Annotated in this window: 55 protein-coding genes (2 of these 55 cut by a window edge); 13 read left to right on the forward strand and 42 right to left on the reverse strand. The window is 36.1% G+C overall.

Features of this window, described 5'->3' with window-relative positions; translation table 11 throughout:
* The 7 genes from AC1Q51_RS25785 to hutP all read right to left on the reverse strand — a co-directional run.
* On the reverse strand, nucleotides 1–899 hold the 5' portion of the coding sequence (locus AC1Q51_RS25785; protein ID WP_000204598.1) for an alkene reductase. Its footprint begins 229 nt before the window's first position; the window shows 899 of its 1,128 coding nt (coding positions 1–899); the start codon lies at nucleotides 897–899; the stop codon falls past the left edge of the window.
* A gap of 563 nt (nucleotides 900–1,462) precedes the next feature.
* Complete coding sequence (locus AC1Q51_RS25790; protein WP_014482101.1) at nucleotides 1,463–1,924, reverse strand: CarD family transcriptional regulator; 462 nt, start codon at nucleotides 1,922–1,924, stop codon at nucleotides 1,463–1,465.
* 261 nt (nucleotides 1,925–2,185) lie between these two features.
* Nucleotides 2,186–3,157: a formimidoylglutamase gene (hutG, locus tag AC1Q51_RS25795; RefSeq protein WP_016512447.1), complete on the reverse strand. Its 972-nt coding sequence runs from the start codon at nucleotides 3,155–3,157 to the stop codon at nucleotides 2,186–2,188.
* A complete protein-coding gene (hutI, locus tag AC1Q51_RS25800) occupies nucleotides 3,136–4,407 on the reverse strand; it encodes an imidazolonepropionase (RefSeq protein ID WP_071714694.1) in 1,272 nt (423 codons plus the stop codon). Before hutI ends, hutG begins: the two co-directional genes overlap by 22 nt.
* Before the next feature lie 12 nt (nucleotides 4,408–4,419).
* Nucleotides 4,420–6,078 carry a urocanate hydratase gene (hutU, locus tag AC1Q51_RS25805; protein ID WP_000416938.1) on the reverse strand — a complete coding sequence of 553 codons (1,659 nt, stop codon included), beginning with the start codon at nucleotides 6,076–6,078 and terminating at the stop codon, nucleotides 4,420–4,422.
* Between the two features lie 23 nt (nucleotides 6,079–6,101).
* Nucleotides 6,102–7,619 (reverse strand): histidine ammonia-lyase, encoded by a 1,518-nt coding sequence (gene hutH, locus AC1Q51_RS25810; protein ID WP_100910069.1) that lies wholly within the window; start codon nucleotides 7,617–7,619, stop codon nucleotides 6,102–6,104.
* A gap of 104 nt (nucleotides 7,620–7,723) precedes the next feature.
* Nucleotides 7,724–8,164, reverse strand: coding sequence for a histidine utilization transcription antiterminator HutP (gene hutP, locus AC1Q51_RS25815; protein ID WP_000926516.1), 441 nt, complete (start codon nucleotides 8,162–8,164; stop codon nucleotides 7,724–7,726).
* Nucleotides 8,165–8,360: 196 nt separating this feature from the next.
* On the opposite strand from hutP, the gene AC1Q51_RS25820 reads away from it, so the two are divergent.
* Complete coding sequence (locus tag AC1Q51_RS25820) at nucleotides 8,361–9,308, forward strand: class I SAM-dependent methyltransferase (RefSeq protein WP_141541747.1); 948 nt, start codon at nucleotides 8,361–8,363, stop codon at nucleotides 9,306–9,308.
* Nucleotides 9,309–9,321: 13 nt separating this feature from the next.
* Here AC1Q51_RS25820 and AC1Q51_RS25825 read toward each other — a convergent pair whose 3' ends face one another.
* Together AC1Q51_RS25825 and AC1Q51_RS25830 are read right to left on the reverse strand one after the other, a co-directional pair.
* A complete protein-coding gene (locus AC1Q51_RS25825) occupies nucleotides 9,322–9,894 on the reverse strand; it encodes a DJ-1/PfpI family protein (protein WP_199717050.1) in 573 nt (190 codons plus the stop codon).
* Nucleotides 9,891–10,478, reverse strand: a complete 588-nt coding sequence (locus AC1Q51_RS25830; RefSeq protein ID WP_100910068.1) for an AAA family ATPase — start codon at nucleotides 10,476–10,478, stop codon at nucleotides 9,891–9,893. The genes AC1Q51_RS25825 and AC1Q51_RS25830 overlap by 4 nt, the downstream gene beginning before the upstream one ends.
* Nucleotides 10,479–10,723: 245 nt before the next feature.
* Here AC1Q51_RS25830 and AC1Q51_RS25835 point away from each other — a divergent pair, with 245 nt between their 5' ends.
* Together AC1Q51_RS25835 and AC1Q51_RS25840 are read left to right on the forward strand one after the other, a co-directional pair.
* Nucleotides 10,724–11,020: a hypothetical protein gene (locus AC1Q51_RS25835; protein WP_000262400.1), complete on the forward strand. Its 297-nt coding sequence runs from the start codon at nucleotides 10,724–10,726 to the stop codon at nucleotides 11,018–11,020.
* Between the two features lie 103 nt (nucleotides 11,021–11,123).
* Entirely contained in the window at nucleotides 11,124–11,564 is a 441-nt protein-coding gene (locus AC1Q51_RS25840) for a DUF2621 domain-containing protein (protein ID WP_000889372.1), read from the forward strand.
* A 31-nt stretch (nucleotides 11,565–11,595) separates the two neighbouring features.
* Here AC1Q51_RS25840 and AC1Q51_RS25845 read toward each other — a convergent pair whose 3' ends face one another.
* Both AC1Q51_RS25845 and AC1Q51_RS25850 read right to left on the reverse strand, forming a co-directional pair.
* Nucleotides 11,596–12,651 (reverse strand): hypothetical protein, encoded by a 1,056-nt coding sequence (locus AC1Q51_RS25845; protein ID WP_098284265.1) that lies wholly within the window; start codon nucleotides 12,649–12,651, stop codon nucleotides 11,596–11,598.
* A 51-nt stretch (nucleotides 12,652–12,702) separates the two neighbouring features.
* Entirely contained in the window at nucleotides 12,703–13,773 is a 1,071-nt protein-coding gene (locus AC1Q51_RS25850; RefSeq protein ID WP_139213268.1) for a hypothetical protein, read from the reverse strand.
* Nucleotides 13,774–14,056: 283 nt separating this feature from the next.
* Between AC1Q51_RS25850 and AC1Q51_RS25855 the strand changes: the two genes are divergently transcribed.
* Nucleotides 14,057–21,619, forward strand: coding sequence for a DUF7619 domain-containing protein (locus AC1Q51_RS25855; RefSeq protein WP_492331800.1), 7,563 nt, complete (start codon nucleotides 14,057–14,059; stop codon nucleotides 21,617–21,619).
* 61 nt (nucleotides 21,620–21,680) lie between these two features.
* Here AC1Q51_RS25855 and AC1Q51_RS25860 read toward each other — a convergent pair whose 3' ends face one another.
* The 3 genes from AC1Q51_RS25860 to AC1Q51_RS25870 all read right to left on the reverse strand — a co-directional run bounded on the left by AC1Q51_RS25860 (nucleotide 21,681) and on the right by AC1Q51_RS25870 (nucleotide 23,151).
* Complete coding sequence (locus AC1Q51_RS25860; protein WP_001028440.1) at nucleotides 21,681–22,187, reverse strand: CcdC family protein; 507 nt, start codon at nucleotides 22,185–22,187, stop codon at nucleotides 21,681–21,683.
* 90 nt (nucleotides 22,188–22,277) lie between these two features.
* Nucleotides 22,278–22,985 (reverse strand): cytochrome c-type biogenesis protein CcdA, encoded by a 708-nt coding sequence (ccdA, locus tag AC1Q51_RS25865; protein WP_001152676.1) that lies wholly within the window; start codon nucleotides 22,983–22,985, stop codon nucleotides 22,278–22,280.
* 16 nt (nucleotides 22,986–23,001) lie between these two features.
* On the reverse strand, nucleotides 23,002–23,151 hold the full coding sequence (locus AC1Q51_RS25870) for a hypothetical protein (RefSeq protein ID WP_002152557.1): 150 nt from the start codon (nucleotides 23,149–23,151) through the stop codon (nucleotides 23,002–23,004).
* Nucleotides 23,152–23,473: 322 nt separating this feature from the next.
* On the opposite strand from AC1Q51_RS25870, the gene AC1Q51_RS25875 reads away from it, so the two are divergent.
* Both AC1Q51_RS25875 and AC1Q51_RS25880 read left to right on the forward strand, forming a co-directional pair.
* Entirely contained in the window at nucleotides 23,474–24,382 is a 909-nt protein-coding gene (locus AC1Q51_RS25875; RefSeq protein ID WP_000947044.1) for an EamA family transporter, read from the forward strand.
* A gap of 132 nt (nucleotides 24,383–24,514) precedes the next feature.
* The gene (locus AC1Q51_RS25880) at nucleotides 24,515–25,660 is read left to right on the forward strand and encodes a M20 peptidase aminoacylase family protein (RefSeq protein ID WP_000253676.1); all 1,146 of its coding nucleotides are present in this window, start codon (nucleotides 24,515–24,517) and stop codon (nucleotides 25,658–25,660) included.
* 48 nt (nucleotides 25,661–25,708) lie between these two features.
* Here the strand turns inward: AC1Q51_RS25880 and AC1Q51_RS25885 are convergent, their stop codons facing one another.
* The 3 genes from AC1Q51_RS25885 to AC1Q51_RS25895 all read right to left on the reverse strand — a co-directional run bounded on the left by AC1Q51_RS25885 (nucleotide 25,709) and on the right by AC1Q51_RS25895 (nucleotide 28,223).
* On the reverse strand, nucleotides 25,709–26,653 hold the full coding sequence (locus AC1Q51_RS25885) for an ABC transporter permease (protein WP_000482759.1): 945 nt from the start codon (nucleotides 26,651–26,653) through the stop codon (nucleotides 25,709–25,711).
* Nucleotides 26,646–27,557, reverse strand: coding sequence for an ABC transporter ATP-binding protein (locus AC1Q51_RS25890; protein WP_063548379.1), 912 nt, complete (start codon nucleotides 27,555–27,557; stop codon nucleotides 26,646–26,648). The genes AC1Q51_RS25885 and AC1Q51_RS25890 overlap by 8 nt, the downstream gene beginning before the upstream one ends.
* 90 nt (nucleotides 27,558–27,647) lie before the next feature.
* Nucleotides 27,648–28,223, reverse strand: a complete 576-nt coding sequence (locus AC1Q51_RS25895; RefSeq protein WP_492331801.1) for an ABC transporter permease — start codon at nucleotides 28,221–28,223, stop codon at nucleotides 27,648–27,650.
* Nucleotides 28,224–28,392: 169 nt separating this feature from the next.
* Between AC1Q51_RS25895 and AC1Q51_RS25900 the strand changes: the two genes are divergently transcribed.
* Nucleotides 28,393–28,992 (forward strand): YgaN family protein, encoded by a 600-nt coding sequence (locus AC1Q51_RS25900; protein ID WP_090977341.1) that lies wholly within the window; start codon nucleotides 28,393–28,395, stop codon nucleotides 28,990–28,992.
* Nucleotides 28,993–29,082: 90 nt separating this feature from the next.
* Here the strand turns inward: AC1Q51_RS25900 and alsR are convergent, their stop codons facing one another.
* Nucleotides 29,083–29,985, reverse strand: coding sequence for an acetoin biosynthesis transcriptional regulator AlsR (gene alsR, locus AC1Q51_RS25905; protein WP_000423235.1), 903 nt, complete (start codon nucleotides 29,983–29,985; stop codon nucleotides 29,083–29,085).
* Between the two features lie 153 nt (nucleotides 29,986–30,138).
* Here alsR and AC1Q51_RS25910 point away from each other — a divergent pair, with 153 nt between their 5' ends.
* Nucleotides 30,139–30,504 (forward strand): CidA/LrgA family holin-like protein, encoded by a 366-nt coding sequence (locus tag AC1Q51_RS25910; RefSeq protein ID WP_000872365.1) that lies wholly within the window; start codon nucleotides 30,139–30,141, stop codon nucleotides 30,502–30,504.
* The gene (locus AC1Q51_RS25915) at nucleotides 30,501–31,178 is read left to right on the forward strand and encodes an LrgB family protein (protein WP_053563808.1); all 678 of its coding nucleotides are present in this window, start codon (nucleotides 30,501–30,503) and stop codon (nucleotides 31,176–31,178) included. The genes AC1Q51_RS25910 and AC1Q51_RS25915 overlap by 4 nt, the downstream gene beginning before the upstream one ends.
* Nucleotides 31,179–31,190: 12 nt before the next feature.
* Here AC1Q51_RS25915 and AC1Q51_RS25920 read toward each other — a convergent pair whose 3' ends face one another.
* On the reverse strand, nucleotides 31,191–31,604 hold the full coding sequence (locus AC1Q51_RS25920; RefSeq protein WP_053563807.1) for an NUDIX hydrolase: 414 nt from the start codon (nucleotides 31,602–31,604) through the stop codon (nucleotides 31,191–31,193).
* A gap of 142 nt (nucleotides 31,605–31,746) precedes the next feature.
* Between AC1Q51_RS25920 and AC1Q51_RS25925 the strand changes: the two genes are divergently transcribed.
* Nucleotides 31,747–31,947 (forward strand): DUF3903 domain-containing protein, encoded by a 201-nt coding sequence (locus AC1Q51_RS25925; RefSeq protein WP_000625226.1) that lies wholly within the window; start codon nucleotides 31,747–31,749, stop codon nucleotides 31,945–31,947.
* Nucleotides 31,948–32,314: 367 nt separating this feature from the next.
* Here the strand turns inward: AC1Q51_RS25925 and AC1Q51_RS25930 are convergent, their stop codons facing one another.
* The 14 genes from AC1Q51_RS25930 to AC1Q51_RS25995 all read right to left on the reverse strand — a co-directional run bounded on the left by AC1Q51_RS25930 (nucleotide 32,315) and on the right by AC1Q51_RS25995 (nucleotide 46,699).
* Entirely contained in the window at nucleotides 32,315–33,070 is a 756-nt protein-coding gene (locus AC1Q51_RS25930) for a sulfite exporter TauE/SafE family protein (protein WP_000974667.1), read from the reverse strand.
* A gap of 99 nt (nucleotides 33,071–33,169) precedes the next feature.
* The gene (locus tag AC1Q51_RS25935) at nucleotides 33,170–33,316 is read right to left on the reverse strand and encodes a BC1881 family protein (protein WP_000644411.1); all 147 of its coding nucleotides are present in this window, start codon (nucleotides 33,314–33,316) and stop codon (nucleotides 33,170–33,172) included.
* A gap of 239 nt (nucleotides 33,317–33,555) precedes the next feature.
* Entirely contained in the window at nucleotides 33,556–34,104 is a 549-nt protein-coding gene (locus AC1Q51_RS25940; RefSeq protein ID WP_065484986.1) for a hypothetical protein, read from the reverse strand.
* 23 nt (nucleotides 34,105–34,127) lie between these two features.
* Nucleotides 34,128–35,147 (reverse strand): NERD domain-containing protein, encoded by a 1,020-nt coding sequence (locus AC1Q51_RS25945; RefSeq protein ID WP_053563805.1) that lies wholly within the window; start codon nucleotides 35,145–35,147, stop codon nucleotides 34,128–34,130.
* Between the two features lie 140 nt (nucleotides 35,148–35,287).
* A complete protein-coding gene (locus tag AC1Q51_RS25950) occupies nucleotides 35,288–36,334 on the reverse strand; it encodes a GH25 family lysozyme (protein WP_090977339.1) in 1,047 nt (348 codons plus the stop codon).
* A gap of 132 nt (nucleotides 36,335–36,466) precedes the next feature.
* Entirely contained in the window at nucleotides 36,467–38,230 is a 1,764-nt protein-coding gene (locus AC1Q51_RS25955; RefSeq protein WP_000229518.1) for an ABC transporter ATP-binding protein, read from the reverse strand.
* Nucleotides 38,230–39,981, reverse strand: a complete 1,752-nt coding sequence (locus AC1Q51_RS25960; protein WP_023522787.1) for an ABC transporter ATP-binding protein — start codon at nucleotides 39,979–39,981, stop codon at nucleotides 38,230–38,232. Before AC1Q51_RS25960 ends, AC1Q51_RS25955 begins: the two co-directional genes overlap by 1 nt.
* A 122-nt stretch (nucleotides 39,982–40,103) precedes the next feature.
* Entirely contained in the window at nucleotides 40,104–40,325 is a 222-nt protein-coding gene (locus tag AC1Q51_RS25965) for a YneF family protein (RefSeq protein WP_001123317.1), read from the reverse strand.
* 77 nt (nucleotides 40,326–40,402) lie between these two features.
* Nucleotides 40,403–40,843, reverse strand: coding sequence for a sporulation inhibitor of replication protein SirA (sirA, locus tag AC1Q51_RS25970; RefSeq protein WP_000860652.1), 441 nt, complete (start codon nucleotides 40,841–40,843; stop codon nucleotides 40,403–40,405).
* Nucleotides 40,844–40,999: 156 nt separating this feature from the next.
* A complete protein-coding gene (gene tkt, locus AC1Q51_RS25975) occupies nucleotides 41,000–43,000 on the reverse strand; it encodes a transketolase (protein ID WP_016512442.1) in 2,001 nt (666 codons plus the stop codon).
* Between the two features lie 297 nt (nucleotides 43,001–43,297).
* Nucleotides 43,298–44,101 (reverse strand): phosphonate ABC transporter, permease protein PhnE, encoded by an 804-nt coding sequence (gene phnE, locus AC1Q51_RS25980; protein ID WP_001082388.1) that lies wholly within the window; start codon nucleotides 44,099–44,101, stop codon nucleotides 43,298–43,300.
* Nucleotides 44,101–44,895 (reverse strand): phosphonate ABC transporter, permease protein PhnE, encoded by a 795-nt coding sequence (gene phnE, locus AC1Q51_RS25985; RefSeq protein ID WP_001000773.1) that lies wholly within the window; start codon nucleotides 44,893–44,895, stop codon nucleotides 44,101–44,103. Before phnE (AC1Q51_RS25985) ends, phnE (AC1Q51_RS25980) begins: the two co-directional genes overlap by 1 nt.
* Nucleotides 44,892–45,665 carry a phosphonate ABC transporter ATP-binding protein gene (gene phnC / locus AC1Q51_RS25990; RefSeq protein WP_000569234.1) on the reverse strand — a complete coding sequence of 258 codons (774 nt, stop codon included), beginning with the start codon at nucleotides 45,663–45,665 and terminating at the stop codon, nucleotides 44,892–44,894. Before phnC ends, phnE (AC1Q51_RS25985) begins: the two co-directional genes overlap by 4 nt.
* A gap of 95 nt (nucleotides 45,666–45,760) precedes the next feature.
* Nucleotides 45,761–46,699 carry a phosphate/phosphite/phosphonate ABC transporter substrate-binding protein gene (locus tag AC1Q51_RS25995; protein WP_000915063.1) on the reverse strand — a complete coding sequence of 313 codons (939 nt, stop codon included), beginning with the start codon at nucleotides 46,697–46,699 and terminating at the stop codon, nucleotides 45,761–45,763.
* Nucleotides 46,700–46,883: 184 nt separating this feature from the next.
* On the opposite strand from AC1Q51_RS25995, the gene AC1Q51_RS26000 reads away from it, so the two are divergent.
* Nucleotides 46,884–48,467, forward strand: a complete 1,584-nt coding sequence (locus tag AC1Q51_RS26000; protein WP_090977337.1) for a bifunctional metallophosphatase/5'-nucleotidase — start codon at nucleotides 46,884–46,886, stop codon at nucleotides 48,465–48,467.
* 40 nt (nucleotides 48,468–48,507) lie between these two features.
* Here AC1Q51_RS26000 and AC1Q51_RS26005 read toward each other — a convergent pair whose 3' ends face one another.
* Both AC1Q51_RS26005 and AC1Q51_RS26010 read right to left on the reverse strand, forming a co-directional pair.
* The gene (locus AC1Q51_RS26005) at nucleotides 48,508–48,747 is read right to left on the reverse strand and encodes a DUF896 domain-containing protein (protein WP_000607015.1); all 240 of its coding nucleotides are present in this window, start codon (nucleotides 48,745–48,747) and stop codon (nucleotides 48,508–48,510) included.
* A 45-nt stretch (nucleotides 48,748–48,792) separates the two neighbouring features.
* Nucleotides 48,793–49,449 (reverse strand): YneB family resolvase-like protein, encoded by a 657-nt coding sequence (locus AC1Q51_RS26010; protein WP_000991471.1) that lies wholly within the window; start codon nucleotides 49,447–49,449, stop codon nucleotides 48,793–48,795.
* A gap of 141 nt (nucleotides 49,450–49,590) precedes the next feature.
* Here AC1Q51_RS26010 and lexA point away from each other — a divergent pair, with 141 nt between their 5' ends.
* Nucleotides 49,591–50,211 (forward strand): transcriptional repressor LexA, encoded by a 621-nt coding sequence (lexA, locus tag AC1Q51_RS26015; protein ID WP_000413738.1) that lies wholly within the window; start codon nucleotides 49,591–49,593, stop codon nucleotides 50,209–50,211.
* A gap of 91 nt (nucleotides 50,212–50,302) precedes the next feature.
* Here lexA and AC1Q51_RS26020 read toward each other — a convergent pair whose 3' ends face one another.
* The 7 genes from AC1Q51_RS26020 to hflX form a co-directional block, all read right to left on the reverse strand.
* The gene (locus AC1Q51_RS26020) at nucleotides 50,303–51,106 is read right to left on the reverse strand and encodes a DUF4097 family beta strand repeat-containing protein (protein ID WP_001986547.1); all 804 of its coding nucleotides are present in this window, start codon (nucleotides 51,104–51,106) and stop codon (nucleotides 50,303–50,305) included.
* Nucleotides 51,107–51,649, reverse strand: coding sequence for a DUF1700 domain-containing protein (locus AC1Q51_RS26025; RefSeq protein ID WP_000031386.1), 543 nt, complete (start codon nucleotides 51,647–51,649; stop codon nucleotides 51,107–51,109).
* Nucleotides 51,642–51,965, reverse strand: a complete 324-nt coding sequence (locus AC1Q51_RS26030) for a PadR family transcriptional regulator (RefSeq protein ID WP_098284272.1) — start codon at nucleotides 51,963–51,965, stop codon at nucleotides 51,642–51,644. Before AC1Q51_RS26030 ends, AC1Q51_RS26025 begins: the two co-directional genes overlap by 8 nt.
* A 621-nt stretch (nucleotides 51,966–52,586) precedes the next feature.
* The gene (gene glnA / locus AC1Q51_RS26035; RefSeq protein ID WP_000092763.1) at nucleotides 52,587–53,921 is read right to left on the reverse strand and encodes a type I glutamate--ammonia ligase; all 1,335 of its coding nucleotides are present in this window, start codon (nucleotides 53,919–53,921) and stop codon (nucleotides 52,587–52,589) included.
* Between the two features lie 48 nt (nucleotides 53,922–53,969).
* Complete coding sequence (gene glnR / locus AC1Q51_RS26040; protein WP_000656783.1) at nucleotides 53,970–54,359, reverse strand: transcriptional repressor GlnR; 390 nt, start codon at nucleotides 54,357–54,359, stop codon at nucleotides 53,970–53,972.
* 174 nt (nucleotides 54,360–54,533) lie between these two features.
* Nucleotides 54,534–55,805: a methionine gamma-lyase family protein gene (locus AC1Q51_RS26045; protein WP_000460282.1), complete on the reverse strand. Its 1,272-nt coding sequence runs from the start codon at nucleotides 55,803–55,805 to the stop codon at nucleotides 54,534–54,536.
* The gene (gene hflX / locus AC1Q51_RS26050; RefSeq protein ID WP_139213263.1) at nucleotides 55,798–57,072 is read right to left on the reverse strand and encodes a GTPase HflX; all 1,275 of its coding nucleotides are present in this window, start codon (nucleotides 57,070–57,072) and stop codon (nucleotides 55,798–55,800) included. Before hflX ends, AC1Q51_RS26045 begins: the two co-directional genes overlap by 8 nt.
* Before the next feature lie 92 nt (nucleotides 57,073–57,164).
* Between hflX and AC1Q51_RS26055 the strand changes: the two genes are divergently transcribed.
* Nucleotides 57,165–57,671 carry the 5' portion of a trimeric intracellular cation channel family protein gene (locus tag AC1Q51_RS26055; RefSeq protein WP_000312267.1) on the forward strand. 117 nt of this gene lie beyond the right edge of the window, so only the first 507 of its 624 coding nucleotides appear in the window; its start codon is at nucleotides 57,165–57,167; its stop codon lies beyond the right edge, outside the window.

Consider the following 57,671-nt stretch of genomic DNA (forward strand, 5'->3'; position numbering starts at 1 on the left):
GCAATCTCTTGCGTATAATTCATCGTTGAGGGATGGATCATCGTTAATCCAACTTCTTTGAACATATTTACGAACGTTTCAATTGCAAGCTCAGGGTTTTCCCACATATAAGTAGGATTATCGCCTTTGAAAGCAGAGAAGCGAAGAAGTGTTTTATTAGCTCCAACAGCTTCTATTACAGCCGCCGTTACTTCTTTCATAAACGTTAACCTTTGTTTTAAATTACCGCCATATTTATCTGTTCGCTTATTCGCAAACTCATACGTAAATTGATCGATTAAATATCCGTGTGCACCGTGAATTTCTACTCCATCAAATCCAGCTTCAATCGCATTTTTCGCAGCTTGTGCGTATTGACCGATTACTTCTTGTATTTCTTCTAACGTCATTGCTTCTGGCGTATCAAACGGTTTACGAAAGCGTGGAACATTTCCCTCTGCAGCGATAGCAGATGGTGCTTGTGGCATTTGACCACCAATTATTTCATGATGACTCATACGCCCAACATGCCATATTTGAGCAATAATCGTCCCGCCTTCTTTATGTACTGCCTCTGTAACAGGTTTCCAAGAATCGATTTGTTCTTGTGTATAAATACCTGGTACTCCCGGGTTCCCTTTTGCTCTCGGACTAATGACAATTCCTTCTGTAATAATTAGTCCAATTCCATCCGCAGCACGTTTTCTGTAGTACTCCACTACATCAGCACCAACTACTCCAGTTTCATTATCTGCAAAGCATCTTGTCATCGGTGCCATCGCTATACGATTACGAAGAGACCAAGCTCCAATTTGAATTGGATCAAACAACTTTGTTTCTTCAACGTTTTCAAAAGATCCACCAGCGTTTACATTTGTTCCTTCATAAATACTCGCTGCTTTATTACTTGAACTTGTCATTTTTCTTCCCCCTAAAAAATCTTACTATAATCGCATCATACTTACTTTTAGATAGTAACGTCAATTTTTACGACTTTACAATAAAAAATTCGAATATCAAAAAAACAAAATACTATAAATAATATTAAAAAGGTTTCCTTAGAAGGAAACCTTTTTTGTTGACCATATATGGCTGTCAATTCGTTTATCTCTTTAATATAAAAAATACCTTATCAATAGAAGTGAATATGGTTCAGTATTCTTCTAAAAATAATAACTTATATACCTAAAACAATGAAAGCCCTACCTCTCTTTCATCCTTACGGCTCCTCGTCCGTGCCAGTGTGAATCAGGATTGCAAAAATCAAGTAACTATTTTATCGAAGTATTCAATTAAACTTCGAACATTCATAAATGAAATTAAAAAATAAAAATGGATTTGATTGTAGTAATAACAATAGAGGTAATGCTCTAAAAGTGGTTTGAAAGAGTTGAATGTCTTTGAAATGATAAATTTTCTATAATTATGTTCCCAAAAAATTCAAGATCTTTTTTGGGATATAATACATTATTTGTAATGAACCTTAACAAAAGCTTTTTATCTGATTTTCTGTGATACCTTCAATTAATCCCAGTTCACTAATCAAAAATTCATATGCGTTATCTAACATCTTCTTTTCGCTTGCATTAAGTGCTTTTTCTTTCTGTATACGCATTAAATCGCGCACAACTTCAGCACCTTCTTGCATTTTACCCGTCTTTATTTTATCAGTGTTCAATTTATACCTTTGTTTCCACGTAAGTAATCTATCTGATTCCCCATGTTGAAAAATATCCATTATGTGTGCTAATGCGGTTATATCCGTCACTGGTCGTATATTCGAATTCAATATTCTCCCTGCTGGAATCATTAGTTCCATATTACTAGCCGACATTTTTATAACATAATACTGTTGTTTTTCTCCTGAGACTTCCTTCTCTTCTATGGCTTTAATTATACCTGCTCCCTGCATTGGATAAACAATGTTATCGCCAATTTGAAACAAATAATCCACCTCCATATATGGTAACCTTCTCAAGCTTAACACACTTTTAGTTTTTTAGCAAAATTTTTATTTTATCATAAAATTATTTTACGCGTCAATACTTAAAAAGCAAGAAATTAAATTTACATAACACAATATAAAAACCCGCAATTTTATTAACGGTTGCACCCACATTCATTCTCTTTTAACATAAAAACACATTACTACATTTGAGTAGTAATGTGTTTTTGATAAGGCATAGATAAAGATCTACTTTTCCGTCTATATACTAACCTGCTTACTAACTATTTCCCTCGCTAAAAGAAAACTCATAATCACTTGCGCTGCTACTCTACTCGTCATATCCCTGAAATCAAGAGTTGGATCAATCTCTACTATATCCATCCCTTGAACGAGCGGTTCTTTACCAAGGAATTCAATCGCATCTAGTAAAGTCGTACTATCCATTCCACCTGGCCCAATTGCTGGACAACCTGGTGCAAACGCTTGGTCTAGTACATCCATATCAAGAGAAATATAAATAGAAGTCACACCTTGTTTTCTTAACACTTCAATACTTTCCGTGATAATATCTTTTATTTCTCGCTCTCTTACGTCTTTCATTGTATACACTGTTACGCCATGCTCTATTGCATATTCATGGTACGTACGTGCGTTAGAAAAATTACGAATTCCAATTTGAACAAGTTGTTTCCCTGTAATGACATCATTTTCTAGTAAACTACGGAATGGTGTACCATTTGACGGGCCTCCATCATCTAAATTACGTAAATCATGATGAGCATCAAATTGAATAATCCCGACCTTTCCTTTACTGTTTGCAAAGCCTGTTATACTCGGAAAACTAATCGAGTGGTCACCACCAAGAACGATTGGTATCATGTTCGGATTTACTTTCGTTACATGACCAACTGTTTTCGCAATTCGGTTATGACTTTCTTTTATATCCGTCACATGCATCGTAATATCGCCGCAATCATATAAGACACTTTCTTTCATATCGTGTTCTTCTGTAATTGCATATGTGCTGTATGCATCTAACATCGCACGAATTGTTTTTGGAGCAAAACTTGCTCCTGAATGACTAATAGATGGTTTAGAAAGGGGGGCTCCAATTAAAGCAGCACCGAATATTTCTACGCCTTCCTCCCAATCTTTAATCATCTCACTCCATTTTGTCACTTCACGATCAATAAACTTTGCATTTTTCTTTAAATAGTGGCCGTGCTCCACGATTGTTCACCTCTTGTATATGCAATATTACCATTCTTCCATACTGTATTCACATGACTTACGCCGTAATGATACGGTACGTAAGCATAATTGTAAGCATCCCATAAAACTAAATCTGCCTTACGACCAACTCTAATTTTCCCAGCTACATCACCACGGTTAATGGCATATGATGAGTTAACCGTTACAGCATTCCAAACTTCTTCTGGTGTCATTTTCAGTTTTAGCATCGCAATGCTCATAATAAGCTGAATATTTTCAGTTGGACAGCTACCTGGGTTAAAGTCTGTAGCTAACGCAACTGCAACACCTTCATCAATCATTTTACGACCGCGAGCAAAACTTTCTTTATTTAAATAGAAAGTTGTTCCTGGTAATAAAGTGGCTACTGTATTAGAGTTTGCAAGCATTTCAATTCCTTTATCAGAAGCGCCAACTAAATGGTCTGCTGATGCTGCACCGATTTCTGCCGCTGCTTCCGCACCACCAAGAGGGTCGATTTCATCTGCATGAATTTTCACATCAAAGCCAAGCTCTTTCGCTTTTAATAAAAACTCTTTTGACTCTTCGACAGAGAACACACCTGTTTCACAGAAAATATCAACGAATTCCGCTAATTGCTTCTCTTTCATTTCTGGTAGTAGGTCTAACATCCATTGTAAAAATTCTTTCGATCTACCTTTATATTCTTTCGGAACTGCATGAGCACCTAAAAATGTGGAAACTAAATCGATCGGATGCTCTTTTTGTAATTGTGCAGTTGCCTCTAATTGTTTCCATTCCGTCTCATCATCTAATCCGTAACCACTCTTCGCTTCTACAGTTGTAACTCCGAAAGATAACATACGGTCTAAATGGAATTTCGCTTTTTGAACAAGTTCTTCTTTCGATGCTTGTTTCGTTGCATTTACAGTCGAAAGAATGCCTCCGCCTTGTTCTAAAATTTCTAAGTACGGAACTCCTTGTAATTTTAGTGCGATTTCATTTTCACGAGATCCACCAAATACAAGATGAGTATGCGGGTCAACAAGACCAGGAGAAACCATTTTCCCGCCGCAATCAATAACTTCTTTCGCTTGTAATCCTTTCGCTTCTTCCGCTGTTCCAACGAAAGTAATTACATCGTTTTCAATTCCAACCGCACCGTTTTCGATAACAGGAAGCGTGTTCATCGCTTCCCGTCTTAACAAGCCATCTTCTTGATCCATTGTTAGTAATTGACCAATATTTATTAGTAAAGTGTCCAGCATGTTTTCTCCTCCTTATTTCATCATTGGAATGTTAACGCCTTTTTCTTTCGCAGTTTCCACAGCTAAGTCATATCCAGCATCCACGTGACGAACAACACCCATACCAGGGTCAGAAGTTAATACGCGCTCAATACGTTTTGCTGCTGCTTCTGTTCCATCTGCAACGATAACCATTCCAGCGTGAAGTGAATAACCCATACCAACGCCGCCACCGTGGTGAACAGATACCCAGCTTGCACCGTTTACACTGTTAATTAATGCATTTAAAATTGGCCAGTCTGCTACTGCATCACTACCATCTTTCATCGCTTCTGTTTCACGGTTTGGAGATGCTACTGATCCGCAATCTAAATGGTCACGACCGATTACGATTGGTGCTGATAATTCACCATTTGCCACCATTTCATTAATAATGCGACCAAATTTCGCGCGCTCACCGTAACCTAACCAACAAATACGTGATGGAAGACCTTGGAATTCAACTTGTTGACGAGCCATACGAATCCAGTTACATAAATGCTCATTATCAGCGAACTCGCGTAAAATTACTTCGTCTGTTTTATAAATATCTTCTGGATCACCAGAAAGTGCTACCCAGCGGAACGGTCCTTTTCCTTCACAGAATAATGGACGGATAAATGCTGGAACGAATCCTGGGAAATCGAAAGCATTTTTCAAACCTTCATCGAAAGCAACTTGGCGAATGTTATTTCCATAATCAAATGTAATTGCGCCTTTTTCTTGCATTGCAAGCATTGCTTCTACATGTTTTGTCATACTTTCTTTTGATAATTGTACGTAACGTTCTGGATCTTCTTCACGAAGTTTCGCTGCTTCTTCTAACGTATAACCTACTGGAATATAACCGTTTAATGGATCATGAGCTGAAGTTTGATCCGTAACTAAGTCAGGGATAATATTACGATTTACTAACTCAGGTAAAATTTCTGCTGCATTACCTAATAATCCAATTGAAATAGGCTCTTTCTTCTCTTTATACTCGTTTGCAATAGCCAATGCTTCTTCTAATGATTCTGTATACTTATCACAATATCTCTTTTCAATACGACGATCGATACTACGCTTATCTACATCAATCGCAATGACAACACCGCCATTCATCGTTACAGCAAGAGGTTGTGCACCACCCATACCACCTAAACCAGCAGTAAGTGTTAATGTACCTTTTAATGAACCATCGAAATGTTGACGAGCTGCTTCGCCAAATGTTTCATATGTTCCTTGTAAAATTCCTTGTGTTCCAATGTAAATCCAGCTACCTGCTGTCATTTGTCCGTACATCATAAGACCTTTTTTCTCTAGTTCACGGAAGTGATCCCAGTTCGCCCATTTTGGTACTAAGTTTGAGTTCGCTAACAGTACGCGAGGCGCATCTTCATGTGATTTAAAAATGGCAACTGGTTTTCCTGATTGAACAAGTAACGTTTCATCGCTTTCTAACGTTTTTAATGAATCTACGATTGCATTGTAGCTTTCCCAGTTACGAGCTGCACGGCCAATTCCACCATATACAACTAATTCTTCTGGTTTTTCAGCAACTTCAGGATCTAAATTGTTCATTAACATTCGAAGTGCAGCCTCCTGAACCCACCCTTTCGTTTGTAACTCAGTACCTCTTGGCGCGCGAATTGTTTGTTGTACTTTTTCCATTTCAATCTCTCCCTTTTCTCATTTTATAGTGCTGCGTTTACATCTAATCTTTCTTTTATCGAATAATTCGTTTTTAACCAATGCGCAATATTTTCAATATCCGTTGAGAATATACGGTCATTTTTAATAGATGGCACTTGCTGACGACCTTGATGGTAGAAGCTCTTCGTCACTGTACTCATGTTTTCAATACCACGATATTCTGCTGCTTGCATTGCACAAATCATCTCAATTGAAAGAACACGTCTTGCATTTTGAATGATCTGATGAGCATGGCGTGAAGCAATTGTTCCCATACTTACATGATCTTCTTGGTTAGCAGAAGACGGAATTGAATCTACACTCGCCGGATGTGCTAACGTTTTATTTTCAGAAACAAGTGACGCTGCAGCATACTGCATAATCATTGCACCTGACTGCAGTCCTGGTTCTGGACTTAAAAATGGTGGTAAATCATTTAATTGCGGATTTACTAAACGCTCAATACGGCGCTCCGAAATATTTGCAAGTTCCGCCATTCCTACTTTTAAGAAGTCCATCGCAAACGCAATCGGTTGACCGTGGAAGTTACCACCTGAAATTACTTTTTCCCCGCCATCAAAGATTAGCGGATTATCTGTTGCGGCATTCATTTCAATTTCTAATTTTTCTTTCACATAATTCAAAACTTGCCAAGAAGCACCGTGTACTTGCGGGATACAACGAAGTGAATAGGCATCCTGTACACGTAGTTCTCCTTGTTTTGTTGTTAACTTACTATCATGAAGAATGTCACGAATTCTGCTTGCTACATCCACTTGCTCTTTATAACCACGTGCTTTATGAACATTTTCATCAAATGCATCAATAATGCCTTGTAACCCTTCAATTGTCATCGAAGCAATTAGTTCAGCTTGATACGCCGTTGCTTCTGCTTCTATATAAGAAAGAACTCCTTGCGCTGTCATCGCCTGCGTACCATTAATTAATGCAAGACCTTCTTTCGCTTCAAGTTCAATTGGCTCAAGCCCTTCTTCTGTAAGAGCAACCATTGCATGAACGCGTTTCCCCTTATAGAACACTTCACCTTCGCCTAATAATACGAGCGCAAGATGAGATAAAGGTGCCAAATCTCCACTCGCACCAAGTGAACCTTGTTGCGGAACGACTGGATGAATTTTACGATTTACAAACTCAAGAAGCATATTTACAACAAGCGGCCTTACGCCTGATACTCCTTTAAGCATCGTGTTTGCTCGTAAAATTAACATTCCGCGCGATACTTCTTCAGGGAATGGATCACCAATCCCGCATGCATGTGACTGAATTAAATTATGCTGAAGTGCCTTTACATCATCTTTTTGGATAAGCACATCACTAAACTTTCCAAATCCAGTTGTAATTCCGTAAACGACTTTTCCGTCCTCTACAATTTTCTCAACTACTTCGCGGCACTCCGCTACCTTTTGCATACTAGTTGGACAAGCTGTTACACCTTCTCCTTCCAGTAATAACCTCTTCATTTCTTCAACTGTCAATGTATGTCCTGTTAACGTAATCATCATTTTTCCTCCTTAAAAAGGCAAAAGGGGACCTTATCTTTTTTAAGACAGACTTCTGTCCTAAAAAAGTAAGGCCCCCTTCTAACTAATAGACTATGGGCAAATCATATGTGATTAATTCCTAAACCAATCGCCTCATGCTCAGATCCTTTTACAGGTGCACCAATCGTTCCATATAATGCAACAGCAACCCATTCGCCTTCTTTTTTTCCGTCGTATGGTGTACCGCGCACAATCGCAAAACGAAGTCCTACTGTACGAAGAACGTCTGCTAACTGAATTTGACCTCTCGTCACTCCGTACAAAGCTTCCATAATTGCATGATAAAGTGCATGTGTTTCTCTGTAAACGTCTGTTTCAATAACTTGGTTGCTTTTAGCCGCTGTTTCCATTGCTGCGACAACCTTTTGCGAATTCATTGAACCCACTTTCCCCGTACAATACTTCCAACCTTTTGGAATGGATAATACAGGACTTTCATTCTCATCCGCAAGTGCCAACAGCATGGCCATACGACCAATTCGATGTGTTCCTTGAAGAAGCATGTGACTCTCTCATTTCTTTTGAATTATTTGAATATTACTTAATTTAAGAATATATGAAAACGTTTAAATCGTCAATAGTTTAAACTCACATTCAAACAATTTTTTCATCCCCTCCATATTGTGTACACAAATTATTTACACAATTTTTCCAAGCATGCTATAGTCTCACTAACAGATGCAAAGGGGCGAGATTTCAATGACGAAGCGAAAAGATATTCATTTTCGAATTGAAGAAAAATTACTTGAAAGGTTTGAAGCTGCACTCCATTATGAAGGTTTAAAGAAAACCGACGTATTAACACATGCGATTCAGCAATTTTGCACGAAGGTGGAATGTGAAAAAATGAATGATGTAAAACGCCAATACAACGTAAGTAACCATTTACAAACACGTATTAATACGCATAAACATTATGAAGAAAAACATGTGAATTTAGATGAAGTCGTCATGGATCATTTACAACTTCAAGGAGATGAAAAAATATTAGAGGTTGGGTGCGCTAACGGGAGTTTCCTTTCCCTATTACAAACTAACGGTCATACAGGACATTTAACAGGTTTGGATCAATCGAAAACGATGCTTTCTGAAGCTGCAATAAAAAATAGCATAATTGAGTGGAGACTAGGTGACGCTGGTAAACTTCCTTTCGAAGCTAATTGCTACGACTGGATCGTCGCAAGACATATGTTATACCACATGAAAGACGTCGAAAAAACAATCCAAGGATTCCATAAAGTAATACGTCCTGGCGGCTCACTTTTAGCTACAACAAATTCTGACGTTACATTACCTCGTATAGTTGAAATGTGTAACCGCATGTTAGACGCATTTGATTTACCGAAAACAACATCTTCAGTCACGCCATTTTGTTTGGAAAATGGTAAAGAGATATTACAGTCTGTTTTTCCAACTGTTGAAGAAGCAGTTATTCATAATGCTCTCGTTTTTCATCATGCTACTCCGATTGTAAACTATATTTCTAGCATGTTTCCGTCGCTAAATATACCTGATAATACATACCTTCACGCGGAAATGAAGGTATGGCTAAAAGAAGAAGTAGAAAATGAATTATCACTTCATAACGGTATATGGCGTGATCCAAAAACGTTAGCCATTTATCGATGTCAAAAAGAAAAAAGCTAGCATTTGCTAGCTTTTACACGTTTTCTCGTAAAAGTTTCTCCATTACTACATTGCCTTTACCACCATAAAAATCTGTATTATGTTCGTCTGCCACTCCAAAATAAGAGGCAATTGCTATTCCGAATGGTACAAATGCATGCCCTTGTGCTGTAATGATATTTGAGTGTTGCACAACTTCTTTATACACGAAATTTTCTATTGGAAAACAATCGAACTTTTGATAATCTATAGTCGCAGTATAAGAAATCCCCTTAAATAAGCCCGCTTTTGCTAGCGCATACGATCCAGCACAAATAGCAGCTACTAATTTTTCTTGTTCGTGAAATTGACGAATAACTGAAAAAAGAGATTTTGCATCTTTCAACTGTACTTCTTCTCCACCTGGAATAAGTATCCCCTCATACTCATCTACACATACTTCACTTACTTCTATATGCGGCTGCACTTGCAACCCAGTTTCACTTATAATCAATTCTTTTGTTAAGCCCGCTGTTATGATTTCATACTTCGTTTTCAGCAATGCCGTTGCTACTGTTATTTCAAACTCCGCAAATGTTGGGTATACAAATAAAAGTATTTTTTTCATAGTCCTCTCTCCTTTAACCAGTCCATAAAATATACCTCTAGATCGTCCACTGTTAATCTATTCGTATCCAAATAAGTTACAGGAAATTTTTTATACCAATCTTTTTCCGTTTCTACTAATTTAAATTGCTCCTCAAATGTACTTCGTTTTCTTGTCCTATCGTTATTTTTTCTATCATATACATTCTTTTTCGTCACATCTAAATAAAAAATGGCATCTGAACGACATTCTCTTAATTTATATAATTCACCTTTCAATTCAGCTTCTATATCCCACTCTTCCCCTATAATCGTTGGATAAAAGAGTGTAAAAAACTCAATGTCTTCTGGTCCGCGATCAAAAATTACGACTGAACCTTTCACATTTTGAAACTCCTTAATTTTTGCTTCGATAAACATTTTTTGATTTATGATAAACCCTTCTTTTGAATTCATATCCAAATTTAATCGCTTTCGCTTTTCTACAATTGGATAAGGATTTTCATATATAACCGAAAGCCCACATCTCTCTAACCTTTTAGCCAATGTTGTTTTTCCGCTAGCCATCGGCCCTTGCAGTGAAATTACGTATACCATACCTCTCATTCCCTTACACTTTAGTACACCTATAATATACAGAATTTTCAAAACTCTCAACATTATATATATCATCTTGTTTCTTATTCCTATCTAACTTATAATAAAAAATAGAGATTATGACGGACGCATCAATAATGTAAGCTTGGAAATCCAAGCTTACATTATTTTTTGCTTTCCCTTTTCGAATAAAAAGAGTATACTAGATTAGAACGTATGTTCTTAATGATTACATACAGTAAGGAGATAGAACAATGGTATACGACACAAAAGCAATTTCTTGGAATGAGTCTTTAAAACAACTTCAACGCCGCTATACAAACAAACAAGTTGACCGAAAAGAATTTGAGGATATTGAACTGATGGAATTCTTCCGCGATAACGACTACATTTCTTTACCTACACATATAAGCGGCCTATCAAAAACACGTTTTACTTCTTACTCTATTTTCACAACTGAAGATAAAGATCGTAAAGTTGGCACACTTATTATTGAGTATGTTGAAGACGATAATAATAATTTATGTGTTGAACAACTATACTTCGTTTAAACTATAACGCTTGGTCAAAATGACCAAGCGTTCTTGCTTTCTATGAATCTCACTGTATATAATATGAATAAAAGAAAACCGCTATCATTAAGGGGGGATATGCTTGCTCGAAGGATGGTTCAGTTGGTTCATTGTATTATGGACGGTTATTTTATTAGGGCTTATGTCTATCGGTGGATACTTTATGTTCAGAAAATTTTTAAAACGATTACCAAAAGAAGACGGCATGTCCATTTTGGATTGGGAAGAACACTACATAAATAAAACGAGACATTTATGGGCTGACGAACAAAAACAATTGTTAGAAGAGCTTGTAAGCCCTGTTCCGGAACTATTTCGCGATGTTGCAAAATCAAAGATTGCTGGAAAAATCGGGGAACTTGCATTACAAGAAAACGCCTCTCAAATTACACAAGACTTAATTATTAAAGGATATATCATTGCCACACCAAAGCGTGATCATAAATTTTTAATAAAAAAACTACAAGAAAAAAAGATTGATTATTCTAACTATCAATCTTTACTAACAAAATACCCCTCATGAAAAAAAGATTGCTAACTTATAGCAATCTTTTTTAACTTACCGTTACAGATTTTACGGCTGTTAATCTAGCTTCTGCCAAATCTATTTGTAATCCGACCGCACTCGTATAAATCGTATCGCCTGTACCTGTAATGTTGACTTGTGTAGATGTCGTATTTGGTGCAATTGATCCTGTTGCATTTACATTTGTAATATCAAATTCAGCTCTCGCATTTGCATTTGTAGTTGTCCCCGAAAAATTCCGATCTGCAAAACTACCATTTGTATTTAAATTCCCGTTAATATCATTCACTTGCCCTCTAAAAAAGTTCCCCGATGGATTATTCGGTCCCGTTAATGTCACAGAGTTCAATTGAAAGTTATCACCTGTAAAATTTGGATCACCATTCACAGCCATTACAAAAGCTCTTGCTGTCACCGTCCCTGTAGCCGGTGTGAAAAATCCAGAAAGTATTTGTGGTGTACCTGATAATAAAAAACCTGGGAATAAACTCACATTTCTCATCGGGTATGAGGAATCACGATATACAACAATCAACGACCATCCTGCACCATAACCAACTGGCTGACGCGTAGGTAATCTTGTTACGCTATATCTACCTGCTGCTCGATTAGGTAACCCTTGTAGTAAAGATGTAACGTCTGCCGCTCTGTTATATACATTGGCTATAAAAGGTAAATTCGTCCCTTCTGATGACCATGCCGAATTAATTGTCACTTGTGTACTCGTTCCATCAGGCGTAACTAGATTTGGAGGATTCGCATCAACAACAGCAGTTGTAACAGCCGTATCCAATCCACCTGACCAAACAAGTAATGCAAAATCCACAACCGCCGTAGCTGGAACAATAGTAGTTGACGGATTTAATTCAGCCCATGATCCATCTAATGTCCAATCATTTGTCGTACCTCCAAATGTATTTGGATCAGTTGATGAGGGTACTCCTCCAAAAGTTAAGTCAGTATTTAATGTAATAAGTGCATTGTAAGCAAAATTTGTATTTGCAGTACCACGCATTCCCATCGTATTGCCTGTGTGCATCATAAATAAGTTATCATTTTTACCGTAAGCTTGAACAAAAGCCAATAGAACTCACTCCTATTAGGATAAAAATTTTTATTAACTTTTCCTATTATTTCAACTTACAGTTACTGATTTTGTAGCTGTTAAACGTGCCTCTGCTAAATCTATTTGCAAACCAACAGCACCAGCGTAAATATAATCGAATGTATTTGGGATATTAACCGTAGTAGAAGTGGATGCAGCTGTTAATACGCCATTTGCAGGTACATTTGTCACATCAAATTCCGCACGACGGTTAGTCGCAGAAGTACCAATTGGCATATTTCTATCCCCAAAACTTCCAACTGTATCTAAATTTCCTAAATAATTATTTACCTGTGAAGCAAAAAAGTTGTTTATTAAATTATTAGGTCCTGAAAGTCCAGTACCATTTAAGTTAAATCTATCACCTGTCGCATCTGTATCACCATTAATTGCCATTGTAAATACACGAGCAGTAACCGGCGATACAGCTGGAGTGATGAAATTTGAAATCGTCGCTGTCTCACCCAATGTAGAAATAAGTAAACCAGTATATAAACTAACATTCCTGACAGGATATAAATTATCACGATACACAACAACTAATGCCCATCCTACTCCTGTCCCTTGCGCTGGTGGATTTGCCGTTGGTATTCTCTCTACAAAATAATCTCCTGTTGCTCGGTTCGAAAGTCCCTGTAAAATACTTGTTACATTTGCAGCACGTGTATAAATGGTACCTTGAAATGTGCCGCTTGATCTAGTCTCTCCCCATGTTGGAACACTCGTAATTGTATGGATAACTCCATCTGGCGTTTGAAGAGTAGGCATATTATTATTTACCACTGTCTCTGTCACAGTTGCACTCAATGTTCCTTGCCATACTAGCATTGCAAAGTCTACAGTTGCTGTTGCTGGTACATCTGTTAATGAAGGATTAAGCCTTGCCCAAGAACCATTTAATGTCCAATCATTTGTCGCTCCTGCAAAAGTTAATGGATCTGCCGAAGAAGGAACTCCTGCAAAGCTTAAACTTGTATCTCTTGTTATTAATGCATTGTACTGATAAGCCGTCGCTGTTGTAATACCACGCATACCAACTGTATTCCCTGTGTGTGCCATAAATAAAGAGTCCGTTTTCGTATATGTTTGTACAAAAGCCAATAATTCCACTTCCCTTCCATATAAAATAAATATTTATTCGCTATTTCATTTAATGCGAACAAGGAAAAAAAGTTACATTTGTATACGTAACGCAAAGAATAATTTGGGCAAAAAAAAAGCCTTTGCCTATTCCTATCCATATAAATTTGAATAGGATGCAATGACGAATTCATTTTATACTAATATTTTCACATAGTATTGTTTCTGGATGATTAAAATAATACTGTTTGTAAATATTCTATTCCTTGACCGGATTTAAATTTATACAGAAAGGACGAATCTAATGGCAATAGCAACAATAGGAAGTCGTTTAACCTATACAATCGTTGTCCAAAATACTGGAACACTTCCTGCCCAAAACGTTACATTTACAGACCCCATACCAGCTGGCACCACTTTCGTTCCAAACAGTGTAACTGTTAATGGTACTCCAACAGCTGGGGATCCCTCAGCTGGAATTCCTATCAATAATATTCCAGCTGGTGGTTCTGTTACAATTACTTTTCAAGTAGATGTAACAAGTATTCCTGCCCCACCTATCGCCAGCAACGTAGCATCATTTGGATATGAATTTCAACCTGCACCTAACGCACCCACTATCACACGTACAACAACAAGCAATATAGTTGATACAGATATTTTCACAGCTAATGTCGCATTAACAAAAGCAGTAGATAAAACAATTGCTACGATCGGTGATACGATTACGTATACAATTACTGCTACAAATGAGGCTCCATTAGCCGCTAATAATGTTATCATTACAGATACACCTCCTGCCGGCACATCGTTCGTACCGGGTAGCGTTACAGTGAATGGTACTTCTACTACAGATAATCCTGCTACGGGAATAAATGTAGGAACGATTGCTGCAAACGGGAATGCTACAATTACGTTTCAAGTTCGGGTTAATACCCTTCCTACACCAAACCCTATTCCAAATAGTGCAACTTCAAGCTTTCAATATAACCCACCAAACCAACCACCAATTAACAGAAACTCTACAAGTAATATAGTCGAAACACAAATTAATGCTCCTATCATTAATCCGGCTAAAAGTGCAAACCAACAAATTGTGAATATTGGTGACATCATTACGTATACGATCACTATACCGAATAATGGTAATATTTCAGCAACAAATGTTTCTATCACCGATCCTATCCCCACTGGCACTACTTTTATTCCAAACAGTGTTACAGTTAACGAAGCTACACAATCTGGCGTAACACCAACAAATATTCCGCTAGGTACGATTCCTGCTGGTCAAACTACAACTGTCACATTTCAAGTTCAAGTCACTTCTCTTCCGGCTAATGGAACGATTACTAATGAAGCAAATATAACATTTACATCGCAACCAAATCCATCTGAACCCCCAACAACAACTACGACCACACCACCTCCAACAGCTACTTCTGTACGAACTGCAATTGTAAACCCTACAAAAACTGCTAGTCCACAAATTGCTGATATTGGTGATATTATTACGTATACAATTACTGTACCAAATACAGGAAACATCGCTGCGACGAACGTTATTGTAACTGACCCAATTCCAAGTGGTACTACATTTATTCCGAATAGCGTCACAATTAACGGCACTTCACAACCAGGGGTAAATCCTGCTGGCGGTATACAAATCGGAACAATCGCTGCTGGTGCAAATGCTATAGTTACATTCCAAGTTCAAGTTACCTCTCTCCCAGAGAATGGCTTAATCCGAAATATCGGAACCACAACATTTACGTATCAACCCGATCCAACAAAACCACCTATTACAACAACAAACCCTACACCACCTACCACTACTCCTGTTAATACCGCTATTACAAATCCTGTTAAAACGGTGGATAAAACTGCTGTTGATATCGGTGATGTTATTACGTATACGATTACTTTTACTAATGATGGTACAATCCCTGCTACGAATGTAGTTTTTAATGACACAATTCCTGCTGGGACAACATTCATTCCGAATAGCGTAGTCTTAGATAATGCTCCCGTTCCAAATTCAAATCCAGCACTAGGAATTCCAATTGGAACAATTAATCCTGGTGAAACGAAAACACTCTCGTTCCAAGTTCTTGTTACACAAGTACCTGCTGGCGGCGTTATTACAAACGAAGCTTCAACGACATATACGTATCAGCCAGATCCAACAAGGCCTCCTGTTACAACAACTGAACCAACAGCACCTACTACAGTCGCTGTTAATACCGCTACAGTTAATCCTACAAAATCTGCTAATCGTACTTTCGTTGACATTGGTGATATTATTACGTATACAATTAGTTTACAAAATACCGGCACTGTTTCCTCAACGAATATTGTACTAACCGATCCTATCCCAAACGGGACAACATTTATTCCAAATAGCGTCACGATTGATGGTGTCTCACAACCTAACAGTAACCCTGAAAATGGTATATCAATCGGCACTTTAAATCCAAATCAGACAAAAACAATTACATTCCAAGTTCAAGTTACAAGCGTGCCACCAAATGGCCTTATAGAAAATCAGGGTATTGTATCATTTAATCATATTGTTAATCCAAATGAACCTCCTGTTACAAAGACAACCCCAACTCCTAAAACAGAAACTCAAGTTGGCACTGTTGTTACTACACCTACAAAATCTGCAGACAAACAAGTTGCTGATATAGGAGATACAATTACCTATACGGTCAATTTTACAAATAATGGGACAGTTCCAGCTACAAATGTAGTCGTTACAGACCCTACACCTAACGGGACTATTTTCGTTCCAAATAGTGTTACGATTGATGGCGTTTCGAATCCTGGTTCCGATCCAGAACTCGGAATACAACTTGGCACTATTTCTGTCGGAGAAACAAAAACAATCACCTACCAAGTTGTCGTTACAAATTTACCACCTGACGGGATAATTAGAAACCAAGCATCCTTCACTTATCAATATCAACCAAATCCGAGTGAACCTCTCGTTACAACAACTACTACCACTCCAAGTGTGAACATCCCAATTAACAATCCGAATCCGACCACTACAAAATCTGCCGATCGACAAATTGCTGATATAGGAGATACGATTACTTTTACTGTAACATTCCAAAATAGAGGAACCGTCCCCGCTACAAACGTTATTGTAAAAGATACACTTCCATCTGGTGTTTCATTCGTTCCAGGTAGCGTTGTTGTGAATGGAACATCACAAATTGGAGAAAATCCCGAAATTGGTATACCAGTTGGCACTGTAAATACTGGTCAAAGTATTACAGTTACGTTCCAAGGTGTAGTAACTAGCATCCCGCCCGGGGGAATCATTAGAAATCAAGCAAATATAACATTCACATATGAGCCAAATCCGAATGAACCTCCTGTTACGCCAACTATTACAACTCCTGAAACAGAAACAGCAGTTAATACTGCAACACTAAATCCACAAAAAACAGCAGATCGTTCCTTTGTTGCACTGAATGATATCATTACCTATACACTCTCATTCCAAAACACCGGTACTGTCCCTGCTACGAATGTAACAGTCATGGATTCTATCCCTGCTGGTACTATATTAGTTCCAGACAGTGTTACGATTAATGATATTCCTCAACCAGGAACCAATCCATCATCAGGAATTTCACTTGGAACTTTAGCACCATCCGAACGAGCGACCATTACTTTCCAAGTACGAGTAGTAAACATCCCTGCTAGTGGAGAAATACGCAATCAAGGAAGTGTAACATTTAATTATCAACCGGATCCAAACTTACCTTCAGTCACAAAAACAGAAACGACCCCTGAAACAACGACTCCTATTCAAACTGTAGTCATAAGCCCAACTAAAACCTCAAACCTTACATTTGCAGAAATTGGTGATATCGTAACTTATACTGTCACTTTTACAAACCAAGGAACTATACCTGCTACAGGTGTAACAATTACAGACTCTTTGCCACCTGGTACAACTTTTGTTACCGATAGTGTTACAGTAAATACTATCCCTCAACCTGGTGTAAGCCCCCTTACAGGCATTTCTGTCGGTACTGTTACCTCTGGCGAAACTGTCACGGTTACGTTCCAAGTACAAATAAATGCTATTCCACCTAACGGAAAAATAGAAAATACGGCAGTTGTAACCTATATTTCTCAACCTAACCCTAGTGAACCACCTATTACAACGACAGAAACCACTCCTACTGTTACCTTACCGGTTCGTACCGCTAACCCGAATCCACAAAAAACAGTAGACCGTGAGTTTGCAAGTATTGGTGATACACTCACTTATACAATCACCCTTCAAAATTCTGGTAATATACCTGCAACTGATGTCATTATTACAGATTCTATCCCTACTGGAACTACATTTATTCCTGGAAGAATTACGATTAACGGTATTTCACAACCTGACTTGACCCCTGAAACAGGAATCCCAGTTGGCACATTAAATCCTAGACAAATAGTGACTGTCACTTTAGAAGTACAAGTAACTGCTCTACCACCAAATGGTATTATCTCAAATGAAGCAAATGTCACTTACACCTCTCAACCAGACCCTACTCTTCCGCCTATTACAACAATCACACCTACTCCAATCGCAGAAACAATTGTACAAAATGCAGAGTTAGAATCAACTAAAACAGTAGATTTATCAGTTGCTAACATTGGAGATGTACTCACGTATACAATCACTCTTGAAAATATCGGAAATATTCCTATGACAAATGTATCTGTCATTGATCCACCACCAGTAGGTACACAATTTATTATGGATTCCGTTACAGTAAATGGTATTTCACAACCAGGTATTGATCCAAGTATCGGAATACCTATCAGTACAATACAACCGAATCAAATAGTAAACATCACATTCCAAGTAACGATTACAAATATACCGCCTAACGGGGTTGTTACAAATGTTGGTTCAGTCAACTTTACATCTCAGCCTAATCCAAATGAACCTCCTATTACAGAAACAGAGACAACACCACCAGTTAATACTGAAATCATTAATAGTATTATTAATCCATCGAAAACAGCTGATCGAAACAACGTTGATATAGATGATATTATTACGTACACCGTTACCTTCCAAAACTTACAAACTGTACAACTGACAGACATCGTTTTTACAGACCCCATCCCAACAGGAACTACTTTCATTCCAAATAGCGTTACAATTAATGGTGTACCAACTAGTAATCTTGACCCAGCTCTTGGCATCCCTCTGGGCACATTAAACCCTAGTCAATCAATTGTTTTAACATTCCAAGTTCGCGTTGTTTCCATACCACCTAACGGAATTATTGTAAATGAAGCTACTATCACCTACACATTCCAACCTAATCCTGGAGAACCACCAGTAACAGTAACTACTCCAACGCCCCCTACTACTACAAATGTCAACACAGCAACAACGAATCCTACAAAATCCGCTGATAAAGTATTTGCTTTATTAGGTGACACAATCACTTATACAATCTCCTTACAAAATACAGGAACTGTCCCTGCCACGAATGTACTTGTAACCGATCCTATTCCAGCTGGTACTACTTTCATTCCAAATAGTGTAATGATTAATGACGTGCCACAACCAGGTACCGTCCCTAGTTCTGGAATTCTTATCGGTACATTAGAACCTAACACCTCGGCCGTCGTAACTTTCCAAGTACAAGTAACATCGATACCGCCGACAGGTTTTATTGAAAATGAGGGCACCGTTTCATTCCAATACCAGCCAGATCCAAACTTACCACCTGTATCTATTACTACACCTACACCTGCTACAAAAACTCGAGTAAGTGAAGTTACCATTAACCCTAACAAGCAAGCAAACCCTCAAATAATCAATCTCGGTGATACTATCACATATACAATCACATTCCAAAATGTAGGAAATATTAATGCGACAGATGTCATTATGACAGACGCTACTCCAGCTGGAACCAATTTCGTACCGAATAGTGTTACTGTAAATGGTGTTTCTTTACCTGGTGTAAATCCAAGTAGTGGTGTAAATGTCGGAACAGTAACTCCAGGACAAATTATTACATTAATTTATCAAGTTACTGTAACAACATTGCCACCAGACGGCATTATTACAAATACAGCAACTGTCACTTACACATTCCAGCCAAACCCTAGCGAACCCCCTATTACCATTACAGATCCTACTCCAACTGTTGAAGTATCCGTTATTACACCTACACCTAACCCAAATAAACTAGCAGACAAACAAATTGTAGATATAAATGAAATCATAACGTATACCGTAACCTTCCAAAATCGTGGATCAGTCCCTGCAACTTCCGTTATCATTACCGATCCATTAGTAAATAGTCTAACATTTGTTCCAGGTACCGTTATAATAAATGGTATTCTGGATCTTGGAGCAAATCCTGTAGCGGGTATACCTGTAGGTACAGTCAATCCGAACGATACAATTACGGTTCAATTCCAAGCAAGAGTAACAAGTGTACCACCTGGTGGTATCATTCGAAATCAAGCAACTGTTACTTTCACATATGAACCAGTTCCTGGTGAACCTCCTATTACCATTACAGACCCTACTCCAATTAACACAACGAATGTAAATACAGCTATATTAAATCCACAAAAAAGAGCTACGCCGGAAACAGTTACACTAGGTGATATTATTACGTATACGATTTCACTCCAAAATACAGGTACCATTCCTGCTAATAATATTGTTGTAACTGATACAATTCCTGTCGGTACTTCGTTCATTGAAGATAGTGTTACTATTAACAATGTGCCGCAACCAACCGCAAATCCGTCCACAGGCATTCCTATTTCAACACTTGCTCCTTCTGAATCCGCAACGATTTCTTTCCGTGTCCTAGTTACTTCAATTCCACCAAGCGGAGAAATTCAAAACCAAGGTAACGTTTCCTTCCAGTATCAACCTGATCCTACTAAGCCACCTGTATCCGTTACTACACCTACTCCTGCTACAATTACCCCTGTAAACGTTGGGACTATCAATCCGATAAAAACCGCTGATAAATCCATCGTTTCAGTAGGTGATACGATTACATTTACTATCACATTCCAAAATGAAGGTACGATTCCTGTAACTGACATTTCTGTTACTGACTCACTTCCTGTCGGCACATCATTCATTCCAAATAGTGTCACAATTAATAACATTCCCGTTCCAAACGCAAATCCATCCACAGGCATTTCAGTCGGAACTCTTAATCCAACAGAATCCGTAACTATTTCATTCCAAGCACAGGTTGTTACACTTCCAGCTAATAGAATAATTACAAATATCGCGTCCATTACGTATACTTCTCGACCTGATCCTACTAGACCACCTATCACAACAACGACAACAACACCACCAATTACGATAGAAGTAAACCCTAATGAGCCAAACACATTTATTAAGACCGCAAATGTAAATCGTGTAGAACTCGGTGACTTCATCACATATACACTTACCTTTACTAACAATGGCGCTACTCCTTCAAATAATGTACTCATTACTGATTCACTGCCTCCCGAAGTTACTTTCTATCCGAATTCAGTAACAGTAAACGGAGTAATACGTCCTGGAACTAACCCAACTATCGGTATTATTATTGGAACTGTTAATCCAGGTGAATCCGTTGTTGTTAGGTTTATCGTTCAAGTAACAGCAGAGCCACGAGACGGTCTCATTCGCAATACCGCTCGCATTCGCTATACACTACGACCTGACCCTACTAAACCACCAATTTCCGTTGACGAAACTTCAGACCCAAACATCATTACGTTTATCGGTCCATTCGTATCACCAAATTTAAATTGTTTTTTTGATGGCACACGGTTTATACGCCGAGGCTGGGACAGTGAGTGTTAGCACTATAAATAAAAAGACAGCGCCTTTAACGCTGTCTTTTTATTTGGTACATATACAGTTTTTAAGTTAGCTTCATATCTTTTTCATTATAAAAACCATCTTCTTTTTCCATTTCCTTTTGTAATTTCGTAAAGGAACGATACATTGCAATTCTCCATGACACAATCATCGCAAACGCAAGTAAGAAGAACATGCCACTAAGTTGTCCTAAATCAAGAGATTGACTTAAGTATGTTTTAAATACAATCCGCACTACAAGTAATCCAATTAATATGAAAACAAAGGCTTTTGAACGCTTCAAATAAATCTCTTGTCCTCTAATTTCAAATTTAGATGTTTTAATAAGAAAAATAGAGAAAATCAAACCGACACCAATTGCTTCTAACATTTCTGCTGGAGTTAATCGAAATTCAGGAAAAACATACATCAATGCACCCGTACTCATAAAAAATGGTGGAAGTATAATTTTTTTCAATGTTGCAGGTTTCTTAGCTGCTTTTAAACGAATAAACATCGCACCGACAGCCATACAAACAGCAACGATACTTGATAAAAGAACTATATTCATATTTTCTCATCCTTTTTTGTGGCTATATGCAAAATATACTTTCATTATATGCTTTTCCGTTAGTATTTCCAACATTTTCGCAGAATAATACTAAAAACCGGTAAAACCACCAAATAAACTTGAGAAATATACGATAATTTTTGTCATCCAGTTAAAGTATAGGAAGACACCCATAACAATCATAATATATCCTCCGACTTTCATGAAGGCCATACTATTTCTTTTAATCCAAGACATTTTCGTAATAAAGAATGACAGTACGAAAAACGGGATTGCAAATCCAAGTATGTAAGCAATCATGTATATCATTGCTGATTCTGGATTTGTTGCTGCTAATCCAATTACGGACACTAGAATTGGTCCGGTACATGGCGTCCACCCTGCTGCAAAAGCTAATCCAATTAGTACTGATCCAAAATAGCCACTTGGACGATTTTTAAATGTAAATTTACGGTCTTGCATTAAAAATTTCGGCTTAAACACTCCGACAATAATTAAACCGAACACGATGATAAAGATACCACCTAACTGTCTGATTAAATCTTTATAGTCAGTAAAGATTCCTCCAATAAAACTTGTACCAAATCCAATTGCAATAAATATAATTGAAAATCCAAGTAAGAAAAACGCTGTATGTATCATACTTCTTTTGCGAAGCATTGCATTTTCTTCTTTCAATTCAGAAACCGACATACCTGTTATGTACGATAAAAATGCCGGATAAAGCGGTAAGCAACATGGGGAAATAAATGATAAGAACCCGGCGCCAAACGCTAAAAAAATACTAATATCTTGCATCATTCCACTCCTCTCCCTAAATATTGTAACAAAAACACATAAAAATACTATGAACAATTCGTGAAATCACTTTTACAACGTGGCAATAAGAAAAAACATATTTTCTCACAGTTTCCAATAAAACGTTTTCATTTCCTTCTATTATATAGAAAAAACTCAAATGCATTATGAAACTCCTTTAATTGTTATTAACATAACAAAGGTAACATAGTTTCTCAAATAATTAGCACGCTACTAGTACGCCTATTTACATATTTGTTTAAAAATTATTTTTTTCAAATGCTGTCTCTATACAATGCAAAGTTGATTTTATAATACTTCTACTATTAATAATTTCAAGATTATGCATAAATATCATACTTTTATTATTATTCTATAAAATGTCATACTTTTCTTTCATTTGACCCTTTATTTCTAATTTTGTATACTTCCCTCTAGTTATATATTTTCGATACGGAACAACTTCATATAGATGGGAGGAATTTTTCATGCTTCGTTATTCTCTTTTAGTTTTATTAGGAGCGTGTAGTTATGGAATTTTAGCTATTTTTGTTAAGCTTGCATATGCAGAAGGATTTTCACTTGGAGAGGTAATTGGCAGCCAATATTTGTTCGGTTGGATTATTTTGCTTGCTATTACACTTCTATTTTCTAGACATCGCGTTCCTTTAAAGCAAGCATTACTTTTATTCGTTGCAGGAACATCTGCAAGTTTTACCGGAATTTTTTATTATGCTTCATTAAAAACTGTACCAGCTTCTATTGCAATTATTCTTTTATTCCAATTCGTTTGGGTCGGAATTATCATTGAAGCAGTCGCAACAAAAACTTTACCTTCAAGAGAAAAAGTTATTTCTGTTATTTTCTTACTTGTAGGGACATTTTTATCCAGTGGTTTACTAGAACAATCAGCAGGTGCTTTCGATACGACTGGAATCATTTTAGGTTTATTATCTGCTGTTACATTCGCAACATACATTTTCGTGAGCGGAAAAGTTGCTGTTGAAGTACCTTCATTACCGCGCGGTGTTCTCTTAATGACTGGTGCTTTAACTTTAGTCATGATTGTATTCCCACCAACATTTATTTTTAATGGTGCCATTTCTCAAGGTCTTTGGAAATACGGTTTAGGATTAGGAACATTTAGTATCGTCATTCCATCTATTGCCTTTACAATCGGGATTCCAAAAATCGGTTCTGGCTTAGCGACTATTCTTGGTGCAGCGGAACTACCAGTTACAACAATTATGTCCGTATTCGTTTTAAAAGAGGCTGTACTATCTTCACAATGGTTCGGTGTATCACTTATATTAATTGGGATTGCAATCCCGCAAATTGCATACGCAATGCGTGGACGTTATCGTAAACATCCTACGCATAAAAAAGTCGCAGCATAAAGTGAAACTTTAATTAGTTGAACCAATCGGGCTTTTATGGGATAAACGAGAGAGGATTTTCATTTGAGAATCCTCTCTTTTATTGTTGTATACTTATGGTAAATATTTTGCTGAAGAAAGAAGGCATACTACATGGTATCTATTTCAAATCAACTAAAAGAAAAACTTATTTCCATCCGTCGACATTTACATGAGTATCCAGAACTATCATATGAAGAGTTCGAAACAACAAAAGCAATAAAAAATTGGTTAGAAGAAAAAAATATTACTATCATTGATTCCAATTTAGAAACAGGAATTATCGCTGAAGTGTCTGGTAATAAAAACGGACCAATTGTAGCAGTTCGTGCTGATATTGATGCCCTTCCTATTCAAGAAGAAACACATTTGTCCTATGCATCTAAAGTACGAGGGAAAATGCATGCTTGTGGACACGATTTTCATACAGCTGCTATTTTAGGTACTGCTTTCTTATTAAAAGAAAGAGAATCTTCCCTAAATGGAACGGTTCGCTTCATATTCCAACCAGCTGAAGAAAGTAGTAATGGCGCTTGCAAAGTTATTGATGCTGGACATTTACGTAATGTGCAAGCGATTTTCGGCATGCATAATAAACCTGATTTACCAGTAGGTACAATTGGCATTAAAGATGGTCCACTGATGGCTGGAGTTGATCGATTTGAAATTGAAATTCACGGAGTTGGTACACACGCGGCTGTACCAGATGCTGGCGTAGATCCTATTGTCGCATCCTCTCAAATTGTGATGGCACTGCAAACAATTGTAAGCCGAAATATAAGTTCATCTCATAATGCGGTTGTTAGTGTTACAAATATTCATGCAGGAAATACGTGGAACGTGATTCCTGAAAAAGCTACGTTAGAAGGAACGATTCGCACGTTCCAAGCTGAAACACGTGAAAAGATTCCAGCACTCATGGAGCGTATTATTAAAGGTGTATCTGATGCATTAGGTGTAAAAACGAAATTCCGTTTTTATTCAGGTCCTCCTGCTGTTCACAACGATAAAGCTCTTACAGACTTATCTACTCAAGTTGCCACAAAGATGAATCTTAATATCATCTCGCCTAGTCCGTCAATGGCTGGAGAAGATTTCTCATTTTACCAACAGGAAATACCAGGTTCATTCGTCTTTATGGGAACGAGCGGTACACATGAATGGCATCATCCTGCTTTTACAATTAATGAAGAGGCACTGCCTATAAGTGCAGAATACTTTGCTTTACTAGCCGAAAGAGCACTTAAACAATTCTCATAAAAAAAAGCCGTTCAAAGTGCATCTCAGCACCCTGAACGGCTTTTCTTATTAAGTTAAATCACGTTTTAAAAACACAGTATATGAAATACATAAAAATACGAACAAATAAAGTAGTAACATACATGATGCAAACGGGAATGTTACTCCATCAATAAAACTTCCATTCTTTGAAATACTATATAAATCTGTGTTTGCTGGCAATAAATATTTCGCCCAGTTATATCTAGTGGCTGCTAATAACGCAATATTGCCTGATAAAGCAAGGAATAGTGAAATACCAATTGCACCTCCACTAGATCTCGTTAACACAGAAATCATAAATGCAAACGATGCATACACAACCGTTGGTAACCACGATAAAACATAATATTTACTTGCTTCCACAAAAATATTTTGTTTTATTATATTTCCATCTTGGAAAATAAACTCACTCCATGCAGGCTGTTGGAATTTATAAATAACAAGTCCACATAAAGCGGAGAAAATCATATTAAATATAAACAATAAAGCTGCAAATATAACGATTGCTAAAAACTTTGCTGTTAAAATTTTAAATCGACTCGCCGGACGGATTGTTAAAAATTTATATGTTCCCCAGCTATATTCATTCGCAAAAATTGTACTTGCATACACGAGGATAAATGGGAGCAAAATTGGAAATACGATAAAACCTGTATCTCTCATGAAAGAAAGTGGAGAACTGCTTGCCGGTGCTGTATCCGTATCTAAATGCTTCATCTTAAGCTGGTATTCTTTTACAAGCTCATCCCCTGATTTTTCTGCTAAAATAGCTTCTTTTTTCATGCCAAGCTTTTTCTCAATTTCTACAGTACGTTCTGTATAATCTACTTTCCATCCTTTTGTTTCCGGTTCAAAATACTTTACCGTAACCCACCCTAATCCGATTATTAATACTGCAATAACCGCAAATGGAATAATCGTTCGCTTCCGCTTAAATATTTTATACAGTTCGTTATATACTAAATTAAACAATATCTTTTCCCCCTGTTAATTCTAAAAATTGCTCTTCTAACGTTTTTCTTTCTTCATATACACGATACACTTGAATATTTTTCTCAAGCAATGTACGAATAACATTTGGGATTTCTTCATCTTTTACGTTAATAATTAATTCATTATCCTTTAATAAAACATCATGCCCTAACATTTCCGCTGCTTTATTCGCATCATCTACACGTATACGGATCGTCTCCATCTCTTCACTTTGACTATGCTGAATATTTTGCGTAGCCACATATTCCCCGTGCTGAATAATGATAACTCTGTCACACATTAATTCAACTTCTGAAAGTAAGTGACTCGATACAAGTACAGCTTTTCCTTGTTCGTGTGCAATTTTTTTTATGTACATTCTCATTTCATGTATTCCACTAGGGTCTAATCCATTCGTCGGTTCATCTAGTACCAACACATCCGGATCGTGAATAAGCGCCTGAGCGATTCCTAAACGTTGTCTCATGCCGAGTGAATATGCTTTTACTTTACGATTAATTACTTGTCCCATTCCTAACAATTTCACTACTTCATCGATACGTTCTTCGGTCACATTACCATTCATTCGTCCGAAATATGTTAAATTTTCATACCCGCTCAAAAAAGGATAAAATTCGGGTGTCTCAATTACCGCCCCAATTTTCGCAGCGGTTTTTTCAAATTGCTGTTTCACAGATTGACCATCAATCCATACTTCACCTTCTGTCATACGGATCATACCAACCATCATTCTCATTAAAGTCGTTTTTCCAGCACCGTTTGGTCCGAGTAAACCGACAACCTCGCCTTTTTTCACTTCAAAACTAATATTTTGTACAAGTGTCTTTGAGCCGATTCGCTTCGTTAACCGATCGACTTTTACAATTGATTGTTCATTTGTCATTCTATACAACCTTTCCTTCCCATTCTTTGTCAGGTCTTTTCACTGTAACATGATTATTTTTATGTGTAAAATAGAAAAAAGCATGATTTCTCATGCCCTTTCTTTTAATCGCAACGAATTTTCATCTTTTAAACTTCGAACAAATCGATAACATTGCATCATCGTTATTAAAACGACAGTCATCATAATTATACTAATAATTACAACTGCATATATTGTAATTGGCGCACTATTTACTCCTTGTATCCCTACGATTTTCATAAAGATAACCGTGAATAATTTCAAAAATAGCATCCCATTAATTAATCCGAAAACAAATGCTGCTCCATAAATGAATAATTGCTCCTGACATAATAAACATAGTACTTCTTTTCTTTTTATATTTTCTGCTACATAAGATGTAAACTCCTCTCTCCTCACTAGCAAAAGGGAGTACATCATTTTATATGTAGTAAAAATACATATGAAAATTAGTACAATAAACAGTGTGTAAAAATACATTTGAAATACAAATGCATCCCCTACTTTCAAAATAGCTCCTTCATTAAATTGTAACGATATCATAAAAAACAAAATCATAGTACTCATAGCAATCCACATAAATTGCTTCATCCTTTTGGTAGCAAATGTTCTAATATTTTTTCTCGCTAACCGACATAAAGACATAAAATTCTTCCCCTACCTTATTACATACGCATTCTATACTACTAGTGTATAAAAATATGACATTTTAAACATCGCACTACAATCGGAATTTCTTCTAAGTCTTTAGTCCTAGAAAACGAAATGATAAAAAATCACATTTAGAATATAATTGTAAAAAGGAGGAGATTGCATGCGTATAAAATTACTATCAATCTTGTGTTTATTATTACTCACAAGTTGTAGCCAAATAAAAAACAATGAAGTTGCCGTTGTTGAGCCATACAAATTAACAAAAGAGCAAGCTTCTATTTTACAAATGACTCCTTTTCAAGAAGGAAATAGCATGTTTTATAACGTTACTCTTAAAAATGATAAAGATGAAATAAATGCTACAATTGATTATTATAACAATGGTAAAAAAACAAAAGAAATTGCTAATATAGCTACCTCACATTTTTCAAAAAAGAAAGTAAAGCTTTCTTTTTTACCACCACATTTCCAATTCGATAAAGATATACAAGAAAAAAGGCAGTGGTATCTGAATATTGAAGGTGGTTCAACACTTGTTCCTGAAGAAGCGCCACCAAGCGTAAATAGCTCTGCAACTACTACAATCCAATCTATAAAAAATTTAAAATACAATCAAAAAACAACCTTAGCTGCTGTAATCCAAAGCAGTAAAGAAACTGTAAGCGTTCCTACCATTGATGAAGAAACAGGTATTGATCTACTCTTAAAAGAAAATGAACACGTTTATCTATTTAGTATCGAGCTAAAAAAAGAACAATAAAGCGGAAATGCAACTTAAGTTGCATTTCCGCTTTATTGTTTAATAAGGTGTACTTTTATGGATTTGAATTAAATCCATATTCTGTTACTACTATTGCTCATCTTCTACTTCTATTCTTTTCTTCTCTCTTGCAATTTTTAAAAACTCTAGCAGCTCTGGATTACTATTCATTTTTTTGTAAGCCACTGACATTTCTGCAACAAAATTAGAATCATATAACTCTTTATATACAACTTCTGTTTTATATAACTTATTTGCCGACACGGGTATTACTGTAATTCCAATCCCTGCTGCTACAAGCCCCATAACTGTTTGATACTCTGTTGCTTCTTGTACAATACGCGGACTAAATCCAACTTCTCTGCAAAGAGATAAAATTGTATCATACAAAGCTGGCCATACTGGTCTCGTAATAAATACAAACGGCTCATCTCGTAAATCTTCTATATGTATTTCATCTTTCTCTGCAAGTGGATGTGCCTTTGGTAAACATAAGGTGCAAGATAACCTTTGAATTGGCTCTAATTCTAATAATTGTGTTGGAATTGGTGGACGTAAAAAGCCAATATCGATACGGTTATCATGAAGTGCATGAACTTGATCTGGTGTTGACAATTCATGTAATGCAACAGACACTCTCGGAAATTTTTTTCTATATTCCCTAACAATTGATGGTAAAATATCATATATCGCCGCACCTACAAAACCAATTGAAAGTGATCCTACTTCTCCCCTTTGCGCACTTTGTGCAACTTCTACTGCTTTTTCAATTTGTTCAAACGCCTTTTTTACTTCTTTTAAAAACATTTCTCCTGCTTCTGTTAGTTCAACCTTTCTTTTCGTTCTTGAAAATAATGTAACTCCCATTTCTTTTTCTAATTGCTGTATTTGTTGACTAAGTGGTGGTTGTGTCATTTGTAAACGAGCAGCCGCCCGTCCAAAGTGTAACTCTTCTGCCACAACAACAAAATATTGCAAATGCCGTAATTCCATTTTTGGACACCCTTTTCACTTTCGATTAATATGTCTAATATATTAATAACATATAATTTATATATTAGACAAATATTTTGAATGAACGTATAGTAGAAATTGTTAATTCTTTTTTACAATTTTTATGTAAAAAAAGAAAGAGGTGGTTACTGTATGAAATGGTGGAAGTTAAGCGGACAAATTTTATTACTATTTTGTTTCGCTTGGACAGGTGAATGGATTGCAAAACAGGCACACCTCCCAGTTCCAGGAAGTATAATCGGTATTTTTTTATTATTAATTTCATTAAAATTTAACCTAGTTAAAAAAGAATGGATACAGGACGGAGCAGATTTTTTATTAAAAGAACTTATTTTATTTTTCATCCCTTCTGCAGTCGCTGTCATACGTTACAGAGATACACTAACACAATATGGAATCGATCTCATTTTAATTATTATGATTAGCACTCTTTGCGTTACCTTAGTTACAGGACTTTTAACAGAATTGCTACTAAAGCGGAAAGGATCAACGCAATGATCGGATTTCTTTGTTTACTATTAACACTATTCACATATTGGCTATCAAAAAAAATGTATCAACGATGGAATTGGAGTCTACTTTCTCCTCTTCTCGTCTGTCCCATTATTTTAATTTCTTTATTGCTCGGATTAGATACACCTTATGAAACATATGAATCTGGTGGTCACTGGTTAACTGAATTATTAAAACCCGCAACAGTTGCTTTTGCATGGCCAATCTATAAATACTTTGATTTATTAAAGAAACATGGAATGGCTATCTTACTTAATGTCATTGTCGGTTCGTTTTTATCAGTCATTACTTCAGCACTACTAGCAAATTATTTTCAAATTGATTCATCACTAGAACATAGTTTAGCGCCACATATCGTAACAACACCAATCGCAATGGCTATTTCAGAAATGATTGGTGGTATGTCACAATTAACTGCTGTATTTGTCGTTTTAACTGCCTTAACAGGAGCATTGCTCGGTCCTTCTCTCATACGTATTTGCCGTATTAAAACAGCAATCGCAAAAGGTATTATGTTAGGAACGAGCGCAAATGGAACCGGTACATCAAAAGCATTCGAAATCGGTCCTGTGGAAGGAACAATTGCAAGTTTATCCATGCTTTTAACAGCAGGCGCTAGTTTAGTTATCGTTCCGCTTTTCTTGTCTTGGATACATTAAAGAAGCAAGTATTTACATACTTGCTTCTTTATTTATATATTGGTACAGCAATTCATAATCCTCTGGAAAAGCTAAACACAATTGTTCAACTTCATGTATCCCTTTCCAAGCAATTTCATGTATTAACTCATCAGGATCTTGGATTTTCATATTACCGCCTATTTGTTTAACAAAATAATAATGGACATACACTGGAACACCGTATGTAATACCCTCTTTTTCATATATTTTATTTACAACTTCCACATTGTAACCTGTTTCTTCCCAAACTTCCCTGATACAACATTCTTCTAGTGTCTCTCCCTTTTCAAGTCCTCCACTTGGGACAGACCACCTTTTTTCTTCTCCCTCTTTTCCCTGCAGTACCATTAAAACTTCATTTTTTTCATTTACACATACCGCTGCACTACCTATCCATCTCTCCATAAACATCCCTCCCCTACTAAAATTCGCCTTCTTTATTATTTTCCCCTTGAAAAAAAGAGGAAAATAATAAAACAATGACGAAAAGTTACATCAACTTCATAGACAATCCCTTCTTAGAAATTAAAAATGGAAGGATGAAAATATGATTTCTAATTATGTTGTGGAATGTGTCTTTTGTGAAGAAAATCGAAAACCTCGCCAAGCTATTGTCACAGTTCCCGCCACTACTCAGCTACTAGCCCTTGAAAAAGTGCGCGCGGAATGCAAACGTCGCTTCGGAAAAACTGTATTATTGCAAACAGAAATTAAAGAAGAAATAATTTTCGAACAAAAAGAAAGCTGACCATAAATTGGGCAGCTTTCATATCCGATCATATTTTCACATGAAGATTAGGGGCATCCTCTTTAAGGATCGGGATTTTCCCATTATGTACGTTCCATAATGGTCATCGAACAATATATTTCTATGCAATTAACTATTGAATAGAATAGGGCAAAACTTGTTCGCATTTTTAGAAAAGGGATAGGGATATAATTCAAGTAGTACTTCGAATACTCGAACTTTACACTCATAATATTAAAACAAATCCTTTTATATGGGAAATATGAATTACCTATATAATTCATTCGTAAAATATATTAATAGTTTGCTATATTAATTTTATCCCGCTATTTGTAAGCAGTAACCCCCTACTGATTATAATTTCACTTTATTCCATCAATAGCATACACCCAGCTAAAACCGGTGTCATAATCATCGAAAACCTCAAAAGCGTTCGCGGTGCATAATTTGTAAACTTCGCGCCAATGTATGCCCCTAACATGGTCCCAATCAATACTTGCAATAACAATATATAATCTAAATATCCTTCCGAACTATATCCTATCCCGCCTCCAATTGCAATCGGTAATATAACAAGCATTGTTGTCCCTACAGATTGCTGAATCGTAAGTCCCAATAGAACCATTAATCCAAGTTGAATAAACGGTGCAGAACCAATCCCAAATGAACCAGCCATCATTCCAGTAACTAATCCAAGGCATACACATTTCAACAAGTAGTTCACGGAAAACTCTTTATGTTTATATAAAGACGACTTCTCTTTGTTTTGGAACATAATTAATTTAATAAACATAAAAATTGCCGATAAAAATAACATCCCAGCTGTAAACCAATGAAGAAGATGTGCTGGTATAAGTGAACCAAATTTAGAACCAATATAAGAGCCAATTGCGCCAAATCCCCCAACAATCCCGCCTATAATAAGTGCAACATTGCCTTCACGGTAATGACTTACAACACCTGATAATGTCGTAAATGCCATTGCAGTTAAAGATGTTGCAAGAGCAACATGAATAGGAATTTGGAATACTAAAGTGAGTATCGCGATAATAAACCCAGCTCCTCCAGCTCCAACAAATCCTAATAAAATACCCATTACTAACATTGTTATAATTATTGCCACAGACTTTCCCCTCCAGTAACACAATTATCCATCATATTTATGCTTACATACAAATAAAAAGCATCCTAGATGGATGCTTTTTATTTCAATGATATGTACTTAATCTTGATTAATCAAAATAACTGCTGGACCAGCGACCACCACTCCAGCTACTTCTATCTTTTCAAATTCCTTTACTGTAATAGAGATAACTCCTTCTCTTTCCATCAATTCTTTACTCAGGACATCAGTCGGGATTGCTTTCACCGTCTTACCTCCTTTTCATTTATACAATATGATAAAGTGAAACTTTAATGAGTGGGGTTTTTGTTCGTACTTATTAATTATTACCCCTCACCAATCGGACTAATAATCACCCAATGCATCTATATATATGCATCACCTCCGCTTTCATTCCTTATTCCACTCAAAAACCTTCTCCCCCTTCCGTGACATATTGAAAAATAAAAAAGAAGCTATAACATATAGCTTCCCTCTACGTTTCTTTAATCTTTATGCACCGTATATTCCATGACTTTTCCATCTCTATCAAATTGGAAAACAAGCTGTTCGCTATCTATTGGAATAAAGCCACGTTCAGTCCCAAGATAATACAAAGTGGTAACTCCTTCTTCCCCACTTCTCGTTTCCGTTGGAGCTCCTAACAATTGGATAATTTCTTCATTTGATTTCCCTATTAATTTATATTTTTGTAATAGATCATCTACCATATGTACCCGCTTATCTGCATGATTTAACCATCTATTTTGATTAAACTTTGATGTATATTCATTTACACTTAGTTGTACAGTGCACACTATTAATGGTATGAGTGCTACTATTAAAACCCCCAACATTTGCTTCTTTTCTTCATTACGATTTTTAGAAACATATAAAATAGCCCTTTGAATCATGACTAATAAAACAAATGGTATGAATACTACAAAAATGCTCCTTACACTTAAGGGTATATGGACCATATCAATGACGAATATAAATACAATGTACATTACTATATACAAACAAAAATATACATACAAAATGCCACGTAGCATAGCGTTCAGAAAGATCTCCCCTTTTAACTCACTATATAATTCATCCGGCTAATCATTTCTCGAATCTGTTCTAATTCTTGCACTGTATATACTACTTTCCCTGCTAAGATTTCATTTCTGAAGAACGTTACAATTTGCTCCCGATCTTTTAATCTAGGTGTTTCCTCACTAGAAAGATCTATTATTTCTTTTCCATTTTCATTATAAAAATATACAACTGGTTTTACCTTTTCTTTTATACTATTAGCCTGCATTTCTTTCAAACAATTGTATAAAATTTGAGATAGTTTCTTCGCCTTATATACTGGATTTCCTTCATTTTTCACTTGTATAGTTGACGAATCTTTACCTACTATATATTCAAATGTCTCTTCTTTTTCAACTTCTTGTTGATACTTACCCATTTCATCAATCATAAATGAATATATACCAGCATTTTCTTTCGTTAAACCATGAATTAATTTCTCTTCCCATTCTTTCGTCTCAAGTAGATAAATACCAGTTTTGCACAAGATGAGATGATGGATTCGATTATCGTTTATTTCACTATTATTTTTAATAAAAACATTCGGCATGATTTCAATTTCAGCATCTAATATGATGCCTTGCTCTATGAATCCTCGCTTCATATAATGTAATGTTTCGTACGTATTCATTTCAGCGCCGTTTTTAGTATATTCTCGTAAATTTGCAATTAATTTTTGAAACATATGTATTTCGTTATTATGTTTATTTTGTATTTCACTACGTTCTTTACTATGTTGCATAGCTAATTGATTTTTCATCATACGCATATTTTCAATTTCTCTATTTGCACTTACTTGTAAATCATTGTATTTTTTCTGTTCCATATTTTTTAAATTATTTTGTTGTTCTTTATGCTCTATCACCGTAGCTGCAATTTCGTTTTCATACGTTTCAATTGCTTGTTTCTTTTCAAATTCTACTTGCTGACTCTCTGATTCTAACTGTTTATTTTTATAAAACAGCACAAATACTACAGCTAATAATATTAAAACCGCACCTATTAGCACATAATTCATATTTTTACCCCTTTATTTCATTTTCTATTATTTTTTTAAAATATATCTACTATAGTATACTATGGTTTCGATATAGACTTTGTAAAAGTTGTATATTTTTAATAAAAGGCACCTCTGACGGGGCACCTTTTATTTTCACTCTATTGTACACCATACTGAATATAACTTGGATCGTAGTATATCCATTGATTTGTCCCTAAGCAAAGCCATCCATCTTGCTTACTCCATACTCGATACGATTCACCATGATGTAACTGTCTTATAACATTTCCTTTTAATGATGGAGCGTCACGTAAATTTACATTATCACCAGTAATAGTCGCCACATAATGTTTATACTGAATATAACTCGGATCATTATATACCCACTGATTTGTCCCTAAACAAAGCCATCCATCTTGTTCTCCCCAAACTTCATATGTTTCGCCACGATTCAATTGGCGAATTACACTAGACTGCAAAGATGGTCCACTTCTCAAATTCACATTATCTCCATTAATTATAGCAACCCCGTACACTGGAGTTGCATTATTAGGCGGAGAAACATTTCCTCCACCACTTGCTCCATTCCCTTTTAAAGCTTCTAATGAAACTGCAGCTGATACATCACAATTTCCTACGCCTGAAATTTGTCCAGAATCTGTGTACTGCCACGCTGTCCACGCTGTCCATCCACCAGCATCAGCAGGCGGTGTACTCGAGTATTTAGCAATCCAAAGTGGAATATCACTTAATCCGCTAATTCCGAACTCATTAATATACCAAACTCCTGTATATAACATTACATCTTTTCCAGTAGCCTGTTTCACATAATTTATGAAGCTTCTTGCCCAATTCGATATAGCGCTACCAGTTAAATTACTATTACTCGGATCTTTTGGTGATTCTAAATCCAGAACTGGCATTAAGTCTGTCTGGTTACTTTGTAATATACTCACAAAATATTTCGCCTCTGAAATTGCATCATTTTGTTCTGGACGTGCAAAATGGTATGCACCAATTAATACATTCGCACTTCGGGCTGCTTGTACATTTTTAGTAAAAGTAGGATCAATGTAATTTACACCTTCTGTCGCTTTTGCATACGCTGCTGGAATTCCAGATGCCTTCACTGCATTCCAATCAATATTCCCTTCCCAATGAGACACATCAATAAACGTAACATTTGAACTCGATCTGTTTTGCATATAAAATCTCCTATCAATTTTTTTACTTCGTATACATACAATATGTACAAATTTCATAAGAGGACACGACATTTATGCTATAGAAACAAAGAGTAAATATATTTTGTATACAAAATAAAAAAGACCTTGTATTTACAAGGCCTTTTGCAAACTCCCTTTATTTTGTAACAAGTACATATTATAATACAAACCTTGCTCACTTAGTAATTCTTGATGTGTTCCTCTTTCTACTATCTCTCCATCATGCATCACAAAAATTTGATCTGCATCTTGAATTGTAGATAACCTATGCGCAATGGCTATCGTCGTTCTACCTTTTCGCATTTGTTGCAACGCTGTTTGAATAGCCTCTTCTGTTTCTGTATCGATATTAGCTGTTGCTTCATCTAATACTAATACTTTCGGATTCGTTGCTATCGTTCTAGCAAAAGCAATTAATTGTCGTTGACCGCTTGAAAATGCTGCACCTCTTTCTACTACTTCTGTTTCATACTGCTCTGGTAACTTTTCAATAAACGTATTCGCTTGCACAAATCGAGCAGCTTCTTTTACTTCTTCATCCGTAATTTCTTCATTATACATACGAATATTTTGCTTTACATTTCCAGCAAATAAAAATGCATCTTGCAATACGAGTCCTATTTTCTTTCTAATTTCTCGTTCTTCAAATTTTTCTAAATCTACACCGTCTATTACAATATTTCCTGACTTAAGATTATAAAATCGCATTAACAAATTCATAATCGTACTTTTTCCGCTACCAGTATGCCCAACAAAAGCAACCGTTTGCCCTTGTTTCACGTGAAATGATACATTTTTTAAAACGTCACGCTTTCCATCATACGAAAAAGTAACATTTTTAAATTCAATATCTCCATCCACAACTTGAGGATTCTCATTGCCTTTTTGAACCGGTGCTAAATCTTTCTCGTCCATTAAATGAAATACACGTGATGACGAAACAAGTGCCTGTTGGAAAAAGGACAATTTCATCATCATCTCATTTACAGGTTGGAAGAAACGATGTATATAGTTAACAAAAGCATATAAAACTCCTACTTCAACAGGGCTCTTTAAAGCATCAATCCCAAATAAACCTAGTACTAAAGCAATAGCTACAATATGTACTAAATCCGTAGCTGGTCGTAAAAGTAATGCGTCTAACTTCAATGTACGTCGCCCTGCACTATAATGTTTATTATTCACTTCTTCAAACTCTTTTCTCATACGTTTTTCTTGTCTGAACACTTGAACAATATTCATTCCTTGTATGGACTCGTTCAATTTTGCATTTAACACGCTTAGTTGATTACGTACTTCTAAATAAAAAGCTGCACTTTTCCGGCGATATAATACCATAATCGCGAACATTATCGGAATTAATACGAGAGAAAATAACGCTAATTTTACATCTAATAAAAACATCGCTATTAAAATACCTACTAAAAAGACTACATTTTTCACAAATGTTGATAATACACTGACATAAAAATCTTTAATCGCTTCCGTATCATTCGTTATACGAGATACGAGCGTACCAATTGGCGTACGATCAAAGAAACTTAATGACAGCTTTTGAACATGTTCATATACTTCAACTCGCATATCTTGAACAATCTTAAAAGCAATGTTCTGAAAGTACAATAGATTTAAATACGTAAATAATACTTTTAATAAATGAGCAACTATGTAAATTACAAATAAAGTAACGAGTGCTGATCGTTCAAAATCCCGCGGTACTAGGTGTTCATCGAGGAATTGTTTAATTAAAAAAGGCCCCATCATTTCCGTTACTGTCGCACCAACTAAAAAGATAAACGCTAAAGATAGCAACCCTTTATATGGCTTCATATAAGAAAGCAATCTACTTAAATCACTTCGCTTCTTCTCTACCATCATACGCCTCCTTTCTCAACTAAAGCTTCTAATTGCTGACTTTCATACATTTCTTTATACCAGCCGTTTTCCTTCATTAATTCCTCATGTGTACCTCTTTGTACAATTCTACCTTCATCAACAACAAGAATCAGATTGGCATGCTGAATTGCACTTAATCGGTGTGCAGTAATAATCGTCGTTTTCCCTGCTCTTTCCCTCTTTAAAGCACTTAAAATTGTCTCTTCTGTTTTTGCATCTACCGCTGATAAACAATCATCCAAAATTAAAATTTCAGCATTTGTTAATAAAGCACGAGCAATAGAGATTCGCTGTTTTTGACCACCAGATAACGAAACGCCTCTTTCCCCTACTACTGTTTCATATCCTTCTGAAAATTGGAGGATATCATTATGAATACAAGCAATATCTGCAGCTTGGGTAATTTCATTATATGTAGCATCCGCCTTTCCAAAGGCGATATTCTCACCAATACTTGCTGAAAATAAAAAATGATCTTGTGGCACATATGAAATAGCAGAACGGACACCATGAAGTGTTAAATCTCGAATATCTCGCTCCCCAACTTTTAATTCACCATTAAAATGATCATACTCACGGATTAAACATTTTAATAAAGTCGTTTTCCCTGCACCTGTACGTCCTACAACTCCTAGCGTTTCGCCCTTCTTCAAATCAAAGTGAATATCGTTTAAATGTAACAGTTCATTTTTCTTATACGAAAATGAATCAACGGCAAACGAAACATTACCGCTCGCTATCGTATGTACAGCATTTTCTCTATTTACTACATCTGATTTTTGTGAAAGAATTTTTTCTACACGGTCATATGAAGCACGCCCACGCTCCATAATATTGAACAACCATCCAAACGCTAACATTGGCCAAACGAGGGTACCTAAATATGTCGTAAATGTAACGAGATCACCTACTGTTAATTCACCTCTTACAACTAATACCGATCCGTAACATACTGCAATTAAAAAAGAAAATCCAACGATAAGAGCGATTGTCGGATCAAATAACGAATCAATACGTGCAACTAACACATTTTTATGCACAACATCTTCTGATTTTTTTCGAAACGCCTGCAAATCTTCTTTCTCTTGTCCAAGCGATCGAATCACTTTCATTCCACTCATACTCTCTTGCACTTTATCATTAATTTCCGAAAACGATTGCTGTGCTTTATGAAACCTTTTATGTAATAATGTTCCATAATAATTTGTCGAAATGGCTACAATCGGCATCGGAATTAAACTTAACAATGTTAACTTCCAACTTATTGTAAAACCCATCGCTACGAGTACACATCCCCCAACAGCCAATGAATCAACAAGCGTTAAAACACCCGCTCCAGCAGTTTGCTGGATCGCTTGAATATCATTGGTCGCATGTGCCATTAAATCACCTGTTCGATTTGACTGATAGAAAGATGGACTCATCTTTGTAAAATGTTCATATAAATTTTTTCGTAATTGGCGAGCTAATTTTAACGAAGACCCGAAAATCATAATACGCCATATGTAACGTAATATGTACATCGTAATACCTACAATTACTAATAGTACAACCCAATTTAGTAACTTATTGGTCGTCAATGTTCCATCATTAATTTCATCTACAACGATTCCAATTACTTTTGGTGCTACAAGTTCTAAAAGTGCAACGCCAAATAATAAAATAATTCCGGTTATGTATGCTCGTTTTTCTTGTTTAAAAAACCACGCTAAATTCATAAACACTTTCATTTTTTTCCTCCTCCCTTAAAATGAGCGATGTTTTCAGTTTATCAAAAATACAGAATTTTTAAAAGTTTTAAAAACTGTAACTAACAAAAAGAAAGACACTCTTAGCGAGTGTCTTTTAGCGCTTATTTCATTTGTTGCTTGTTCATTGCGCTCATCATTTGATTGATTTTCTTTTGGGAAGGTTTTTGTCCCATTTGCATCATCATCATTTTTAACATTTGTTCATTAATTGGTGGATTTTTTTGTAAGTAATTCATCATGTATTTGCGGGCAATGAAAAATCCTAACGCCACGCCTGCTACTAGTGCTACTACGCCCACTAGAATACCTAACCAAATTGGCATATATTTTCCTCCTTCATGTTGTCTACCTTACAGTGTACTAAAACCTTTTCAATAAGACAAGATACAATTCGACATTTTTACACATATGTTCGTACTTGTTTTAGAGGATTCAGCCATCCGTACTTTGTATTTTCATAATCCATAGCTAAAAATGTTAATTCACACTTTCTTAACACCTCAAAGAAAGTCGTTTCCATAGAGACATTTCCAGAGGTATTCATACGAATATAGTGCGGTTTCACCATTATTTCACCGTACTCCGCTCCCGTATAAAGTGTATGTGTATGATGTGTTCTATCATATTTACCAAGAACGCGCAAAGCTTGTTCTAATTTATGATGAATTTTCATTACTTGCAATGGTTTTGTTATATACATCATTTGTTTATATAACACTTTTTTCTCCGAAAGGGACCCAGATTCTGAAAATCGAGCAAATAAATCAAAAAACAAATATTCACGACCAAAATAAGATTTCGCAATATCCTCTTGAATTAAATACAATTCATACGTTTTCATTTTTCCCCTCCCAATCTGGACAACCTTTTCTCTTCATTATATATAAGAAAATTTGCAATGATTGTCTGACTGCGGAGAGATAAAAAACTTTTTCTGTCGAAAAAACTCATTTACATAGAAAAATCTCTCCATGCCGGAGAGATTTTTCTGAAATCATTAAAGCATTTCTTTTACTTTACGAACAACGTTCTCTACAGTAAATCCATACTCTTCCATAATCTTCTCACCAGGAGCAGAAGCACCGAATGTATCGATACCTAACACATCTCCTTCAAGACCTACGTAACGGTGCCATCCGAATGTAGCACCCATTTCGATTGCGAAACGTTTTGTTACTGCTTTTGGTAATACAGATTCTTTGTACTCTGCAGTTTGAGCTTCAAAACGATCCATAGATGGCATGCTGACAACAGCTGCGTCAACACCGTCTGCTGCTAATGCTTTTTGAGCTTCAACAGCTAGGCTTACTTCAGATCCAGTTGCAAGTAAGATAACATCAGCCGTTTCTTTCTTGCTTGCAGAAACTACATATGCACCTTTTGCTACTTTTTCATACGTATCATCTTTTGCACCTTCTAATGTTGGAAGGTCTTGACGAGTTAATACTAAAGCAGTTGGTTTGTTTGTAGATTCTAAAGCCAGTCTCCAAGCTGCAACAGATTCGTTACCATCAGCTGGACGGATAACAGAAACGTTCGGCATTGCACGAAGCGCTGCTAATTGCTCGACTGGTTCATGTGTTGGACCATCTTCACCAACAGCGATACTGTCATGTGTGAATACATACGTTACTGGCAATTGCATTAATGCTGCAAGGCGAATTGCTGGACGTAAGTAATCAGAGAATACGAAGAACGTACCACCGTAAGTTTTTAAACCGCCATGTAATGCAATACCGTTCATTGCTGCACCCATTGCGAACTCACGTACACCGTACCAAATGTTTTTACCGCTGTAATCATCTCTTGTAAAGTCTTTTTCGTTATTCATGTATGTTTTGTTAGAACCAGCAAGGTCAGCAGATCCACCGAAGAATGATGGTACAGACTCTGCAATTGCATTAATTACAGCACCAGAAGAATTACGAGTTGCTGCTTTTGATCCTAATTCATAAGTTGGTAAGTTTTGCTCCCAACCTTCTGGAAGTTGACCGTTCATTGCTGCTTGGAATTCGTTTGCTAATTCTGGGTATGCTTGTGCATATTCACCTAGCATAGTGTTCCACTCAGCTTGCGTAGTTTCACCAACATCTTGTACTGTTTTACGGAAGTTGTCGTATACCTCTTCTGCTACGTGGAAATCTTGCTCAGCAGTCCAAGCATATGCTTCTTTCGTTAATTTTGTTTCTTCTACACCAAGTGGAGAACCATGTGAAGCTGATTTTCCTGATTTGTTTGGAGAACCGAAACCAATTGTCGTTCTTACTTCAATTAGCGTTGGGCGTTTTTCGTCAGCTTTCGCTTCTTCAATTGCTTTCGCGATTGCTTCAATATCGTTTCCATCCTCAACACGGATTACTTGCCATCCGTATGCTTTGTAACGATCTTCTACACTTTCAGAGAATGAACGATTTAAATCGCCATCTAATGAAATATCGTTTGAATCATAAAGCACAACAAGGCGACCTAATTGTAAATGAGCAGCTAATGAAGATGCTTCAGCAGAAACGCCTTCCATTAAATCTCCATCACCACAAATAGCGTATGTATAATGATCTACTACATTATACGCATCACGGTTATATTTAGCAGCTAAATGTCTTTCAGCCATTGCCATACCTACAGCAGTTGCAATACCTTGTCCAAGTGGACCAGTCGTTGCATCTACACCAGCTGTATGACCGTACTCAGGATGTCCTGGAGTTTTGCTTCCCCATTGACGGAAGTTCTTTAAGTCATCCATTGTTACATCATAACCAGATAGGTGAAGTAGGCTGTATAATAACATTGAACCATGACCTGCAGATAATACGAAACGATCACGGTTAAACCACGTTGGGTTATTTGGATTGTGTTTCATAAATTGAGTCCATAATGTATAAGCCATTGGTGCTGCACCCATTGGCATTCCTGGGTGACCAGAGTTTGCTTTTTCAATCGCATCGATGGATAATGTGCGAATCGTGTTGATAGAAAGTTGTTCGATTGAATGTGACATGCTATTCTTCCCTTCGCTTATATTAGTAAACGTTTTATACATTTATATGATAGCTTCCCACGCAAGATTATACAACATGTATCGACAAATATGTTGATATTTTTTTGATTTTTTATAAAAAAATCAATGTTTCCGGGAATGTATGGGCATTCAATATGACATACTTTTTTCATTATTTTTATTTTAAAAAGAAAGAGAATTATCTGTATATTTATACAATTTCCTTCTATTCTTACTTTTTTAAATACGTTTTTAAAAACATAAAAAAGCATCTAACTTCGATGCTTTTCAAATAAGTTAAACAATCCGTTTCCGAATCGAACTTGAAATCAAATCAATTATAATTACCATTAAAATAATACCTAATAAAATAATACCAACACGAGACCAATTCCGTGAACTCAGCGCAAAAATTAAAGGTGTACCAATCCCTCCCGCTCCAATAACCCCTAAAATCGCAGCGGATCGTACATTAATTTCAAATCTGTATAACGTATACGATAGAAAATCTGGTAACACTTGTGGTAACACTGCATACCAAAGTATTTGAAAACGGTTTGCTCCTGTTGCTAGCAACGCTTCCGTCGGTCCTTTATCTATGTTTTCAATTCCTTCTGAATATAGTTTCCCTAACATTCCAATAGAATGTAATCCTAAAGCTAATACTCCTGCAAAAGAGCCTGGACCAACAGCTTTTATAAATAAAAGAGCCATAACTAATTCAGGAAACGTACGAACAAAACTAAGTACAAATTTCCCAGATCCTGAAGTTAATTTTCCACTACTCATATTCGTTGCCGCCCAGAAGGCAAACGGAACAGATAAAAATGCAGAAATAAATGTACCTAATATCGCAATTGCCAACGTATCAATTAATCCATGCAATAAATCTTCACCATCTGGCAAAGATACATACGACCAGTCTGGATTTAATATCCCTGTCATAATTGCTTTCGTGATTTCACCTGCTGTGTCCTTTATCCCTTCTAATGGTACTCCTGAAAAGGCCCATACATATACAACTGTAAGTGCTATTAAAATAATCCAGCGATATATACTCGGTTTCTTCGGTTTTGGCACAATCATCGTCGTTCTATTCATTATAGTTTCTCCCGCAACAATGTACTAATGTAGTCAATTAACAAAACAACAATAAGGGTATAGATAATTATAGAAGCAGTTTGTTGATATTGTAAAAATCCAAGTGTACGATCATAATATAGTCCAATACCACCTGCTCCTACTAAACCTAGAACAGCCGCTGCACGTACATTCACCTCAAATGTATATAGTACATAGGAAACAAAGTGTGCTTTTACTTGTGGAATGACTCCATAAACAATCCATTGTACCTTAGTAGCCCCTACAGCTGTCATCGCTTCTAGTGGGCCAGGGTCAATTGATTCAATTGATTCATACAACAATTTCGCTACAAGTCCAATTGAAAAAAAAGTAAGAGCCAAAATACCTGGAAGTGGCCCAATTCCAAAAATCGCTACGAAAATAGCCGCCAATAATAAATCTGGTATTGTTCGTATAAAATTTAAAATCATTCGAGCTAGACTGTATAAAAATGTGTTAGTAAACACATTACTTGCTGCAAACAATGCAAGTGGAATAGCTAAAATCGCTCCTAAGGTCGTCCCGATAATCGCCATACGTATTGTATCTAACATCGCTGTTGTAATAACTTGAAAATAACTCCAATCAGGTGGCACCATTTCTTTCAATAGATCTACGATATTTGGAAAACCGTCTACCAATTTTGAAAATGATGCATCTACTTGTACACTACTACTCCACAGCATTAAAATAACTAAAATAAACGTTAACATATGTTTCAATTTACTCGGCGGCTTCGGTATTTCATTTGAATATATCGTCACGTCATTCATTTTACTGCCACCTCTAATAATTCGCTTTTCTGAGCAACGTCCCCATAAATTTCAGCAAATTTTTCATCCGTTGCTTCTTCTACTAAACCGTCAAAAACAATTTCTCCTGCATGTAATCCGATAATGCGTGTCGCATATTGTCTAGCCAAATCAATAGAATGTAAATTTACAATTGTCGTGATTCCAAAATCTTCATTAATTTTTTTCAAATCATCTAGCACTTGCTTTGTCGTAAGTGGATCTAACGATGCAACAGGCTCATCTGCCAATATGATTTTTGCTTCTTGCGCCAATGCTCTAGCTATCGATACACGTTGCTGTTGTCCTCCTGATAATTCATCAGCACGCGCATATGCTTTTTCTAAAATATTCACTCTTTTTAATGCTTGAAATGCGAGCTCCACATCTTCTTTCGGAAACAAACCTAACGTTGTACGTAATGTGGAATGATATCCAACACGACCAGCTAATACATTTTTTAATACTGTTGATCGCTTTACAAGGTTAAAACTTTGGAAGATCATACCGATATCCCGGCGCATACGCCTTAATCCTTTTCCTTTCGCAGAAGTAATAGACTCACCTTCAATAATGATTTCTCCTTCGGTAATCTCATGAAGACGATTTACGGATCTGAGAAGTGTAGATTTTCCAGCTCCGGATAATCCGACCATTACAATAAACTCACCTTTTTGAATCTTTAAATTTATATTATTCAATCCCCTTGTGCCATTCGGATACATTTTGGAAACATTTCGAAACTCTATCACACATCTTACCTACTTTCAATGTATTATCAATAACTAAAAAACGGCAAACTAACTGAAATCTCACACCTTCCAGCTAGCCGCCATTTCACTATGTATTATTGCGTCTTCACTGTCTTTCCATATTCACGAACAATATCAAATTTACTATCATCAGATTTAATATATCCTTCATGAGAATATACTTCTTTAATGATTTTACGGCCTTCCTCATTTTTTCCAATTTCAATGAAAGCATCTTGTAATTTCTTGCTCCACTCTGCATCTAAATCCGAGCGTACAGAAATTGTATCGTTCGGAATTTTCTCAGTAAATTTCACTATTTTCGTTTGATCAAATATATTCGGATAATCCTTTTTTACAATATTACGAGCATCTTGGAATACAACAGCTGCATCTACATCACCATTTAAAAGAGCAATAAGTGACTGATCATGCCCTTTTAATGTAACAGGTTTCACATCCTTTAGCGGATCAATTCCCTCTTTTAATAGAACAGCTGCAGGCCATACATATCCTGCTGATGATGTTACATCTTGATAACCAATTTTTTTACCTTTTAAATCTTTTACACTATTTATATTAGAGTCTTTTTTAACAACAAACTCAGATTTATAATAATCTACTAAATCTTTTGTAGGAGCTCCTGTTTCATCCTCTACTCCAAAACGTTGTGCTTGTAAAATTACATTTGCAGCCTTCTTTTCATGTGCTAATACGTACGCTGTTGGCGGTAAAAATCCTACATCTACTTGTTTAGATGCCATCGCTTCTACAATTGTATTGTAGTTAGTTGAAATACTAACTTTTACCGGAATATTTAATTTATCGCTTAATAGCTTTTCCAATGGTTTTGCCTTTGCCTCTAACGTATCCGCATTTTGAGAAGGAACAAATTGAACATTTAAGGTCTTTGGTACATAACCTTTTTTCGTATCTTCATTTTTACTTGCACTGGACTCTTTCGTCCCGCAGCCACTTAATAATCCGGCCGCTAGTACAACTGTTGTACTCATTGCAAAAACTTTTTTCAACATATTAATGCCTCCATTTTTCTTGTTATAAAATAACCTTCCGTAAACATGAAGAAATATATCACATATTTTGATACACAATTGGTTATTTACAGAATCTTTACACATTCTATACATTCACATCAAAATTCACTTCACATATTTGATATGATTAATTGGAAGATAACAATAGAAAAGGTGAGTCATATTGGAACAAAATCAAACTGTAACTTTAAACATCTTATTAACAAGCGATATACATGGCACTGTTTATCCTATTCACTACCAAGATAACTCCCCAGCAGAACTTGGTTTAGCTAAAATTTCTACTCTTATAAAAAAAGAACGTTCCCAAAATACAAACGTTCTTTTAATTGATAATGGCGACTTTATTCAAGGAACACCATTTACTTATCATTACGTTACATACGAAAAAAACAAAAAAAATCCAATGTCCTTATTAGCGAATTACTTACAATATGACGCTGCAATTATCGGCAATCATGAATTTAATTACGGGATGAATATATTAAATAATGCTGTGACTACTGCGAACTTCCCGTACCTATCAGCAAACATATTAGATAAAAACATAAACAAACCTTATTTCGGAAAACCTTATTTAATCAAACAGATTGAATCCAATATAAAAATCGCTATTTTAGGGGTAACAACACATTACATCCCAAATTGGGAACAGGCCCATCACATTAAAGATTTACTATTTGAAGATGCATTAAAGACTACAAAAAAATGGGTTTCTTATATTCGCGAACATGAGAAACCCGATTTATTAGTCGTAGCCTATCACGGTGGATTTGAAAAAGATTTACAAACCGGGGAACCTACTGAAGTGTTAACAGGTGAAAACCAAGGATATGCAATGTGCCATGAAATTGAAGGCATAGATCTTTTACTAACAGGTCATCAACACCGAGAAATTTCTCACACAATGGCTAACGGTGTAACAATTTTACAGACCGGATGCAATGGACACTCAGTCGGCAAAGTAAAAGTAACATTCGAAAAAACGAAACGTAAATGGGTAAAAAAAGAGAGCTCTTCTGAATTATTATCTGTACAAGGAATTGAAGCGGACCAAGATGTACTTTCATTGGTAGCCGATTACGAAGAGAAAACACAAAAGTGGCTTGATCAACCTATTGGAATCATTCAGGGGGACATGCAAATTTCAGATGCTATGCAAACTCGTTTGCACGATCATCCTTTTATCGAATTCATAAATAAAATACAGATGGATATAGCTAAGGTATCAATTTCTTGTACAAGTTTGTTCCATAATACATCTCCAGGTTTCCCGGAACATGTAACAATGCGTGACATCGTTTCTAATTATATTTATCCAAACACATTAAAAGTAATTAGAATAACTGGAGCTGATATAAAAGCCGCTCTTGAACTCTCTGCTTCTTATTTCACATTAAAAACAGATGGATCCATCATCGTAAGTCCTACCTACATAGAACCAAAACCACAACATTATAATTATGATATGTGGGAAGGGATTTCATATGTATTAAACATTTCAAAACCAATTGGTGAAAGAGTAGAATCTTTACAGCATAACAGTGCTCCTCTTAATACGAATGAAGAATATGAAGTTGTAATGAATAATTATCGTGCAAGTGGCGGGGGAAATTTCTTTATGTTTCAAAACAAACCGGTAGTAAAAGATATACCCACAGATATGTCTGAACTTATCGCTAATTATATATTGGAACATAAAACGATAGAAGCAACAGTTAATAACAACTGGAAAGTTATTAAATAACGATTTTTACAAATAAAAAAAGATGGGCTTCGCCCATCTTTTAATTTAATTTTGCATTATCTTGCTTTTTTAAAGCTTTTAATTTCGTCGGTGTAACATCTGTACCTTCTTCGTTAACAACTTTAATTCCTTTAAGTTCGTTTAACATATTTTGACGAAATCCTTTTAAATATTGTTCACGTAGCGATTGACGCTCACGTTGCTCTTCTTCAGTTAAACCTTCAGCTTTTGCTTTTTTCGCTAAGAAGTTAATGCGTTCAACGAGTTCGTGATTAATCATCTCGAATCCCCCTTCTAATCAAAACTGATTATTATCATACAATAGTTACTCTTCTTTATCAAGCAATTGCTTCGTATACTCTACATATCTACGATGTACAGTCGCCTTTGAAACATTATGACCAAATCCACGTAATGTTGCTGCAATTTCTTCAAACGTGAGTTCACTTTTTCGCAAACGTACAATTTCCTCAATTGGCACTTCTTTTTTCTCTCTTCCTACACTTAAATGACGATTTTTTAAATTATTTTCTGGACGATAACCTTTTTCTACTGCACGTTGCATACCTCGTTTAATTTTCAAATTATGAATCTTTCTTTGATATTCTTCAACAATACCAATAATATCTAATACCATCGAATCAGAATCCGACAATTGTAATTCACCATTATGTGTATGCGTATATACTTTTATGCCTTCTTTATGTAAACAATGCATTAATGCGATCTTCGCATTTCCTCTACCAAGGCGCGTTTCATCTTGTATAAGTAACACATCAATTTGTTCGTCTCGAATTGTATCCAGCACCTCTAATATACCGTCACGTTCAATTGTATATCCACTAGCCTGCTCTTCAATCACCTTAGTAACATTCATTTGATAGCGCTCAGCTAAATGCAATAATTCATCTTTTTGACGTAATAATGATGTTTCTTGCGCTTCTTTCGTTGTACTCACACGTGCATAAATAATTGCATTCATTTTGAACCCCTCTTTCTCCCTATTATTTCCCTATAGTGTAACATAAATCCGCCATTTGTTCGAACTTATGTTTGTAGAATGTTTTTTCACATGTTATACTTATTAATAAGAAAAATGAAAGAAAACGAGGTGTTAGAAAACATGGAAAAGTTAACGAAACGCCAGCAAGACATTCTCGACTTTATTAAGCTAAAAGTACAAGAAAAAGGATATCCACCTTCCGTACGTGAAATTGGTCAAGCAGTCGGCCTCGCTTCTAGTTCTACAGTGCACGGACATTTATCACGATTAGAAGAAAAAGGATACATTCGACGCGATCCAACAAAACCACGTGCCATTGAAATTTTAGGTGAAGACCGAATGGATACGGAAACACAATCTGTTATTCAAGTTCCAATTGTCGGAAAAGTTACTGCCGGTTTACCAATTACAGCGGTCGAAAGCGTAGAGGAACATTTCCCACTTCCAGCTAGTATTGTTGCTGGAGCAGACCAAGTGTTCATGTTACGTATTTCTGGAGATAGTATGATTGAAGCTGGTATTTTCGATGGAGATTTAGTTGTTGTTCGCCAACAACAGTCTGCATATAATGGTGAAATTGTAGTCGCTTTAACAGAAGATAACGAAGCAACTGTTAAACGTTTCTATAAAGAAAAAGACCATTTCCGTCTACAACCAGAAAACTCTTCATTAGAACCTATCATTTTAAAACAAGTTTCCGTTATCGGGAAAGTAATTGGCGTATATCGTGATTTACATTAAAAATAATAAAAAGAAGATAATTACCTTATTTATATACGGTAATTATCTTCTTTTTTGTATTTTGATAGATTTCCATACATTCTATTTCTTATTAACGAGTTTCAATCGTCACATCTCCCGCAGCCGTTTTACCGCTAATCTTTTTACTACCATTGCCAATTGTTACGTTATTATTTTCTTCATTAAAAATTGTTACATCTCCAGCAGCACTTTGCCCAGTAATTACCGCATCTTGTGGTTTTTCCGATAAAGTAATATCTATATCTCCCGCAGTTGAACTTGCTTCTAGATTATACTTGGAATCATGATCTTGAATATTTATTTCCCCACTTGTTGTTTTTGCGGTCACTTTCCCTAATACCTTCTTAAAGTTCACCTCACCAGCTTTTGTCGATCCCTCCACATTCTTAGCCGTTACTTGTTTCAACTCTACTTCTCCAGCAAGTGTTCTAACACTTACGCTATCACTTTTCACATCACTCATTTCGATTTGTCCAGCAGATGAATTTACTTTTACATCTTGATAAGAGCGTTCGGGCACAAGGAGAGTCAATTTAGACGTTTGAAACCTAAAATCATAAAAAGAAAAATCAAATGAAGCACCTTTTTCTCTTTCCCCAATAATTTTTAATGTGTCACCATCTTCTGCAATACGAATCTCTTGTTTACGTACATCTCCTGATTGCTTTACATAAAAAGAAGAATCAGGAGATTTTTGGATAACAATATCTCCGGCATCTAACTTAACTTCTATATTTTTTAATGTTTCGTTTTTAATTACATCTTCTTTATCGCCTTTTTCAGCAGTTTGTACTGCTTTTTCATATGTTTGGGAAATTCCTATTACTCCAATAATGATACAAGCGATAGCGATTAAAAATAGTTTTTTCATCATTTACTCTCCTTTTATCATTTTGAAGTTCCATATTACATATCGTACACACAATCTCTTAAACCACTTTGTACTATAAAAAGCGATAATACACAACAATAAACCTACTCCAACAAACGTTATACTAACGAAAAGATCCAACCATATAAAAGTACCCATAAATACTTTTCCAATAACGAAAAATGGTGTTACTACACTAGCAATACCACCAATCCAAAAAGAAAATATAAAAGCAACAATTGCGACTAACGGGCCTAACACAATAATAAAATTAAACAAACTAAGTCCAATCGCTGCCATAACAGCTCTTGTCACATTTGAAGTCGATGGATTTTTTTTCATTTCATCGAAGCGATACATCGCAAGTAACTCTTTTGCGATTACTTTCGGAGAACCAAGGCCCTGAATTATTTCTGATTCAGTTTTCCCCTCTTCTAGTCCAAACTGAAAGTGCTCTTCATAATCCAATAAAATATCTTGCCTCTCTTCCTCTGGTAACTTTCTAAGATAACTTGATAATTCTTTAAGAAACCCTTCTTTACTCATCCCATTCCACCCCTTCAATAATTTCTTGTACCCCTTTCGCAAAATCACGCCATTCTGTTACTAACAAATGAAATTGCGTCTCCCCTTGCTCTGTTAATTGATAATATTTACGAGGTGGCCCTTCTGTAGATTCCTTTAAATACGTTTGAAAATACCCTTCTTTCGTCAAACGACGTAACAAAGGATATACTGACCCTTCCGATATTAAAAATTTACTAGAAATTTGCTGAACAAGTTCATAACCGTAACTATCTTTACGTTTTACAAGTGCTAATACACAAAGTTCAAGCACACCTTTTTTAAACTGAACGTTCAAGTGTTATCCTCCTTTCCTATCTTAGTACTGTTCAATACACGGTACCTGTTTTATCCATAATATACCACTTAGTATTATTTATTGCAAGGTACTAAGTTATATTTATTCCCTAAATTTAGAAAATGAACTAACGAAATTCTGAATAAGACTGTGTTATAACTGAGCATCATTACGTTAATATCATTGAGTAATAATCTGATTCACAAGCCACAAACTTATAGCCTTGCAGATGAGGACATAAAAATCATCGCTCGCGTTGTACAAGGCAGTAAAGAATTATTAAGTTTTAGCACAAGTGATTAAAAAAGATAAGATCAATTCTTTTGAAAAGATTTTCTTAGTAACATGATTCAAAATAACCAAAAACAATCCATTATCTAGTAGTTAACATATCCAATAACTTCACTAAAAAAGCCCTGATACCGTAGTATCAAGGCTTTTTCATTTCACAAATTATATAAAACTTACATTTATCATCTGATAATGTTTTTCTATGATATCACTACTTGTTATTAATTATTGGCTTTTATGTGGCTGTTTTTCATTTTGCAACCATATAAAATTGTAATAATAGGGAATTAAAAAACCCTTGATACGAGTTGTATCAAGGGTTCAAGCCTCTTAGTATAGAGACATATATTGATCGCGTTCCCATTGGTGAACTTGTGTTCTAAAGATATCCCACTCAATCTCTTTCGCTTCGATGAAGTGCTCAAGTAAGTGTTCTCCTAGTGCACCGCATACTACTTCATTAGATTGTAATGTAACTAACGCTTGCGCTAATGTTGCTGGTAAGTCAACGATACCTGCTTCTTCGCGCTCTTCTTTTGTCATTACATAGATGTTACGGTCTACTGCAGCTGGTGGAGTTAATTTGTTTTTAATTCCATCAAGACCTGCAGCTAATAATGTAGCCATTACTAAATATGGGTTTGCAGCTGGGTCAACACTACGTACTTCTACGCGTGTACTAATACCACGAGATGCAGGGATACGTACTAACGGGCTACGGTTTTGTGCAGACCACGCTACGTAACAAGGCGCTTCATATCCAGGTACTAGACGTTTATATGAGTTTACAGTTGGATTTGCTATCGCTGTAAATGCTGGTGCATGTTTTAAAATACCTGCGATGAAGTGACGAGCATCATCACTTAGTTGTAAGTCACCGTTTGCATCAAAGAATACGTTCTCACCATTTTTAAATAATGATAAGTTACAGTGCATACCTGAACCGTTCACACCGTATAGTGGTTTCGGCATAAATGTTGCGTGTAAACCATGTTTACGGGCAATTGTTTTTACAACAAGTTTGAATGTTTGAATGTCATCACATGAGCGAATTGCATTTGCATATTTAAAGTCAATTTCATGCTGCCCTGGAGCAACCTCATGGTGAGATGCTTCAATTTCAAATCCCATTTCTTCAAGTTCAAGAACGATATCACGACGACAGTTTTCCCCTAGATCCATCGGCGCAAGGTCGAAGTATCCACCGTTATCATTTAATTCTAATGTTGGATTTCCTTTTTCATCAACCTTAAATAGGAAGAATTCTGGCTCTGGTCCAAGATTGAAGTCTGAAAATCCTAAAGCTTCCATTTCTTTTAACACACGTTTTAAGTTGTTACGTGGGTCTCCATCAAATGGAGTGCCATCTGCATTGTAAATATCACAGATTAGTCGAGCTACTTTACCTTTTTCAGCTGTCCAAGGGAAAATTACCCAAGTGTCTAAATCAGGATATAAATACATATCAGATTCTTCAATACGTACGAAACCTTCAATCGAAGATCCATCAAACATCATTTTGTTATCAAGAGCTTTCGTTAATTGTCTCACTGGAATCTCTACGTTTTTAATTACCCCTAAAAGGTCCGTAAATTGTAAACGGATATACTTTACATTCTCTTCTTTCGCCAAACGGAAAATATCTTCTTTTGTGTATCTAGACATTATAAATTCCTCCTTAGTCCCTCTAATCGCCTTCAGAATCAGTTATCTTTAGTGAAAAAATCTTGAAATGTCACCTTGTCGCAATGAAGTTCGATTGAATCTACCTGTATGTTGTAGTTCATCTCGAAGTATTTTGCGAAGCTCAGTTTTTGAAATTTCTTTCGTTTCTTCTTTTACTTTCACTGCTTCTGTTTGATTTTCTTTCATTAGTAACACTTGCTTAATACCAGCCATATTCAAGCCTTGATCTAACAAATCTTTAATCTCTAACAACTTATCTACATCGTTAAATGAAAATAATCTACGATTCCCCTTTGTACGGGTTGGAGAAACAAGATTATGCTCTTCATAGTAGCGAATTTGACGTGCAGACAATTGTGTTAAATCCATAACAATACCAATTGGAAACAGCGGGGCAGAACGTCTATCTTCTTTCATTTTTCAGTTCCTCCTTCGCCTTAACTGCTTCTCATTTTATAACATGTTATGTTTAGTGTCAATAGATGTTAGCTTTTCTTACATGATTTTTTTATAAATTTTTTCATTCTTTTTTCTAATCGCATAAATCGTTACTTTTATACGAAAAAAGCTGCCGATATCGACAGCTCCCCTTTAAGAAATTGTTAATAAATTCTTTTCAATCAATTCATCAATCGCAGAACAAATCGCAATTTTAACATGCGAATACGTTAATCCACCTTGCACATATGCAACATACGGTGGTCTAATCGGACCATCAGCAGACAATTCAATACTTGCACCTTGAATAAATGTTCCCGCCGCCATAATTACATCATCTTCATAACCTGGCATATAGTTTGCATACGGAGTAAAATGCGAATTAATTGGAGATGCATATTGAATCGCTTGGCAGAAGGCAACCATACGGTCTTTATCATCAAATTGAACAGATTGAATTAAGTCTGTTCTTGGTGCATTCCACGCTGGTGACGTGTTCATTCCTAACTTTTCTAAAAACGCAGCTGTAAAAATTGCACCTTTCAGCGCTTGTCCTGCAACATGTGGCGCTAAGAAGAACCCTTGATACATTTCTTGCAGACTGTATAAAGACGCTCCAGCTTCCGCACCAATTCCCGGAGATGTTAAACGATATGCACACGCTTCAACATACTGTTCTTTACCGACAATGTAACCACCAGTTTTTACAATTCCCCCGCCTGGGTTTTTAATAAGCGAACCCGCCATTAAATCTGCACCAACATGACACGGCTCTTGCTCTTCAATAAACTCCCCATAACAATTATCTACAAACACAACAACATCAGGTTTAATTTCTTTAACAAACGCGATCATCTCTTTAATTTGAGAAATAGTAAACGATGGACGAGTAGCATAACCTTTCGAGCGCTGAATACCGATCATTTTCGTATTACTATGAATCGCTGCTGCAACAGCTTCAAAATCAACAAGCCCACCTTCAGTTAGCGGAACTGCATTGTAACCAATATTATATTCTTTAAATGAACCTACACCTTTCCCACGCACACCAACGATTTCCTCTAACGTATCATACGGTTTCCCAGTAATGTACAATAACTCATCTCCTGGACGTAAAATACCGAATAACGCTGTAGAAATAGCGTGAGTACCTGAAATAATTTGCGGACGAACAAGTCCAGCTTCCGCCCCAAATACATCAGCATACACTTTTTCTAACGTATCACGGCCAATATCATCATAACCATAACCTGTCGTCGGGATAAAATGCGAGTCACTAATTTTATGTTTACGAAAACTTTCTAATACACGAAACTGATTACTTTCAATTACTTCATCCGCACGTTTATGTACTTCTGTAATCTGATTCTCTACTTCTTTTACGATTGGAGCAATTTTTTCTCCATTTTTCAAACGATCAAACATTTTTATTTTCTCCTTCTTCCACTAAAAATCTCTTTAATTGCACATTAAGCGATGAATGAGTAAAAATATACCCTGCACAATCATATACAAATTTATCTTCCAGAAACTCCATCTTTGCTAATAGCGTTTCCGTCTTTAAAAGCGTTAATAACTTACCTTCACTCGGAGGGATTTCTACTCGATAACGATCCATTTCTTTCTTCATTTTCATTTCTATCGCTTCTTTTATACGCAATAAATCACTTTCTTCAAAAGCACTAGTCATTAAGAAATCACTTTTCGGAAACGGAATAAAGTTTTGATGTAATTCATCTTTTTTATTATATAACGTAATAATAGGAATATGATTAATTTCAAGTTCTGATAATAATCGTTTTACTGTTTTTTCATGCCCTATGTAGTTAGGATCCGCAGAATCAACTACATGTAAAATAATATCTGCTTCCCCCGCTTCTTCCAGTGTTGAACGAAAAGCAGCAATTAATGAAGTGGGTAAATCTTGTATAAAACCAACAGTATCAGTTAGTAATACTGTATAACCAGAAGGTAAGGGCATCTTCCTCGTCGTTGGGTCTAGTGTTGCAAACAGAAGGTTTTCTTCAAACGTATTAGCTTCCGTTAATCTATTAAACAGTGTCGATTTCCCTGCATTTGTATAGCCTATTAATGAAATTTGAAATACTTTATTGTCTTTTCTTCTCTCACGATATCTTTTTCGGTGTTCCACAACAACTGCAAGTTGTTTCTTTATTTCATCAATACGCGATCGAATATGACGACGATCCGTCTCAAGTTTCGTCTCACCCGGTCCTCTCGTTCCAATACCACCACCAAGACGTGATAAGGACAACCCTTGCCCCATAAGACGTGGCATTGTATATTGCAACTGAGCTAATTCTACTTGAAGCTTACCTTCCCTCGACTTCGCACGTTGCGCAAAAATATCTAGTATTAGTTGCGTTCGATCAATTACTCTCGAATCTAATACTGAGGATAAATTCCGAATTTGACTCGGCGTTAATTCATTATTAAATATAATAACATCCGGCTCTAATTCTTCAGTTAGCATTGTAAGCTCTTCTAATTTCCCTTTACCTATGTAAGTTGCCGGATGAAACTTTGGTCGTTTTTGCGTTGTTGAAACTAACACTTCCGCTCTCGCAGTCTTAGCTAGTGATGCAAGCTCTTTCATGGAATGCATAAATTTTTCATCATCATCTTGCGGCAATTGACAGCCTACTAATATGACTTTTTCTTTTTCTTCCATCAAATATGTTCACTCATCCTTTTCGAAATTTAAACCTTCTAATATAATAGCAGAGGAAGCACATTTCATCTAGTTAGCGGGGGAGAAAATTCATGGCATGGGAGATTTTTAGCATCATAGGCACAATCGCTTTCGCACTAAGCGGAGCCATTGTTGCAATGGAAGAGGATTATGATATTTTCGGGGTGTATATTTTAGGAATGGCAACCGCATTTGGGGGAGGTGCCCTTCGTAATTTATTAATCGGTTATCCGATTGTCGCGTTTTGGCAACAAGACATGTTATTCCAAATCGCACTTTTATCAATGACTATTATTTTTCTTTTTCCAAATAAGTTAATTAGACATTGGAAAAAGTGGGAAAATATCACTGACGCTATCGGCTTATCAGCATTTGCTGTACAAGGAGCATTATATGCTCAAAAATTAAATTTACCAATTAGTGCCACAATCGTGGCAGCTGTTTTAACTGGTATCGGCGGCGGTATCATTCGCGACCTTTTAGCCCGCAGAAAACCTCTCGTTCTTCGAGCTGAAGTATATGCCTTTTGGACAATTTTAGCAGGTTTCTTAATTGGCGCTCAAATTATTGTTAGCGAT

It is taken from the genome of Bacillus sp. MT94, from assembly GCF_058792475.1.

What these genes read in the sequence shown, in the direction of transcription:
- AC1Q51_RS25820 (WP_141541747.1), top strand. Translation starts at nt 8,361, where the DNA reads ATGACGAAGCGAAAAGATATTCATTTTCGAATTGAAGAAAAATTACTT.
- AC1Q51_RS25960 (WP_023522787.1), bottom strand. Translation starts at nt 39,981, where the DNA reads ATGAAAGTGTTTATGAATTTAGCGTGGTTTTTTAAACAAGAAAAACGA.
- glnR (WP_000656783.1), bottom strand. Translation starts at nt 54,359, where the DNA reads ATGAAAGAAGATAGACGTTCTGCCCCGCTGTTTCCAATTGGTATTGTT.
- AC1Q51_RS25920 (WP_053563807.1), bottom strand. Translation starts at nt 31,604, where the DNA reads ATGGAGAGATGGATAGGTAGTGCAGCGGTATGTGTAAATGAAAAAAAT.
- AC1Q51_RS25925 (WP_000625226.1), top strand. Translation starts at nt 31,747, where the DNA reads ATGATTTCTAATTATGTTGTGGAATGTGTCTTTTGTGAAGAAAATCGA.
- AC1Q51_RS26020 (WP_001986547.1), bottom strand. Translation starts at nt 51,106, where the DNA reads ATGATGAAAAAACTATTTTTAATCGCTATCGCTTGTATCATTATTGGA.
- AC1Q51_RS25900 (WP_090977341.1), top strand. Translation starts at nt 28,393, where the DNA reads ATGCGTATAAAATTACTATCAATCTTGTGTTTATTATTACTCACAAGT.
- AC1Q51_RS25825 (WP_199717050.1), bottom strand. Translation starts at nt 9,894, where the DNA reads ATGAAAAAAATACTTTTATTTGTATACCCAACATTTGCGGAGTTTGAA.
- hflX (WP_139213263.1), bottom strand. Translation starts at nt 57,072, where the DNA reads ATGGAAGAAAAAGAAAAAGTCATATTAGTAGGCTGTCAATTGCCGCAA.
- AC1Q51_RS26025 (WP_000031386.1), bottom strand. Translation starts at nt 51,649, where the DNA reads ATGAGTAAAGAAGGGTTTCTTAAAGAATTATCAAGTTATCTTAGAAAG.
- AC1Q51_RS25950 (WP_090977339.1), bottom strand. Translation starts at nt 36,334, where the DNA reads ATGCAAAACAGATCGAGTTCAAATGTTACGTTTATTGATGTGTCTCAT.
- lexA (WP_000413738.1), top strand. Translation starts at nt 49,591, where the DNA reads ATGGAAAAGTTAACGAAACGCCAGCAAGACATTCTCGACTTTATTAAG.
- hutP (WP_000926516.1), bottom strand. Translation starts at nt 8,164, where the DNA reads ATGCTTCTTCAAGGAACACATCGAATTGGTCGTATGGCCATGCTGTTG.
- AC1Q51_RS25955 (WP_000229518.1), bottom strand. Translation starts at nt 38,230, where the DNA reads ATGGTAGAGAAGAAGCGAAGTGATTTAAGTAGATTGCTTTCTTATATG.
- ccdA (WP_001152676.1), bottom strand. Translation starts at nt 22,985, where the DNA reads ATGCAAGATATTAGTATTTTTTTAGCGTTTGGCGCCGGGTTCTTATCA.
- AC1Q51_RS25855 (WP_492331800.1), top strand. Translation starts at nt 14,057, where the DNA reads ATGGCAATAGCAACAATAGGAAGTCGTTTAACCTATACAATCGTTGTC.
- AC1Q51_RS25835 (WP_000262400.1), top strand. Translation starts at nt 10,724, where the DNA reads ATGGTATACGACACAAAAGCAATTTCTTGGAATGAGTCTTTAAAACAA.
- tkt (WP_016512442.1), bottom strand. Translation starts at nt 43,000, where the DNA reads ATGTCACATTCAATCGAACAACTTTCTATCAACACGATTCGCACATTA.
- AC1Q51_RS25915 (WP_053563808.1), top strand. Translation starts at nt 30,501, where the DNA reads ATGATCGGATTTCTTTGTTTACTATTAACACTATTCACATATTGGCTA.
- hutH (WP_100910069.1), bottom strand. Translation starts at nt 7,619, where the DNA reads ATGATTACGTTAACAGGACATACATTGACAGTTGAAGAAATGAAGAGG.
- AC1Q51_RS25890 (WP_063548379.1), bottom strand. Translation starts at nt 27,557, where the DNA reads ATGACAAATGAACAATCAATTGTAAAAGTCGATCGGTTAACGAAGCGA.
- AC1Q51_RS25895 (WP_492331801.1), bottom strand. Translation starts at nt 28,223, where the DNA reads ATGTCTTTATGTCGGTTAGCGAGAAAAAATATTAGAACATTTGCTACC.
- AC1Q51_RS26010 (WP_000991471.1), bottom strand. Translation starts at nt 49,449, where the DNA reads ATGAATGCAATTATTTATGCACGTGTGAGTACAACGAAAGAAGCGCAA.
- sirA (WP_000860652.1), bottom strand. Translation starts at nt 40,843, where the DNA reads ATGAAAACGTATGAATTGTATTTAATTCAAGAGGATATTGCGAAATCT.
- AC1Q51_RS25875 (WP_000947044.1), top strand. Translation starts at nt 23,474, where the DNA reads ATGCTTCGTTATTCTCTTTTAGTTTTATTAGGAGCGTGTAGTTATGGA.
- AC1Q51_RS26045 (WP_000460282.1), bottom strand. Translation starts at nt 55,805, where the DNA reads ATGTTTGATCGTTTGAAAAATGGAGAAAAAATTGCTCCAATCGTAAAA.
- AC1Q51_RS26005 (WP_000607015.1), bottom strand. Translation starts at nt 48,747, where the DNA reads ATGATTAATCACGAACTCGTTGAACGCATTAACTTCTTAGCGAAAAAA.
- hutU (WP_000416938.1), bottom strand. Translation starts at nt 6,078, where the DNA reads ATGGAAAAAGTACAACAAACAATTCGCGCGCCAAGAGGTACTGAGTTA.
- phnE (WP_001000773.1), bottom strand. Translation starts at nt 44,895, where the DNA reads ATGAATGACGTGACGATATATTCAAATGAAATACCGAAGCCGCCGAGT.
- AC1Q51_RS25910 (WP_000872365.1), top strand. Translation starts at nt 30,139, where the DNA reads ATGAAATGGTGGAAGTTAAGCGGACAAATTTTATTACTATTTTGTTTC.
- AC1Q51_RS25870 (WP_002152557.1), bottom strand. Translation starts at nt 23,151, where the DNA reads ATGCATTTGAGTTTTTTCTATATAATAGAAGGAAATGAAAACGTTTTA.
- glnA (WP_000092763.1), bottom strand. Translation starts at nt 53,921, where the DNA reads ATGTCTAGATACACAAAAGAAGATATTTTCCGTTTGGCGAAAGAAGAG.
- alsR (WP_000423235.1), bottom strand. Translation starts at nt 29,985, where the DNA reads ATGGAATTACGGCATTTGCAATATTTTGTTGTTGTGGCAGAAGAGTTA.
- AC1Q51_RS25880 (WP_000253676.1), top strand. Translation starts at nt 24,515, where the DNA reads ATGGTATCTATTTCAAATCAACTAAAAGAAAAACTTATTTCCATCCGT.
- AC1Q51_RS25830 (WP_100910068.1), bottom strand. Translation starts at nt 10,478, where the DNA reads ATGAGAGGTATGGTATACGTAATTTCACTGCAAGGGCCGATGGCTAGC.
- AC1Q51_RS25995 (WP_000915063.1), bottom strand. Translation starts at nt 46,699, where the DNA reads ATGTTGAAAAAAGTTTTTGCAATGAGTACAACAGTTGTACTAGCGGCC.
- phnE (WP_001082388.1), bottom strand. Translation starts at nt 44,101, where the DNA reads ATGAATAGAACGACGATGATTGTGCCAAAACCGAAGAAACCGAGTATA.
- AC1Q51_RS25965 (WP_001123317.1), bottom strand. Translation starts at nt 40,325, where the DNA reads ATGCCAATTTGGTTAGGTATTCTAGTGGGCGTAGTAGCACTAGTAGCA.
- AC1Q51_RS25940 (WP_065484986.1), bottom strand. Translation starts at nt 34,104, where the DNA reads ATGCTACGTGGCATTTTGTATGTATATTTTTGTTTGTATATAGTAATG.
- hutI (WP_071714694.1), bottom strand. Translation starts at nt 4,407, where the DNA reads ATGCTGGACACTTTACTAATAAATATTGGTCAATTACTAACAATGGAT.
- AC1Q51_RS25860 (WP_001028440.1), bottom strand. Translation starts at nt 22,187, where the DNA reads ATGAATATAGTTCTTTTATCAAGTATCGTTGCTGTTTGTATGGCTGTC.
- AC1Q51_RS25945 (WP_053563805.1), bottom strand. Translation starts at nt 35,147, where the DNA reads ATGAATTATGTGCTAATAGGTGCGGTTTTAATATTATTAGCTGTAGTA.